Raw genomic sequence first — 56,874 nt, forward strand, 5'->3', positions numbered from 1 at the left:
GGCGGCGCGGCCACGCGGCCCTGCTTCACGACCCAGACGTTGGACGCCGATGCCTCGGTCAGCATGCCGTCGCGGAACTGGATCGCCTCGGTCACACCTGCCTCGGCGGCCACCTGGGCGGCCAGCACGTTGCCCAGCAGCGACGTGGACTTGATCTGGCAGTTGAGCCAGCGGCGGTCTTCCATCGTCACGCACGCCACGCCCTGCGCCACCGCTGCCGCCGGGGGCAGCGCCATCGGGTTGGTCATGATCAGCACGGTCGGGGTGACTTCCTTCGGGAAGGCATGCGCCCGCCGGGCCACGCCGCGCGTGACCTGCATGTAGATCATCTGGTCGGACATGCCATTGGCCTGCACCACGCGGTCGATCTGTGCCAGCCATTCCGATTCGGTATGGGGGTTCGGAATGCCGATCGCGGCCAGGCTGCGCGCCAGGCGCGCCAGGTGCTGCGCGCCCCGGAACGGCTTGCCGTTGTACATCGGAATCACTTCATAGATGCCATCGCCGAAGATGAAGCCACGGTCGAGTACGGGAATGCGGGCTTCGGACAGCTGGAGAAGATCCCCGTTGAGCAGGACGACGGCTTCGGACATGGTGGTTCTCTTGGCAGGAAAGGAGGATGAACGGCATTTTTCCACATGCCCGACGCTGCCTTTATGCAATTTCGGCATGCCGTACGGTCCAGCCTTCCCACGTCAGGCCCTTAAAAGTTTTTAGATGCGGTCAGCCGTATGAAGTGAATCTTTCTTAATTCACCTGCGGCTTCCCGCAAACGCTTGCTGCCCGCCGAAAGTGGCGTGCTATATTCGCCACGCAGTATTCCCAGAACGCAGTCATTGCTGCGCGACATTCATACAGGGCGCCCCGATATGACGGAAATCGTGTCTGGCCGGCTTCGTGGCTGCATGCGAAGGGCCGTGATGCCAATGGCCTTCCTGGCCGCCTTCCTTCCGGCCGTGCTTCCCCAGGAAGCTGCCGCCCAGGCCGCAGCATCGGCCGCTTCGGCTACCCCGGCACCGGTGGCTTCGGCGACGCCGGATGTGGCGGCGGCGCCTCCCGGAAAGGCCCAGACCCTGACCTTTGCCCAGATGGGCGCCAACTACACGATTCCGCTGCGCGGGGTTGATCCCGACCGCACCCTCAACGTCGGCGTCCGGCTCGACGAGGTGGTGACGGCGGCCAAACTGAAGCTGGTCTTCACGTATTCGCCGTCGCTGGTCTATCCGCTGTCGCACTTGAAGATCCGGCTCAATGACGAAGTGGTGGCCACGCTGCCGCTCGACCCGCAGCATGCAGGCCAGCAGATTTCGCGCGAAATCGATCTCGATCCGCGCTTTTTCACTGACTTCAACCGCATCAACGTGCAGATGATCGCGCACTACACGCTCGATCATTGCGAAGATCCGTACCACTCCAGCCTGTGGACCGACATCAGCCCCACCAGCACGCTGACGCTGACCAAGTCCACCGTCACGCTGCCCGACAACCTGGCGCTGCTGCCGGCGCCCTTCTTCGACCGCCGCGACAACCGTCGCGTCACCGTGCCGTTCGTGCTGCCGGCCAATGCCGATCCGGTGACGCTGCGCGCCGCGGGGGTGGTGGCATCGTGGCTCGGCGCGCTGGCGAGCTATCGCGAGTTGCGCTTCCCGGTGGCGCGCGCCGCCCCGGCCGATGCCCACGCCATCGCCCTGGTACTGCCCAACGCCCAGCCTGACGGCGTCCGTATCGACAAGATCGAAGGCCCCACCGTCAGCGTGCTGCCCAACCCCGCCAACCCGGCCCGCAAACTGCTGGTGCTGGCCGGCCGCACGCCGCAGGAACTGGAAGTGGCGGCCAATGCGGTGGTGCTGGGCAAGGCCGGCATGGCCGGCGCCAGTGCCCTGGTGAAGACCGTGGACCTGGGCAAGCCGCGCCGGCCCTATGACGCGCCGGCCTGGGCGCCCGTGGATCGTCCGGTCATGTTCAAGGAACTGGTGACCGACCCGCAGCAGCTGCAGGTGGCGGGCGCCAGCCCCGATGCGATCCGCGTGAACCTGAAGGTGCCCGCCGACCTGTTCGGCTGGAACGACCGGGCGGTGCCGATGAACATGAAGTACCGCTACACGGCGCCTTCCACCTACAACGACTCGGTGCTCAGCATCGACGTGAACGACCAGCTCGTGCGGTCGTACCGGCTCAAGCCGCTCACCGTGCAGACCGACGAGAACCTCGTCAGCGTGCCGCTGCTGTCGGGCGGCAGCGCCAGCGTCAGCAACGAGATCCTGATCCCCGCGTTCCGCGTGGGCAGCAACAACCAGATGCAGTTCCGCTTCCACATCGACTCCCAGAAGACCGGGCTGTGCTCGTCCAGCGCCGCCAACGTGGCGCGCGCCGCGGTGGACCCCGACTCGTCGATCGACTTCAGCGGATTCCTGCACTACGCCCAGCTGCCGAACCTGGCGTTCTTCGCCAACAGCGGCTACCCGTTCACGCGCATGGCCGACCTGGCCGATACCGCCGTGGTCATCCCCGACGCGCCGGGCGCCATCGACCAGGAGGCCCTGCTGACCGTGCTGGGCCACATGGGCAAGTGGACCGGCCTGCCGGCGCTGCGCGTGACCGTGACGCCGGCCAAGGCCATCGATTCGGTCAAGGATCGTGATCTGGTCATCATCGGCACCGGCAGCGCCGCGCAGGTGCTGCAGCAGTGGGGCAAGTCGCTGCCGCTGCTGATCGAGCGCGGCAAGACCGAGATTGCCTTGCGCGACCAGCGCGCGCACGCCTGGTCGAACTGGCTGAGCGGCGTGGACAACGAGAACATCTCGCCGGCCGGGCGCGCGATCCTGACCGCCGACGGGCCGCTGGCCGCGCTGATCGGCTTTGAGTCGCCCTATGCGGAACGCCGCAGCGTGGTGGCGCTGACCGCCTCCACCGACGACCGCGTGCGCGATGTGCTCGACGTGCTGGAAGACCCCGGCAAGGTGGCGCAGATCCGCGGCGACCTGACCGTGATCCGCCAGCGCGACCTGGAAGGCCTGCGCCTGGGCGATACCTACTACGTCGGCAACCTGCCCTGGTACGCGCGCCTGTGGATGCAGATGTCGGCGCACCCCGCCCTGCTGGCGATTGCCGGCATCCTGGCCGGGCTGCTGGTGGCGCTGACCCTGTTCTGGGCGCTGAGCCGGCTGGCGGCACGCCGCAACGGGGGCTGACATGCGGCGGGCACGGGCCTGGCTGCGGCGCGCCTCCCTACGCTGCGCCATCGCCTTGGCGATGGGCGGCGCGGCCCTGTCCGCCGTGGCGGCCCAGTGCCAGTGGACCGACTGGGACGCCTTTCGGCGCGACACCATCAGCCAGGATGGCCGCGTGATCGATGCCAGCACCAGCCAGCAGGCCACGGTGTCCGAAGGGCAATCCTACGGGCTGTTCTTCGCGCTGGTGGCCAACGACCGCGCCACCTTCGACAAGCTGCTGGCCTGGACCGAGAACAACCTCGCCCAGGGCGACCTGACGGCCCGCCTGCCAGCATGGATCTGGGGCAAGCGCACCCAGGGCGAACAGGCCGGCACATGGGGCGTGATCGACCCGAATCCCGCGTCGGATGCCGACCTGTGGATCGCCTACGCGCTACTGGAAGCCGGCCGGCTCTGGAACGAACGGCGCTATACGGCGCTGGGCACACTGGTAGCGCGGCGCGTGCTGCGCGAGGAAACGGCCGTCCTGCCGGGCCTGGGCCGCACGCTGCTGCCCGGCCCGACCGGCTTTCATCCCGCGCCCGATATCTGGCGACTGAATCCGAGCTATGTGCCGCTGCCCGTGATGCGCCGGCTGGCGGCCGTGCTGGGCGCCGAGGACGGCGCCTGGAAAACGATGGCCGACACCTCGGCGCGGCTGATCGTCGATACGGCGCCGAAGGGCTTCTCGCCGGACTGGGTTCTCTACCGCAAGGGCCATGGCTTCCAGCCCGATGCCGAGACCCGGGCAGACGGCTCGTACAACGCGATCCGCGTCTATCTGTGGGCCGGCATGACCGCTGCGCGCGATCCGTCGCGGACGTCGGTCCTGCACGCATTCCGCCCGATGGCCGACTACGTGGCGGCCCACGGCCATCCGCCCGAACACGTCGACACGCAGGCCGGCACCTTCGGCCCCAATGCCGGCAACGCGGGCTTCTCCGCCGCCGTGGCGCCGTACCTGGCCGCGCTGGGGATGGGCGATGCCGCCCGCGCCCAGGCCGCGCGCGCCCGCACGCTGGCCGCGCAGCCCTCGTTCGGCTACTACAGCCAGGTGCTGGCGCTGTTCGGCCTGGGCCATCTCGACGGACATTTCCGCTTCGAAGCGGACGGCACGCTGGTGCCGGCATGGAAAGCCACATGCCCCGCAACGCGCTAGCCTCCACGCTGGCGCTGTTGCTGGCCAGTTCCGCCATGCCTGCCCTTGCCGCAGACCCCGTCCCCGCCACGCGCGCCGCGCCTTCGCCCCAGATGGCGCAACTGCTGGCATCGGCGCGGATGTGGGAATCCAGGAACCGGGCCGACATGGCGCGCGGCATCCTGGACAAGGCCCTGCTGATCGACCCGAACCAGCCCGAGGCCTTGAAGCTGCTGGGCCTGATCGAGATCCGCTCGAACCGGCCGGCGGAGGCCGAGAAACTGCTCAGGAAGCTGCGCACCGTGGCGCCTGACAGCCCGCAGACGCAGGAGCTTGAAGACGCCTACCGCATTGCCACGCGCGACAAGCGCGAAATGGCCAATGTCCGGCTGCTGTCGCGCAGTGGCCAGGACGACGAGGCGGTGCAGCGGCTGCAGAAGCTGTTCCCGCGCGGCGCCCCGTCCGGCAGCCTGGCGCGCGACTACTATCGCATTCTGGCCGGCACGCCGGCCGGACGCACGCGGGCCATCGCCGAACTGCGCCAACGCTCGCGCGCCAACCCGAACGACATGCAGCTGAAGCTTGCGCTGGGCGACCTGCTGACCGATCGCGAGGCCACGCGCCAGGAAGGGATCGCGCTGCTGTACGAGGTGACGCAACGCCCCGAAGGCGACCGTGCCACGGCGCTCGATATCTGGCGGCGTACGCTGTACCGCGTCAACGAGGACCCTGCCTACTACGTCTGGTTCGAGCGATACCTGAAGGAGGCGCCCGACGACAAGGCCGCGCAGGACACGCTGGCCGCGCTGGGCAAGAAGGTGGCGGCGCAGAAGCAGCTCGAGGCCGACCCGGCCTACCGGGCCAGGCAGCGCGGGCTGGCGCAACTGGAGCGTGGCCAGCTCAAGGAGGCCGACATCGCGCTGCAGCAGGCCTACCAGAAGCGCCGCAACGATGCCGAAGTGGTGGGCGGCCTGGGACTGGTGCGCCTGCGCGAGGGCCGCCACGACGAGGCCCGCGAACTGTTCACGCGCGCCAACCAGATCGATCCCGCCAACAAATGGCGCAGCCTGATCGCCACGGCCACGTTCTGGGGCACGGTGGCCAAGGCGCGCGAGGCGAACCGGCAAGGCAAGCCCGCCGAGGCCGAGCAACTGGCCCGCCAGGCACTGGCCCAGCAGCCGGACAACGAGGACGCGCAGAACATCCTCGCCGAAGCCCTGGTCGCGCAGAGCAAGAACCGCGAGGCGGAAACGTTGCTGCGCCAGATGCTGGCGCGGCCCAAACCGGACGTCGGCGCGCTGCGCACGTTGGTGGGCATCCTGCAGAAGGAAGGCCGCGATGCCGAAGTGGCGCCGCTGATCGCCAGCCAGGCATCGCGCATGAAGGGCTCGGAAGCCGAACTGCGCGCCATGCGGGCAGACCTGCTGTCGGTGCGCGCGGATCAGGCGCTGGCCCGGCAGCAGCGCAGTCCCGCCATCCGCGACCTGGAGGCGGCCATCCGCCTGCGGCCCGACGACCCATGGATGCGCTTTACGCTGGCGCGCGTCTATCGCGACCTGGGCCTGCCCGCGCTGGGCCGCAGCGTCATGGACGACGGCATGCGCGCCGCCCCCGGCAACGAGATGCGCTATGCCAGCGCGCTCTATCTGAACAGTGTCGATGACATCGACGCGGCGGCCGCGACGCTGGCCGCCGTGCCCGAGGCCAGCCGCTCGGAAGGCATGCGCAACCTGGCCCACAACCTGGCCGCCCAGCAGATGCTGCGCGATGCGCGCCAGCGTGTGGCCGAGGGGCGCGACGACGAGGCGCGCCGGCTGCTCGACCAGGCGGCCGTGGAAGCCCGGGACGATCCGCATATGCTGGCTTCGATCGGCCGCGAATGGATTGCGCTGGGCGATGCCGACAAGGGCCTGCGCCTGGTCAGCGACTGGCTGGCTGCCCATCCGGATGCGCCCAATCTCGATATCCGCCTGCGCTATGGCGAACTGCTGGCGGCTGCCGACCGGGACGACGCCCTGCGCCAATGGATCGCCGAATCGACCGCCCTGCCCGGCATCACGGCCGAACAGCGCGCCGACTTTGCGGACCAGTCGTTGCGGCTGGCGCTGCGCGAGACCGATCGCCAGATCGAAGCCGGCGACCTGCGGCGCGCGCAGCAGGTGCTGTACGCGGTGCCGGCCGAACAGCAGGCCGACCGCCGCTGGCTGCTGGAACTGGCGGACCTGCGCCAGGCCGGTGGCGATTACAAGGGCGCGGCCGACGCCGCACGCCAGGTGCTGGCCACGCAGCCGCACGACGCCGGCGCCCAGCTTACGCTGGCCCGGCAGTACGAAGGCATGGGCCAGACGGCCCAGTCGCTCGACATCGTGCGTACGGTGCTGGCCGAAACCCCGGAAGACGACATCGACACGCGGCTGTCGATCGCGCGCCGCTTCACCGCGATGCGCCATGAGGACGAAGCCGCGCAGGTGGTGGACGATCTGGACGCACGCTACCCGGGCCGCGCGGACATCACCGTGCAGCGCGGCCGCATCGCTCAGTCGCGCGGCCACTTCGACGCGGCCGCTGGCATCTATCGCGCCGCGCTGCCGCTGGAGCAACGCGAAAGTGTGCTGCCCGGCCCCGAAGGCACGCCGGCCCAGCGCGCGCTGGCCGGGCTGGAGGCGCGTCGCCAGGGCGAAGTGGCGACGGCCGTCATGCAATCGAACAAATCGGGCGACGACGGCATCTCGCGGCTGCATGCCACCGAGATTCCGCTCTACGTGCGCGTTCCGCACGGGTACGCGGGCCACGCGTTCTTTCATGCGGACACCGTGCTGCTCGATGCCGGCACGCTGCGCGGCGGCGCGCCGGCCAGCAGCCTGGCGTTCGGCAAGATTCCCGCGCTCGGCAATGCCGGGCTGGGCAATATCGGACAGACCGACAAGGGCGTGGCGCTGGCGGCCGGCTACGAATACGACGGCGCCTACAACAGCTGGCGCGCCGATATCGGCACCACGCCGCTCGGCTTCCTCGAAAGCACGGTGGTCGGCGGCTTCCGGTACCGGGCCGACCTGGGCGTGCAGTCGGTGAGCGTCGATGTCTCGCGCCGCGCGCAGACCAGTTCGCTGATCTCGTACGCCGGCGCGCGCGATCCGGTCACCGGCGAGCATTGGGGCGGCATCGTGCGCAATGGCGTCCACCTGCGCTACGCGCGCGACGTGGGCCGCCTCGGGCTGTTTGCCGACGTCGGTGCCGGCCTCTACACTGGTGACAACGTCAAGACCAACCGTGAAGTGACGCTGCGGACAGGCTTCGATGTGCCCGTCTACGCGAAGCGGGACCAGCGCGTGACCAGCGGGCTGGTCTTCAACTGGTGGCACTACTCGGAGAACCAGCGGTTCTACACGTTTGGCCACGGTGGCTACTACAGCCCCCAGCGTTATGTGTCGGTCGGCGTGCCGCTGGACTGGACCGGCCGCTACGCCAGGTGGTCGTGGCGCCTGCTGGGGTCCGCCGGCTGGTCATGGACCTATGAGGATGCGGCCCCGTTCTTCCCGACGCGGCCCGACCTGCAGGCGCTGAGCGGCAATGCCACCTATGGCGGGGGATCGGGCGGCGGGTTCAGCTACACGCTGGGCGCGACGATCGAATACACGGTGGCGCCGCACTGGGTGGTGGGCGCCGGCTTCTCGATCGACCGCTCGCGCGACTATGCACCGAATCGCGCCATGGCCTGGCTGCGCTACCTGTTCGACAAGCGACAGCTGCCGGTACCATTCCCGCCAACGCCGGTGCGGCCATATTCGGCCTACTGAGCGGCACCATGAGCCAGGGACCCGCAATGAATGACGCCGTACGCACCTCCGCCCCACCGCGCACCGCGCCGCCGCGCACGCCGCTGACCGCGCGGCTGCACGCCCGGGCAACGCTGGCCATCGAAGGCCTGGCCCCTGCCCTGGCCACGCTGGCACCGGGCCGTGCGCACGTGGTCTACGCGCGGCCATCCCCGGCACGCGATGCGCTGTTCTGGCAGACCGCCGCCGCCGCGCTGCGCGGCCCCGCCTGCGTGCTGTCCACCCGCGACGCCGGCAACATCGCCGGTGCGCTGCGCGAGCATGGGCTGGATATCGAGGTGAACCGCGCGCTCCACGCGCGGGCCAACCTGTGCGCGCTGCGCCCGGCCGCCGGCCGTACCGGCATCGACGCGCTGATCGAAGCCCTGGACGCCCTCGTCGAGCAGTGCGGCGCGCGCGGCACGACCTTCCTGCTGGAAGGCGCGGAAGCGTTCTTCACCTGGCACGACGCCGCCGCACTGGCCCATGAAGGCGTGCGGCTTTGCGAATGGTGCGCCGACGAACGCTGCGCGCTGCTGCTGGTGATGGCGCCGCCGGCCGCGGCCGAGGGCCAGCCGGCGCCAGACCTGCACGGCTTTCATGGCCGCTTTGCCGGCGCGGTGCAGCTGTCTCAGCAGCAAGGCCAGTACACGTGGGAAGTGGCCTTCTGGCGCGACAACCAGGCGGTGGTGGCCGGCGAGGTGCTGCGCCTGCGCTTCGCGCCCAACGAGCATCGGCTGATGGTGGCATCGGACACCTACAGCGACACGATCGAGGAAGCCGGCATGCTGGCGCCCGACGAGCAACGGGTGATCGTCAGCCGCGAGGCGGTGCTGCGCGAGCGGTATATCCCCGAGGACTGGCGCGTGGTGGACAGCAACGAGGCCGCCGTGGCCACCGCCAGCAAATCGGTGGCGGCCACGGTGGTCCTGCACTACGCCGGCATGCGCGACCTGGAGAATCTGGCCGGCCAGGTGCACCGGCTGCGCCGCAGCGCCGGACGCGCTCTCAAGATCGTGATCCGCGAGGACCGCGAAGCCATGCGCCAGCACTATGAGCTGCTGATGCTGAACCTGGGCGCCAACGCCGTGGTGGCGCAACGCACGCCGTTCGCACGCATGCAGGCCATGATCGACGGGCTGCAAGGCCAGGTGTTCTCGCGGCCGATCCTGGCCGACTATCACAACGCCCTGTCCGCCGTGCTGACCACCACGGCCAGCGGCTACGTCACCGCGTCGACGTTTATCGCGCTGGTGCGCGACGCCGTCGAGCGCAGCCGCATGATCCGGCTGCCGCACGTGCTGCTGGAGTTGCCGCTGCTGCCCGAGGTGGCGCATATCGACGCACTGCGCGCCTGCCAGATGAGCCGGGCCGGCGACCTGTGCACGGCCGGCAGCGACAGCGTCTATGCCTTCTTCTTTGCCTGCCGCATGGACGATGTGGACGCGGTCTGCCAGCGCGTGTTCAAGCGCCCGATGGCCGATCTGTTCCAGGGCGACCTGCGCAGCGGCGACAACGAATCGATTGCCGCCGAGCTAGCCCGGTTCGAGGCCGAGATTGCGGCACTGCCTCCGCCCGACTACAGCACCTGGCTGCCGGCGCAACCGATGCCGCGAGGCCAGGCGGAAGACGCCTCGCCCGGCGCGTCGGGGCAGCCGGCACCGGCAGACCCTGCAGCGGCGGGCGCGACCGGCCTCTCCATCGCCCCTCCGACGGAAGCCGCACCGGTCACGCTGCCCTTGATGGCGCCGCGGCGTGCCGGCCCGGGCGCCGCCCCCCGTGCGCTGCCGGAACATTATCCGGTGCCCCTCAAACGTCAGGACTGACCATGGCTACCTTTCTCGGCTATTTCATCTGGGGACTGATCCTGGCCGCGCCGCTGGCCTGGCTGACCTGGCGTTTCGACCTGCTGCGCTGGCTGCCGCGCTGGAGCGCGCCACGTCCGCGCCGGGCCGTTCGGCTGCCGCCGCAACTCGATGCGCTGGTCATCCGCGGCAAGCGCCAGTCCGGCGGAGGACGCCGATGAGCACGCCAACCCGGACGGAAGCCGCCACCATCGCCATCGTCTCCACCACCGGCGGCGCGGGCCGCAGCACGCTGACCGCCGAACTGGCGTCGCTGCTGACCTGGCGCAAGCATCCGGTGCTGGCCGTGGAGTGCGATCCGCGCAACGTGCTGGGTTTCCACTTCGGCATGCGCGATATCCCGGCCGACGGCATCGGCGCGCACCTGCACGATGCCTCGCCCTCGGCCTGGGCAGCCAGCGGACAACGCAGCGACGACGGCGTACTGTTCGTGCCATGGGGCGACAGCGCGGAGCTGGGCGCAATCGAGCGATTGGCCGCCAACTGGCTGGCGCGCCGGATCGAACAGGTGGACTTGCCGCCCGGCAGCGCCATCTTGATCGACACCGCGCCGTGGCCGTCGGCGTATGCCAACCAGGCCATCGACGCCGCCGACCTGGTGCTGGTACTGGTGCCGGCCCAGCCGGAAACCTGCCTGACGCTGCGTCGCCTGACGGACAGCCTGGAGGCGCGCGGCAAGACCGCGCACTACGTGGCCACGCGGCTCCAGCCGGCGCGCCAGTTGCATGTCGATATCGTGGCCATGCTGCAGGCCACGCTGGGCCAGGCCATGCTGCCCTACCACGTGCATGAAGACAGCAGCGTGCCCGAAGCCCTGGCGCGCAGCGAGTGCTTCAGCCGCAGCACGCCCCATTCGCAGGCCGCGCACGACCTGAATGGGCTGGCATCGTGGCTGTCGGCGTGGATCGAATCGAACGCGCCGGCCGGGAGCCCCGCATGACCGCGCGCCTGCCACGGCTTCGACAGTGGATGGCGTCGGCCCGCCAGCGGCTGGCACGCGAACTCGGCGTGGGCACTGGTACCCATCCGTTGCCCCATGCCGGGGACTGGCTGCTGCGCCTGTTCTTCCGCCCGCCGCGTCCCGGCAAGCCCGACATTCCTGCGGAGTGGGCCACGCTGATCTACCGGCGTTCGGTGGCGCGGCTTGGCATCGGCAAACGCCCATCCGCCGGCACCTGGGTGTGGCGCCTGTTCGTGCGTCCCCCAAAGCCGCGCGTGCGCCTTGCCGCCGACCCGCGCAAGCAGCGCGCCCCCGTGGCGCCCGAACGCACCGGCTGGCTGCGCCGATGGATGGATCGCGTGCTGGAACCGCTGTGGCATGCCGCGTCGCGGCTGCGGCACAAGGTGCTGACGCACCTGCCGCGCCCCGACTGGAATCGCGTGGCCTATGTCACGGAGGCCGTGTCGGCGCGCGTGGGCCGCATTCCGTTCGTGCTGCCGGTGTCGCTCGTGCTGGCCGCCATCGCCGCGCTTGCCGTCAGCACCACGCCGCTTCGCCTGGAGGACCAGGTTCTGCTGTTCGCCGTGGTCTGGCTCGTGCTGAGCGTGGTGCGGCGCGTACCGGGGCATCTGGCCACCATCACGATGATCGCCATCTCCACGCTGATGGCGGGCCGCTACATCTGGTGGCGATCCACCCAGACGCTGCAGTTTGCCAGCGCCATCGAGGCCGCAGTCGGCTACGTGCTGTACGCAGCCGAAATCTATACGTGGATCGTGCTGGCGCTCGGCTATCTGCAGACGGCCTGGCCGCTGCACCGCAAGCCGAAGGCCCTGCCGGCCAACCCCGACCAGTGGCCGACCGTGGATGTCTTCATCCCGACCTACAACGAGTCACTGAGCGTGATCCAGCCGACCGTCTACGCCGCGCGCAGCATGGACTGGCCGGCGGACAAGCTGCGCGTCTTCATCCTCGACGATGGCCGCCGGCCGCAGATCCGCGCCTTTGCCGAGGCCGCCGGCGTGGGTTACCTGACGCGCACCGACAACCGCCACGCCAAGGCCGGCAACATCAACGCGGCGCTGCCGAAAACCGACGGCGACTACATCGCCATCTTCGACTGCGATCACATCCCCACGCGCTCGTTCCTGCAGATGACCATGGGCGAGTTCCTGTCCGATCCGAACTGCGCGCTGGTGCAGACGCCCCATCACTTCTTCTCGCCCGATCCGTTCGAGCGCAACTTCGACACGTTCCGCCGCGTGCCCAACGAAGGCAGCCTGTTCTATGGCCTGATCCAGGACGGCAACGATTTCTGGAACGCCACGTTCTTTTGCGGGTCGTGCGCGGTGATCAAGCGCGGCCCGCTGCTGGAGATCGGCGGCATTGCCGTGGAGACCGTGACCGAAGACGCGCACACGGCGCTGAAGCTGCACCGGCGCGGCTATAACAGCGCCTACCTGCGCACCGTGCAGGCGGCGGGGCTGGCCACCGAAAGCCTGTCGGGCCATATTGGCCAGCGCATCCGCTGGGCGCGCGGCATGGCGCAGATCTTCCGGCTGGACAACCCGATGCTGGGCCGTGGCCTGAAGTTCTTCCAGCGGCTGTGCTACAGCAACGCGATGCTGCATTTCTTCTACGGCATCCCCCGGCTGATCTTCCTGACCATGCCGATCGCCTACCTGTACTTCGGGCTGCATGTGATCAATACGTCGGCACTGCTGATCATGGCCTACGTGCTGCCGTACCTGCTGATCGCCAACATCACCAACTCCCGCCTGCAGGGACGCTTCCGGCATTCGTTCTGGGCCGAGGTCTACGAGTCGGTGCTGGCGTGGTACATCGTGCTGCCCACCACGGTGGCCTTCATCAACCCGCGCGCGGGCAAGTTCAACGTGACGGCCAAGGGCGGCCAGATTGCTGACGACTACCTGGACTGGACGATCTCCAAGCCGTATCTGTTCCTGCTGGCGCTGAACGTGATCGGCCTGGGCGCGGGCATTGCCCGGCTGCTGTTCTGGGGCACCGAGGAGCCCGCCACGGTGCTGATGAACATGGCGTGGGCCCTGTTCAACCTGATGATGCTGGGCGCGGCCATTGGCGTGGCGCGCGAGGCGCGCCAGGTGCGTGTGTCGCACCGCATACCGATGCGCGTGCCCGCCACGCTGCTGCTGCCCGATGGCCGCACGCTGGCCTGCAAGACCGAGAACTATTCGATTGGCGGGCTGGGCGTGGTGCTGCCCATCGACGTGCCGCTGCAGGAAGGTGCGCGGGTTGGCGTGTGCCTGTCGCGCGGCCCCCGCACCTATCATTTTCCGGCCGTGGTCACGCGCAACGTGAACCGGCATCTGGGCGTCCGGATGGAAGACCTGACGATGGCGCGCGAAACGCAGCTGATCCAGTGCACGTTCGGCCGCGCCGATGCGTGGGTCGACTGGCTGGACGACGAGCGCGTGGACGCGCCGCTGCGCAGCCTCAAGGAAGTCATGGAGATGGGCTACCAGGGCCTGCTGCGGCTCTACGACGCCCTGGTCGATGCCGTGGACCTGGTCATGGCGCGACGCCGTTCGCGCCAGCCCTGATCGAGACAACATGGGACTCTGGAACCTCTACTTCCTCGCCAAGCTCTACCTGTTCCACACCGGGCAGATGAAGCCGATATGGCTGCTGAACCTCCTGTTCGCATTGCTGCTGGTCATGCCGATGGAGTCGCGCCCGCTGCGGGTGATCCGGCAGGTGCTGGCCATCGCGGTGGGAGCGGCGCTGGCATGGCGCGAATCGACGCTGCCGCCGTTCGAGCGCGTGATCTCGCAGTTCGCGAACATCCGCGCCTTCACGCCCGCCTATCTGATGGAACTGCTGCAGCGGCTGGTGACGATCCAGATGGTGGTGGCCGTGCTGCTGGCCCTGGTGATCTTCCTGCTGCTCAACCGCTGGCTGCGCACCACCACGTTCGTGCTGATCGCCCTGTTCGCGATGCCGTTCTGGTATGGCCTGGGCGTGACGCTGCCGGGCCGGGGCGCAGCCGTGGCGCAGGCGGCCAACAGCCCGCGCGCGGACATCAACGCCACCAACAACTACGACGCCATCCTGACCGCATTCCGCGAGCAGGAGGCGCAGCGCACGGCTACGGTGTCGCCGCTGACCGCCAGCCCCGACGCGCAGTTCGACGTCATCGTGCTGCATATCTGTTCGCTGTCGTGGGACGACCTGGATGCGGCCAGGAGCCTGAACCACCCGCTGCTGTCGCGCTTCGACTACCTGTTCAAGAACTTCAGTTCGGCGGCCAGCTACAGCGGCCCGGCGGCCATCCGCGTGCTGCGCGGCGCGTGTGGCCAGGCGCCGCACAAGAACCTTTACGACCCCGCCCCGGCCGAGTGCCACATCTTTGCCGATCTGGCGCAGGCCGGCTTTACGCCCCACGTGCTGATGAACCACGACGGCCGCTTCGACAATTTCCGCGGCTTTGTCGACAAGGAGATCGGCATGCCGGGCGTGCAGCCGGAAGCGACCGACGGCGTGCCGGTGGCCATGCGCGCGTTCGACGATTCGCCGGTACTGGGTGACTTCGACACGTTCGACCACTGGTACAGGCAGCGCCTGACGCGGGACAAGACGCCGGTGGCGTTGTACTACAACACCGTGACGCTGCACGACGGCAACCGGCTGCCGGGCAAGCGGCTGACCAGCCTGGAGTCGTATCCGCTGCGGCTCAAGGCGCTGCTGGACGACGTGGACAGGATCATCGACACCATCGCCAAATCGGGCCGCAAGGCCGTGGTGGTGTTCGTACCCGAGCATGGCGCGGCGCTGCGCGGCGACAAGAACCAGATCTCGGGCCTGCGCGAGATTCCCACGCCGAACATCATCCATGTGCCGGTCGGCGTCAAGCTGGTGGGTCTGCCCGGCACCGAGACGCCCCAACCGGTGACCATCGACGCGCCGATGAGCTTTCTGGGGCTGTCGCAACTGGTGTTCAATCTCGTGGCGGACAGCCCGTTCCGGCAGGGCGCGCCGGCGCTGTCGCACTATTCCGACGACCTGCCGCAAACCCAGATGGTCGGCGAGAACGAAGGAACGATCACGATGAAGCGCACCGACGGCTACGTGGTGCATACGCCCGACGGCGTCTGGGTGGAGCAGAAATGAGCGCGCGTCCGATTACCAAATCCATCACCTCGCGCAAGGCGGCCATCGCCTACAACGACATCGACGCGCTGGCCCAGAAGGTGGACGGCTTTGACGGCCGCCACTACTTCGACCAGCAAGGCGAGGTGGAAACGGCCGAAGCCGCGCAACGCTGGCCGCTGCTGGCGCGGGTGTTGGGGCTGCCATCGCTGCCCCGGCGCGCCGCCGCGCCCTCGCTTTGCGCATCGCGAAACGACGGCACTTGATACTGCATTGCGCGCCATTTAAAACCGCTAATGCCGCCACCCCTCGCGAGTAGGGCCTTAAGCCTTGATTTGAAAGGCTTTTCGTCACGGATTCGACATAATGGCCGCCTAGACTCGGGGCCATTTTCCAATTCCCCGCTCGCTCCGTCATGTCCGGATTTCTGGTGGATTCTCCTGCTGCGCGACCGCGCTTCCGGCAGCCGTGCGCGGAGGATCTTGCCGTGTCCACGCCCTCGGTCACCACTGACCATACGAACCAGGACGTGCTGGAAGTCTTTGCGCTGCACCGGGAACTGGCCTGCCTGCCCGTCACCGAGCAAGGCCGGCCCATCGGCCTGATCAACCGGTCGATCTTCCTGTCGCAGATGAGCAAGCCGTACCACCGCGAGCTCTACAACCGCAAGAGCTGTATCGCGTTCATGGACAAGGAGCCGCTCGTCGTCGACGCCGAGATGAGCATCGACGCCCTGACGTTCCGCACAGTGGAATACGGCGAAAAGGCGCTGGCCGACGGCTTCATCGTGGCCCGCGCCGGCCAGTACCTGGGCCTGGGCCACGGCCTGCAGCTGATGCGCGTGGTGGCCGACATGCAGGCCGAGCGCAACCGCCAGATCATGCACAGCATCGACTACGCCAGCACCATCCAGCGGGCCATGCTGCGCACGTCGCGCGAGACCCTGGCCGCCACGCTGGCCGATGCCGCGCTGGTCTGGGAGCCGCGCGACGTGGTGGGCGGCGACTTCTACCACTTTGCCGCCTTCAAGGATGGCTGGTTTGCCGCGCTGGCCGACTGCACGGGCCATGGCGTGCCGGGCGCCTTCATGACGCTGATTGCGTCGTCGCTGCTGAGCCAGGCCCTGGAGCAACTGGGGCCGCGCGACCCCGGCGCGCTGCTGATGGCCGTGAACCGCGGCATCAAGCAGATGCTGGCCCAGACCGGTCGGGAACCACGGCAGACGCCGGACGCATCCGAATCGGACGATGGCCTGGACGCCGCATTCTTCTGGTTCGACAACGCCACGCGGCAACTGACATTTGCGGGCGCGAAGTCGGCGCTGTTCGTGCTGCAGCCCGGCGACACCGAGGGGGCCATGATCAACGGCGCCCGCATGGGCGTGGGTTACGTGGACACCGCCATGGACTACGTCTGGCACAACAGCGCCGTGCAGACGCAGACGGGCACGCTAGTCTTCGTGACCACCGACGGGCTGATCGACCAGATCGGCGGCCCCAGGGAAATTGCTTTCGGCAAGCGCCGCATGCGCGAGGCGATCTGCGCGCAGCGCGACGCATCGGCCACGCGGATCAGCGACGCCGTACTGGACGCGCATCGCACATGGCAAGGCGAACAACGCCGCCGCGACGACCTGACATTCTTCTGCTTCCGTGCGCAATGACATCCGACCTGCGCACCCTACCGCTTGCCCATGACCGCCGCACAATCGATTGACAAGGAATATGAGCCGTTCTTCCAGATGGCTCGGGAACGCAACGTGATTTTCTACTACGTCGGCTATTTTTCGCAGAACATCATCGCCGCCATGTCCGATGCGGTGCGACTGCAGCTTACCGTGAGCGGCGTGGACGGCACCACGCGGCGCAAGCTGTTCTCGTCGTTCGTGGAGATGGCGCAGAACATCGTCCACTATTCGTCCGACTCGCTGACGTCGCCGTCGCAGCCGGACGGGCAGCTGCGCCACGGCTCGGTCTGCATCAGCATGGTGGACGAGCACTACCGCCTGATGTGTTCGAATCCGGTATCGTCCGCCCGCGTCGAGCAACTGCGCGGCACGCTGGACAAGGTGCGGACCATGACCCTGGATGAAATCAAGCGCGCCTACAAGGAAACGCTGCGCGCCGATGCCCCCGAAGGCAGCAAGGGTGCCGGGCTTGGCATCCTGACGATGGCGCGCGACGCGAGCGCACCCCTGGAGTACAACTTTCAGCCGATCGACACGGACCCGGTCTCGACGATGTTCCAGCTCGTCGCCACCATCTGACCCCGACCGATCGCACCGAACCGCCATGGAAAACCTGTTCATCGCCGCCACGCCAAGCTCGCCCGAAGTGAGCTTCGACTTCGCGCGGCACACGCTCTCGCTCAAAGGCGAGTCCTACCCCGAGAATGCCGCCGTGTTCTACGGCGAGGCGATCAGCCGCCTGCGCAAGTACCTGGCCGACTGCGACGACACGGACGTGACCGTGAACGTGGCCCTGACGTACTTCAACAGCTCGAGCACCAAGATGCTGTTCAGCATGTTCGACGCCCTCAACGAGGCGGCCGAGCGCGGCAACCACGTGACGCTGCACTGGTTCCACGACGAAGACGACGACACCATCCTGGAGTTTGGCCAGGAACTGCACGACGACTTCCCCGCCATCGACTTCATCGACGAAGTGACCACCAGCAGTTGAACGCGCCGCGCGACATGCCCCCCGCCGCAGCCATGTCGGAACCCGACCTGTTCGAATCGGAGAACAGCGCCCTGGCCCATGCCAAGGCCGTGTTCTGCGACGTGGACGCCGGGGAGGAAGCCTATCGCCATACGCTGGGCCAGCTGATCAGCTATTACGAACGGCTGATGCGCGAGACGCGCCGCCTGATCCGCCGCAGCGATCGCGAGGAGCTGGAAATGAACCGGCTGAACCACCGGCTGCAGGAACTGGCCCAGGAACTGGAGTATCGCGCCACGCACGATACGCTGACCGGCGCCCTGAACCGCGGCGCCGTGATCGACCGCGCCACCGCGGCGCTGGCGCGCGGCAGCCTGGCGCTGATCGTGCTCGACATCGACCACTTCAAGCGGCTCAACGACGATTTCGGCCATCCGGCCGGCGACACGGTGATCTGCGGCGTCACGGCCTGCCTGAAGGACACGGTCCGTGCCGAAGGCGCGATCGGCCGCGTGGGCGGCGAGGAATTTGCCGCGCTGCTGCCCGATGTCTCGATGGACGATGCGCTGGAGCTGGCCGAGCGGATGCGCTGCGCCATCGCCGGCCACGGGTTTCCGTCACCCGTGAACCGCCAGGTGACGGCCAGCTTCGGCGTGAGCTGGTCAGCCCAGGGCCGCACATTCGAACACGCCTACGGCCGCGCCGACGAGGCCCTGTACGAAGCCAAACGCAGCGGGCGCAACCGCGTGGCCTGCGCCATCACGGCCTGAGCCGATCCACCGGCCCGGCGCCCGCCGCCGCCTGCCCGATTTCTATTGCCTGATCCGCTCCGGGTGCGTGGCGTAGTACGCCAGCACCAGCGATGCGGTGAACGCCATGCCTGCCACGGCAAAGGCAATCAACGTCGGCATGGCAAAACCCCGGCTTTCCTTCGACATGCGAACCTCCTTGAATGGACGTTCTTGCATGGTAGGCGTCCTCGCCCCACTTTGCGAACTGTCTTATAGCGATTACCCGCACGATGGCCGACAGTCGAGGTTGAACATTTTTCAACCGGAGGCCTCAGGCATGACGCCCAGACAGCAAAGACACCGCTCACGCTCCAAAAGACACCGCAACGTCCGCGACGGTGGGATCCTGCGCGGCGAATTTGATGCCAACGTTCGACGGCTCGACGAACGCATGAATCGCATGTTCGCCAAAAGCGACGAACGGTACAGAAAGGAGTGCGAAGCACGCGACGAGCGGCTCAGGAAGGAATGGCAAGAACGAGATGAGCAGCGCAGGAAGGAACGCCAAGAACAAGAGCAGCAGCGCAGGAAGGAGCGCGAAGCACAGGACGCGCAGCGCAGGAAGGAACGCGAAGAACAGGACGCGCAGCGCAGGAAGGAACGCGAGGAATATGACGAGCGGCTCAGAAAGGAACGCGAGGAACAAGACGAGCGGCTCAGCAAGGAACGCGAAAAGCGGAAACAAGAATATGAAAAGCAGTGCAAAGAACAAAGCGAACGGGACAGAAGGGAAGCCGAGAGGCGCATTGAAGAATCCAACCGGCGGACCGACGCGCTGTTGAAGGGCATGGATGAACGCTTCGCCGCGCAGTCCCGTAGCCTGGAGCAGCGGCTCGCCATCGAGCTGAATAACTTCCGCGAAATGATGGCCGTCAATTTGCGTAGCATGGACAAACGCATCGACGACATGAAGGAGCAATTCACGGCCCAGACGATGGCGATACGCGAGGACGTCGTGGAAATCCGCAGGGAATCGAAACTGCTGCGATGGAATATCTGGATCGCGGCCTGCACGACAGTCCTGGGCGTGGCGGGCGCGATGTCTGCGATGAACTCGGTCATCATCAGCGCATTCGAGTCGGGGCGCGGCGCGTCGGCGGCGGTTGCCCGGCGCGCGACGCCGCCTGCAGCGCCACCCGCAACGCCGCCCAGCCCCGCGAACATGACAAATCTGTCACCCGGTAACACCCAGAAGCCAGCCGCATCGTCGGACGTTAGCACTCACACGCCCCTCCACCGTAGGGAAGACGCCGGAGATACATTAAAAGACAATCGGTCTCAGTCATGATTGACCCCATGACATTTCACCCGGCCCGCTCGCCCCCGCGCAGCGGGCATTTTTTTGGGCGAATACTGCCGAGGACGTCCCGTCCGGATGTGGCACTCGGCGGCGGCGCAGGAGCGGAAACGACGATGCCCGCTGGCGCGGGCATCAGAATTCTGGCGGAGAGAGGGGGATTCGCCTACACACCGCAGGCCGCGGATTCGCTTGCAAGCGAATCCCTTCGACTCCCCCACGCAAGCCAAACTATTGGCTTGCTTCTCTCCGGAAACGACGATGCCCGCTGGCGCGGGCATCGAAATCATGGCGGAGAGAGGGGGATTCGAACCCCCGATAGGCTATTAACCTATACACGCTTTCCAGGCGTGCGACTTAAACCACTCATCCATCTCTCCGGGAAGTCCGCGATTATAGCAGAGCAGGCGCGGGTGTCCAGCAGCGATACGCCGGATGATGCCAAAACCCGCCGGACGCCTCCAGGCGTGACATGGCCCCTACCCCTTCCTCAAATAATTCACCAGCCGATCGATCACCGGCGCGTTCCTGGGTGTGATCAGGCTGACCAGTATGGCGGCCGCGAAGCCGGCCGGGACGCCGAATGCTCCGGACGCGATCGGGTCCACGCCGAACCATCGGTTGCCGAAAATGCCGGTCATGCGGGTGAAGAACGGGTAGTTCACGAAGATGTAGTAGACCGCCACGGCAAGGCCGGTCGCCATGCCGGCGACGGCACCGGCGGCTGTGGTACGGCGCCAGAAGATGGCCAGCACCAGCACCGGGAAGAAGCTCGATGCCGCGAGCGAGAAAGCCGCGCCGACCAGGAACAGGATATTGCCGGGCCGTAGCGATGTGACGTATGACGCGAACAGCGCCACGCCCAGCAGCACCACCTTGGCCGTGGTCACGCGGCGCTGATGGGTCGCCTGGCGGTCGATCATGTGGTAGTAGACATCGTGGGACAGCGCGTTGGCGATGGTCAGCAGCAGTCCATCCGCCGTCGACAGGGCCGCGGCCAGCGCGCCGGCGGCGACCAAACCGGAAATCACATAGGGCAGGCCGGCGATTTCCGGCGCGGCCAGCACGATCATGTCGGGCTGGATCAGTATCTCGGCCCATTGCACGATGCCGTCGCCATTCATGTCGCGGATGCCGAATACCGGCGGATCGACCTTGCGCCATTGCACCACCCACTGTGGCAGTTCCGCGTACGGCGTGCCCACCAGGTGCTGGAAAAACTCGACCTTGACCAGCGCCGCCAGCGTCGGCGCCGACACATAGAGCAGCGCGATACAGAACACGGCCCACGCCACGGAATTGCGGCTTTCCTTGACAGATGGCGTCGTGTAGAGCCGCGTCAGGATATGGGGCAGGCTGGCCGTGCCGACCATCAGGCAAAACACCAGCAGCACGAAATTGAGCCGGCGCGTCTTGCGTTCCTGCTCCGACGCCGCGGGATACGGCTCGGTCGATGGCGTGGAAGGCTGGCTGCGCGCCAGGGCTTCTTCCCGCTGCTGCGTCCACTGCTGCAGGGCCGCCGCGGCATCTTCGGGAAACGCCTGCCGTTCGCGCTCCACCGTCTTGATCTCGCGCAGCGGCGCATTGCGGGCGCGCAGCTCCAGCAGGCGCGCATCGAGCAGTTGCCGCTCCTCGTTGAATGACATCGGCAGCCGGGCAATGCGATCCTGCAGGTCGATGGCCTGCTGGCGGAAGATCTCGCGCACCTGCTGTTCCGCGGGATCGCGATCGAGCCGCTTCTCCGCAGCGTCGATCTGCTGGAGCAGGCCGCCATAGCTGACCTGCGGCAACACCTGGTGGTGGTGCTTCCAGGCAATCAGCGACACCGCCAGCAGGAACGCCACGATCAGCATGATGTACTGGGCCACCTGCGTCCACGTCACGGCGCGCATGCCGCCCAGAAACGAACATACCAGGATGCCGGCCAGGCCGAAGAACACGCCCACCGCGAATTCCACGCCGATAAAACGCGTGACGATCAGCCCCACGCCCTGGATCTGGGCCACCAGGTAGACGAACGAACATAGCGATGCCGCCAGTACGGCAATCGCCCGCACGGGGATATTGCCGCCCGGCTTGCCATTGCCATAGCGCGCCGCCAGAAAATCGGGAATCGTATATCCGCCATATTTGCGGAGATACGGCGCCAGCAGGAATGCCACCAGGCAGTAGCCGCCGGTCCAGCCCATCACATAGGCCAGCCCCTCGTAGCCTGACGCGAAAATGATGCCGGCCAGGCCGATGAACGAGGCGGCGCTCATCCAGTCCGCCGCGATGGCCATGCCGTTGAACATGGCCGGCACGCGCCGGCCCGCCACATAGTATTCGTTGAGATCCGAGGTGCGGCAGATCAGGCCGATGCACGCATAGATCGCGATCGTGACGAACAGGAACACGTAGCCCAGCCAGAGCGCATCGGCGTTCGAATGCTCGAGGAGGCCCATCATGCCGACGAAGCCGAACAGGCCGAGCGTGAACAGGCCGTAGTACAGCATCAGCCGGCGGCGAAAGCGCGACTGGGTGTCTGGCATCAGCGCAACGATAAGTGGGAATCAGTGTGGGAAAAAAGCATTGTGCCCGCCCCGGGCGTCGCCGGGGCGGGCACAACGTGGGTCACGCAGCCGGATAGCGTGCATGAACCCGTGGCGTTACTGCGCCTGCTTCAGTTGATCCAGGATGGCCGGGTTTTCCAGCGTCGAGGTGTCCTGCGTGATTTCCTCGCCCTTGGCCAGCGACCGCAGCAGGCGTCGCATGATCTTGCCGGAGCGCGTCTTGGGCAGGTTGTCGCCAAAGCGGATGTCCTTGGGCTTGGCGATCGGGCCGATTTCCTTGCCGACCCAGTTGCGCAGTTCGGCGGCGATCTTCGTGGCTTCGTCGCCGGTCGGACGCGACCGCTTGAGCACCACGAACGCGCAGATGGCCTCGCCCGTGGTGTCGTCGGGGCGGCCCACCACGGCGGCCTCGGCCACGATCGGGTTCGACACCAGCGCCGATTCGATCTCCATCGTGCCCATGCGGTGCCCCGACACGTTCAGCACGTCGTCGATGCGGCCCATGATCGTGAAATAGCCGGTGTCCTTGTCGCGGATCGAGCCGTCGCCGGCCAGGTACAGCGTGCCGCCCAGTTCCTCGGGGAAGTAGCTCTTCTTGAAGCGTTCCGGATCGCCCCAGATCGTGCGGATCATCGACGGCCACGGACGCTTGATCACCAGGATGCCACCGCTGCCGTTCGGCACGTCCTGGCCCGTTTCATCGACGATGGCCGCCATGATGCCCGGCAGCGGCAGCGTGCACGAACCCGGCACCAGCGGCGTGGCCCCCGGCAGCGGCGTGATCACGTGGCCGCCGGTTTCGGTCTGCCAGAACGTGTCGACGATCGGGCAGCGTTCCTGGCCGATATTCTTGTAGTACCACATCCACGCCTCGGGATTGATCGGCTCGCCAACGGTGCCGAGCAGGCGCAGGCTCGACAGGTCGTACTGCTTCGGGTGGATCTTCTCGTCGGCCTCGGCCGCCTTGATCAGTGAACGGATCGCGGTGGGCGCCGTGTAGAAGATGCTGACCTTGTGGCGCTGGATCATCTCCCAGAAACGCCCGGCGTTGGGGAAGGTCGGCACGCCTTCGAACACCACCTGCGTGGCGCCCGCGGCCAGCGGGCCGTAGGCAATATAGGTATGGCCGGTGACCCAGCCGATATCGGCGGTACACCAGAACATGTCTTCGGGCTTGACGTCGAAGGTCCAGCGCATCGTCATCAGCGCCCACAGCAGGTAGCCGCCGGTGCTGTGCTGCACGCCCTTGGGCTTGCCGGTGGAGCCCGACGTATAGAGCACGAACAGCGGATGCTCGGCGCTGACCGGCTCGGCTTCGCAGTGATCGGGCTGGCCGGCCGACACGTCTTCCATATAGCGGTCGCGGCCTTCGGTCCAGGCCACCTTGCCGCCGGTGCGGCGATAGACCACCACGTGCTTGACCGCTTCGCAGCCGCCCAGCGCCAGCGCCTCGTCGGCAATCGCCTTGAGCGGCAGCGCCTTGCCGCCGCGCATCTGTTCGTCGGCGGTGATCAGCGCGACGGCGCCCACGTCCACCAGGCGTTCCTGCAGCGACTTGGCCGAGAAACCGCCGAACACCACCGAATGCGTCGCGCCGATGCGCGCGCAGGCCTGCATGGCCACCACGCCTTCCACCGACATGGGCATGTAGATGACCACGCGGTCACCCTTCTTGATGCCCAGCGCCTTCAGGCCGTTCGCGAAGCGGCTGACCTTCGCCAGCAGTTCCTTGTAGCTGACGCGCGCGACGGCGCCGTCGTCCGCTTCGAAGACGATGGCGGTCTTGTCGCCATTGCCCTTCTCGATATTGCGCTCGAGGCAGTTGTACGATGCATTGAGCTGGCCGTCCTCGAACCACTTGTAGAACGGCGCATGGCTTTCGTCCAGCACCTTGGTGAACGGCTTGTGCCAGTGCAGCAGTTCGCGGGCGTGGCGCGCCCAGAAGCCTTCGTAGTCGCGCTCCGCCTCGGCGCACAGGGCGTTGTACGCCTCCATGCTCGGAATCGCGGCGTTCTTCGCGAACGACTCCGGGGGATTGAAAACGCGATGCTCCTGCATTACCGACTCGATGGCGGACATGGGTTGTCTCCTGGTTTGGCTTTGACTGCTTTGGGTGCAAGGTACGCCCGGCGCCTTACTTAAACCTGACTTTCCGCTGTGGGCGATGCTGCGATGCAGCAGCTCTGGCAAGGCACGGCACGGGAGACTTGGGGGCACAAGTGCAGTCGGCTCTACTAAGTTAGCACAGCTATATGGCGCCGGACCCAAATACCTGAACGCCGCGCCTACCCTTTCGATCGGCTTGCAGGTCTTGCCGTCGCGCCTGGGGCCGTGGCCAGCCCCGAGGCACTAACGAATCGTTACCCGGCCGCGCTGTCAGGCGTCATGGGCTGCACGGTACAATCGACCCCCGTTTCGATTGTCTGCTGACATTGACATCTTCTTCCGGCATCGCCATGGCTCAAGACACCCCGCTACACCCCGCTCCGCTTCGTCCGCTTCGTCCGATTCCCCGCATCATCTTTGCCTCGCGCTGGCTGCAGCTGCCGCTGTACCTCGGCCTGATCGTCGCGCAGGGGGTCTACGTCTACCACTTCCTGGCCGAGGTCTGGCACCTGCTGGCACACGTCACCACCTATGACGAAACCAAGATCATGCTGGTGGTGCTGGGCCTGATCGACGTGGTGATGATCTCGAACCTGCTGATCATGGTGATCGTGGGCGGCTACGAGACCTTCGTGTCGCGCCTGGGCATCGACAATCATCCGGACGAGCCCGAATGGCTGGACCACGTCAACGCCGGCGTATTGAAGGTCAAGCTGTCCATGGCGCTGATCGGCATCTCGTCGATCCACCTGCTGAAGACCTTTATCGACGCCGAGCAGCGCAGCACACACACGATCATGTGGCAGGTCATCATCCACGTGGCGTTCCTGGCATCCGCGCTCGCGATGGCCTGGGTGGACCGCATGGTGTCGCATCCGCATCCGGCCGCCGGCCATGGCGCCGCCGGCACGGATGGTGCGCCGCAACAGCCACACTAGACGCCGCTCCCCGCCGAGGTGATTCATTCGCCTCGCAGCAATACCCGACCAAAGGTGTCGACGGCTGTATGCAACCCGGACAGCCGTCGCCGCCACGGTGTATCATCCCGGGCTGTGTTTCACCGCTGCCCTCCCCCCACAAAATGACAGTCATCAAGCAAGAAGACCTCATCCAGAGCGTCGCCGACTCGCTGCAGTACATCAGCTACTACCACCCGATGGACTACATCACCAGCCTGGGCCGCGCCTATGAGCTGGAACAGAGTCCGGCCGCCAAGGACGCGATTGCCCAGATCCTGACCAACAGCCGCATGTGCGCCGAAGGCAAGCGCCCGCTGTGCCAGGACACCGGCATCGTGACGATCTTCGTCAAAGTGGGGATGGACGTGCGCTGGGATGGCGCCACCATGGGCCTGACCGAGATGATCAACGAAGGCGTGCGCCGCGGTTACACGCACCCGGACAACGTGCTGCGTGCGTCGATCGTCAGCCCGCCCGAAGGCGCCCGCAAGAACACCAAGGACAACACCCCGGCCGTGATCCACTATGAAGTGGTGCCGGGCAATACCGTCGATATCCAGGTCGCCGCCAAGGGCGGTGGCTCGGAAAACAAGTCGAAGTTCGTCATGCTGAACCCGTCCGACTCGATCGTGGACTGGGTGCTGAAGACCGTGCCGACGATGGGCGCCGGCTGGTGCCCGCCGGGCATGCTCGGCATCGGCATCGGCGGCACTGCCGAGAAGGCGATGGTGATGGCCAAGGAATCGCTGATGGAATCCATCGACATCCAGGACATCATCGCCCGCGGTCCGAAGGACTGGATCGAGGAAATGCGCGTCGAGCTGTACGAGAAGGTCAACGCGCTGGGCATCGGCGCACAGGGTCTCGGTGGCCTGGCCACTGTGCTGGACGTCAAGATCATGGCATCGCCGACGCACGCGGCATCGAAGCCGGTGGCCATGATCCCGAACTGCGCGGCCACCCGCCACGTGCACTTCACGCTGGACGGCAGCGGCCCGGCCAGGCTGGAAGCCCCCGACCTGTCGGCCTGGCCGCAGGTGGAGTGGGCACCGAATACCGAAACGTCGAAGCGCGTCGACCTGAACACGCTGACGCCGGAAGAAGTGGCTTCGTGGAAGCCGGGTCAGACGCTGCTGCTGAACGGCAAGATGCTGACCGGCCGCGACGCCGCGCACAAGCGCATCGCCGACATGCTGGCCAAGGGCGAGAAGCTGCCGCTGGACTTCACGAACCGCGTGATCTACTACGTGGGCCCCGTGGACCCGGTGCGTGACGAAGTGGTTGGCCCGGCCGGCCCGACGACGGCCACCCGCATGGACAAGTTCACCGAGACCATGCTGTCGCAGACCGGCCTGATCGCCATGATCGGCAAGGCCGAGCGCGGCCCGGTGGCGATCGAATCGATCCAGAAGCACAAGTCGGCCTACCTGATGGCCGTGGGCGGTGCCGCCTACCTGGTATCGAAGGCGATCCGCGGCGCGAAGGTGCTGGCCTTCGAAGACCTGGGCATGGAAGCGATCTACGAGTTCGACGTCAAGGACATGCCGGTGACGGTGGCCGTGGACAGCTCGGGCACGTCGGTCCACAAGACCGGCCCCGCCGAATGGCAGGCCAAGATCGGCAAGATTCCGGTCGCAGCGGCCTGATTTCCAGACTGGTCAATTGCAGTGCAAAGCCGGACAATTGCTGTCCGGCTTTTTTCATTCCCGAGTCAAAGGCGTGAACCCCTCCCCCATCGGCATCTTCGATTCCGGCCTTGGCGGCTTGTCCGTCCTGCGCGAAGTGCGCGCCATGCTGCCGCACGAGTCGCTGATCTACTTCGCCGATTCGCGCTACGCGCCGTACGGCGACAAGCCCGAACGATTTGTCGAAGCCCGCACGCTGCAGGTCTGTCAGTGGCTGGTGGCACAGGGCTGCAAGGCGCTGGTGATCGCCTGCAACACGGCGACCATGCATGCCGTGCAGACGCTGCGCGAGCGCCTGGACGTGCCCATCATCGGCGTGGAACCGGGGCTCAAACCCGCGGCGTCGCTGAGCCAAAGCAAGGTGGTGGGCGTACTGGCCACCGCCAATACGCTCAAGAGCGCCAAGTTCAACCGCCTGCTGACGTCGCTGGCGCACGACAGCCAGTACCTGTGCGCGGCCGGCCATGGGCTGGTCTCGCTGATCGAACAGGGCGACGTATCGGGCCCGGCGATTCGCGAGAAGCTCGACACGTACCTGCGGCCCATGCTGGACGCCGGCGCCGACACCCTGGTACTGGGCTGCACGCACTACCCTTTCCTGTCGGAAACGATTCGCGAGATGGTGGGCAATCGCCTGGCGCTGATCGATACCGGCACGGCCATCGCGCGCCAGCTGGCCCGCAAGCTGGCCGAGTTCGGCCTGGCGGCCTGCCCCGACGCGACGCCGGCCATACGCTACCTGTCGACCAAGGACGCCGCGCACTTGCGCGAAATGGCGTGGGCGCTGCTCAACGTGGAAGCCAGCGCCGAGACCGTGGCCATCGAACCGGCGCCCGCCATCGACCCCTCGGGCTACTGAATGAAGCCTACCGGCTTGTGATGCCGCACCTCGGGCTTCACGGAGTGCTCCTGGCGCAGCTGGGCCAGGAATTCGTCGGCCGTCAGCGCCTCGCCCAGCACCACTGACTGGCGCTTCACCGTCGCAAAATCGCCAGGCGTCAGGCAATCCATGCTGTCGAGATCGCGGCGGATGGCGTCGGTCATGCGCGCGGCATCGCCATCGAGAGCCTCGTCGACAAACATCGCCTCGCGCTGCGCGGGCTTGAGCGGCAGAAAGCGGATCTTGAACGAGAAGCGCCGCAGCGCGGCCTCGTCGATACGGTCGAACAGGTTCGTGGTGCAGACGAAGATACCGTTGAAGCGCTCCATGCCCTGCAACATCTCGTTGACCTCGGACACCTCGTAGTTGCGCACCGCCTGCTGGCGGCTCTGCATGAAGCTGTCGGCCTCGTCGAGCAGCAACACCGCGCCGTCTTCCTCGGCGCGCGCAAACATGGCGGCGATCTGCTGCTCGGTCTCGCCCACATACTTGCTCATCAGGTCCGAGGCACGCCGGATCATCAGCGGCAGGTCCAGCGCCGCCGCGATGTGTTCGGCCAGCGCCGTCTTGCCGGTACCGGGCGGCCCGTAGAAGCACAGCGTGCCGCGCCGGCGCGCCCCCAGCGCCTGCACGATCTTCTCCACGGCGTAGCGCGTTTCCAGGTTCAGGTTGTCCAGCCGGTAGTGGGTCACTACCGGGCGCGCCTCGGCCTCGGGGCGCAGGCCCATCGCGCGGTCGGCATGCTCGAGCTGGCGCAGGATCAGCGCCTCGACGGGTTCATCGACATCGGGCCGCGCCAGTTCGACGAACCGTGCGGCGGACTGCACCTGCGCCGGCGTCAGCGTCTTGCGCGCCGCCAGGGTCGCCACGAAGGCATCGCTGACCGCCAGGTTGCCAAGGTGCTTGCGAATAATGTTCTCGCGTACCTGGGGTGGCGGAATCTTTAATTCGAGATGGAACTGGAAGCGCCGCAGATAGGCCGGGTCGATCTGCCGGATCGAATTGGAAATCCAGATCACCGGCACCGGGTTCTGCTCCAGCGTCTGGTTGACCCACGCCTTGCCGTTGACGGACGCGCGCGTGTCCTCCTGGCCGAACAGGCTCATCAGTTCGCGCGCACTGCCCGGGAACACATCCTCGACCTCGTCGAACAGCAGTGCCGTGCGCGGACGCCCCCTCAGAAAGGCCTGCGACACCTGCAACGACCGGTATCGATCCTTGCCCGACAGGCTGTTGCCATCGCGGTCGAAGCAGTCCACCTCGTAGAGTTCGCAACCGGCCTCGCGCGCCACCAGCCGTGCGAATTCGGTCTTGCCCGTGCCAGGCGGGCCATAGATCAGCACGTTGACGCCGCTGGCATTCTGGCGCGTGGCATTGCCGAGCAAGGCGGTCAGATACCGGGCATCGGTCTCGACGTGCGGATAGTCGGTGGTGCCCAGCGTGGGCGGCGCCGCGGGCCGCGTGAAGACCGCCATCATCTCGGCTTCGCTCGCGTAGTTGCCCAGCAGCACGTGCAGCAGGCGGTCGGACAGGCGCATCAGATCGCCAAGATCGGTCACGCTGTTTTCCGGCAGCGGCTGTTCGATCAGGTTCAGCGTCTCCAGCCGTGACCCCGGCCGCAGCGACGACGCGATATCGGCCGGGCTGGCCGCGGTCAGGCCACCAAGGATCTGGAACGCTTCCTGGCTGTGGGCCACCTTGCAGTCGACCATCACCGCGCGCAGGTCGCGCTTGTACTTGGCCAGCGCCGCGTAGAGCAGCAGCTTGCGCTCGTGGTCGGGCAGGTTCAGCACGTGGCTGAGCATGTCGATATTGCGCACCAGCAGCACGCGCTCGCCATCGAGCCGCGACGCAATCGCGGCCGACGACGCGGCGAAGACCGCGAACATGTCCTTGGCGTGGTGCTTGACGTATTCGTCCAGATAGTAAAACAGCGCGCTTTCGTCGAAAGCACTGTTCCACTGGCCGTGGCGTTCCAGGAATTCCTCGGGCGACAGGCGCGAGGCGCCTTTCCACGCAGGCATGTCGGCGCAACGCGCGGACAGGAAGCGTTGCACGCGCAGCACCACGCCGTACGGCCACACCATTTCCTGCGCGCTGACGGTCAGCACGTCATTGATATTGCTGCGCAGATTGAAACGCGGCCCAAGCGCGCAGACCACGCGCAGCGCAAACTGGGCGCACATCCAGTCGAGCGCCGAAGTGCCCACCGTGCCGGACGACGCGCGCAACAACGTGCTGCGGTCGTCCATCGTGCGGTCGTCTTCAGCAAAACGGGTGAAATCCATGGCTGGTTCCCTTCGCACGGGGCGCGGGGCGTCCGGACCGCGGGGAACGCCTGGCCTGTGCCGTGTCTGCCGCTAACTGGGGATTTCTAATAATCGTAGCGCGGATTTCCGCGGGTGGGGCATCGGCGGCATGCCGGGCGCGCGACCTGCCCCACGTAACGCCAGATCGACATGCCGCCCGGCATTGCTGCGGCGTCCGCCATGAAGCGGCCGCAGAATTACGTCACGCATTGCACAATGCGCAACAAATAAGAATCATTATCGTTTATACTATCTCGCTGATACGCTACCCAAGAGTGGCGCTCCCCCTGTAACCGGTTACTAGACAGCTGTGTTTCTCTGGAGCGTTATCATCATGGAATTGCTATTGAGCCTGCTGGTCGGATGTGGAATCTCGCTGATCCTGTTCTACCGCAAGTGATTGTGCCGCCAGGCGGACACCTGTCGTTCCTCTCATGTTCGATCAACGATTTTTAAAGATCACCGTTGCGGTCCTGCTGTTCCATGTGGGGCTGCTGTATTTGATCCAGAGCGGGCTGGCCCGCAAGATGACGGAGGCCGTCATCGCCCCGGAGATCATCGCCCGCATCATCCCGATGGAGCAGCCGAAGCCCGAGCCGCCCGCTCCCGAACCTCCCAAGGCACAACCTACGCCGCCAAAACAGGTCAAAGTGGTAACACCGCGTCCGACGCCGCCCAAGCCGCAGCCGACGCCGACCCCGGTCGCCAATCTGCCGCCGACGCCGAACGCCATCGAGGCGCCGCCCGCGCCGCCTGCTCCGCCGGCACCTGAGCCGCCCGCGCCGCCGCCGGCTGCCACCAATGCCGCACCGCGTGCGGTCGGCATCGGCGAAATGGCGTGCTCGCAACCCGCGCCGGTGTATCCGCGCCAGTCGCAGCGCATGGGCGAGACCGGCGAGGCCGTGATCCGGTTGAATTTCGACGAGACCGGCAAGGTCGTGAAGGCCGTGGTGTCGAAGACCAGCGGGTCCGACCGCCTGGACGAAGCCGCGCTGACCGCCGCCAAGGCGATCCGCTGCAAGCCGTACATGGAGAACGGGCGCGCCATGGCCGCCACCGCGCAGCAACCGATCAAATTCGAACTGAACTGATTTCCCGGAATTTTCCGATACCCTAAACACTGACACTTTCAGGAACCACCATGCAGGACCTCGGACTCTCCCACCTCTGGTCGCAAGGCGATTTCGTCATGCGCGCGACCGCCATCATTCTGCTGATCATGTCGCTGCTGTCGTGGATCGTGATTCTCACCAAGGCGTGGGATCTGGTTCGCCTCAAGAAGATGGCGCAGGGCGCGGAAAAGCGCTTCTGGCACTCGGACGACTTCGACCACGCGCTCGACACCCTGGGTGCCAGCGACGCCAACCCGTTCCGCACGCTGGCCGTTACCGGGAAGGAAGCCGCCCAGCACCATCGCGCGAGCCAGCCGCAGCTGCATGACGCGCTGGACATCTCCGACTGGCTGACCCGCTCGCTCAAGAGCTCGATCGACGAAGCGGTTGCCCGCATGCAGTCGGGCCTGGCCGTGCTGGCCTCGGTGGGCTCCACGGCACCGTTCGTGGGACTGTTCGGCACCGTGTGGGGCATTTATCACGCGCTGATCGGCATCGGCGCCTCGGGCGTGCCGACCATCGACAAGGTCGCCGGCCCCGTGGGCGAGGCCCTGATCATGACGGCCTTCGGCCTGGCCGTGGCCATCCCCGCCGTGCTGGGCTACAACGCCCTGAGCCGTGGCAACAAGGGCGTGATCAGCAAGCTGAACCGTTTTGCGCACGACCTGCACGCCTACTTCGTGACCGGCGCCCGTGTGCGTCCGACCTCCGCCAACCGCGCTACCGACGATGCGTCGATGCGCCTGGCCGTCAAGAACTGAGCGCGATTTCTAGCGCCTGAAGGAAAGCATCATGGCATTCGGCACCCTCGACGGCGACGATGACGAGGTGATGAGCGAGATCAACATGACCCCGCTGGTGGACGTCATGCTGGTGCTCCTGATCATCTTCATCATCACGATTCCCGTCATCAACCATGCGGTCAAGATCGACTTGCCGCGTGCGACCAACCAGCCCAACGACGCCAAGCCGCAAAGCATCAACGTGTCCGTCGATGCCCAAGGCAAGGTGTTCTGGAACCAGGAAGAAGTCGATCAGGCGCAGTTGGAACAGCGCATTGCGAGCGCCGCGCAACTGCAGCCGCAGCCTGAGCTGCACCTGCGCGCCGACCGCGACGTGCGCTACGAGCGCGTGGCCGAAGTCATGGCCGCCGCGCAGCACGGCGGGCTGGGCAAGATCGGCTTTATCACCGAACCGAAGCACTGACCCGCCTTTGCGGGCGCTCTGGAGCCGCTTCGTTTTCGCCGCAAGGGCACCTTCGGGTGCCCTTTTGCATGGGGCGCCAAGCCCGCAACGCCCGCCTTGACGGTCCCGCCACCATCCCTCACAGCAACGATTGCGTCACAGATGTAACTTCATGCGAAGACGCTTGTAATGATAACGGTTCTCATTTAAGCTCTGTTCATCGTGATTCGCAGCGTGCGGATCGAGCTGACAACCACCGTCCGTCTTGCAGACGGAACACCGGAACTTCGAACGGAGAAGACCATGAGCACCCTGAGCCTGCCGCTGTCGCAACCGCGTGAAGTCACGCGCCGCCGCCTCTCCCTGCGCCGCGTGGAGGTCGCCCAGCAGTCGCGCCGCGACACGGCCGCTGCGCCGTCAGGCACCTCGTCGACAGCCTCGTCGGCGCTGGAGTCGGTCAAGTCGGCCGTCGCCGCCCTGCCCGCCCGCCTGGAAGCACTGATGCGCCAGACGCCTGCCAGCAATACCGACACCCCTGCCGTGCCGCTCGAGGCGATCATGCAAGGCGCCACGACGCTGCCGATCCTGCATAACGGCGACGTTTATACGCTGCGCGTCACCCGCTACGGCAAGCTGATCCTGACCAAATAACGGGCAGACAGCAGCAGCACGGCAGCCGGATTTCTCTGTAACGACTTTTGTGGGGACCACCCGTCCAACGGGTGTTGGGCAGTAGCCAGACGATCGGACTTCCCTGCCAGGCAAACAATCCAGACCCTTTGCCTGAACGGCCGATGCCAGCCATGCCATCTTTTTATACCGCCCCGCAGGCATTGCGCCTGCGGGGCTTTTTGCTTCCGGTCAGCGCAGCGCCGCCGGGGAGCTACCAGGCATCAGATGCCCAGGGCGGCGATGCCGGCGCGCGCAATCTGCGCGTCTTCGGTCGACTTCACACCGGACACGCCGACGGCACCCACCACCTGGTTGTTCACGACGATGGGCACGCCGCCTTCCAGCATGCCTTGCAGCACGGGGGCCGTCATGAACGAGTAGCGGCCGTTGTTGATCATGTCTTCGTAGATCTTCGATTCGCGACGGCCCAGCGACGCCGTACGCGCCTTTTCCGTGGCGATGTAGGCCGAGATCGGCGCCACGCCGTCCAGGCGAATCGAGCCGAGCGGATGACCGCCGTCGTCGACGACCACAATCGTGACAGCCCAGTTGTTTGCCGTGGCTTCGGCCTCGGCGGCGACCAGCACCTTCTTCACGTCGTCAGCCGTCAGTACGGTCTTTTGCTGCATACCTCTCTCCATCGTTCAGGGTTGAGGCTGCAGTATATCGCGCCCCTCCCACGCGACATGACGTCATCCGCGCCGTCTCGAAGGCAAAACTGCTTCACCTTCGCAAGGCTTGACGGTCAGGTTGCCGCCGCTCCCACCCGGCGCGGAAAACGAAAAGGCCCGCGATATCTTCCCGATATCGCGGGCCCTGCTTGTCCGGGCGTCTGCCCCGCGGTCAGGCGCCGTCGCTGAACGCGTCGCGGCGGTCGGTTACCCGCGCGCCGTCCGAATACACATCGCGCGATCCGGTCACGCGCGCACCGTCCGTGTACACGTCGCGATTGCTGATGCGCGCGCCATCGGTATAGACGTCACGCGTATCCACCGCCCGTTGGCCGCCGCTGTAGATGTCGTATTTGACCGGTGCGGCGAAAACCGATGTCGAGAGCGCGACCAGCGCGCCAATCGCGGCAGCTGCCGCCAGACGTTTCCTGAGTGCCATGTGAATCCCCTTGTTCTGTTTGACGACGGGCGCCGCGCCATCAGCAGGTGGTCCCTGGGAGCGTTGCTGTGGAAGCGGCGTCACGTGAGCCAGTTTAGGTGGAAACCCCTAGCCGAATATCCAGATGGCTTGACCGTACGCATCAAAAACTTTGAGCGACGAAAATCGTCGGGAACCGACACGCGCAATCTTCCACCAAAGCGTTCCGGAAAAATCTGCCGCGATGATCGCCATCGATCGCCTCGGCAAAAGAAAAAGCCCCGAATCGGGGCTTTTCCTGACAAACAGCTTTCAATAGCTTCGGCAAGGCACACGGGTCAGTGGTGATGTCCGTGGCCATGACCGCCACCGTAGTAGCCGCGGCCGTGCCAGCCGGGGCCATAGTAATAACGCGGGCCACCATAGCCGTAATAGCGTGGCGCGCCATAGTAGACCGGGGCCGGACGCACCACGACAGGCGGCGGGCCGTAATAGACAGGCGCCGGCGCCACAACCACCGGCGGAGGCGGCGCGTAGTAGGCCGGGGCCGGCGCATAGTAGGCGGGACCACCCACAACAACGCCCGGAACACCGATCGCCACGTCGACGTTCACACGCGCCATTGCAGCGCCCGACGCCAGTGCGGCGGCCACACCGAATGCTGCGAACAACCAACGTTTCATGATCGTGCTCTCTGTGAGTTGGGACGAATCCCGATACTCGCTATTGTACGAGGTCACGAACTTGCAGGTGAAACGGCGGTAGCGACATTGTTACCGCCGGTAACAGCGGGATCACATCTCGGGGGTGACGTGTCCAGCTTGCTTCCTGTGGACTAAGCCACGACAATACCGGGCTTGCCGTGCGGCCGTGGAGAAATTGGTAGACTCAGCAGACTTAAAATCTGCCGCCTTTCCGGGCTTACGGGTTCGAGTCCCGTCGGCCGCACCAGCCTCTCCAGCTTTCCTCCAGGTGCTCGGCGCCCCTTGCCGTTCACACCAGCACCGCGCAAAGACCGGCGCCCACCACCATCAGGAAGATAAACAGCAGGCCAGCCAGTGCCAGCGGCTTGCGGCCAGCGCGCAGCAGGTCGCCAATCCGCGTATGCAGGCCGATGGCGAGCATCGCGCAGGCCAGCAGCCAGTTGTCCAGGGCCGTCAGCGCAGGCTTCCATTCGCCGGGCACGAGTGCCGCCGAGTTCAGCGCCATCACCGCGACAAAGCCGACCGCAAACCAGGGCACCGAGCGCAGCAGGCCTTTCAGGTTGCGCGCAGCACCCGATTCCTGCGACCAGCTCGTGCGCGGCCACAGGGCCATGACCAGCAGCAGCGGCCCCAGCGCCAGCACGCGGACCATCTTTGCCACCACGGCCGCGTCGGCCGTGGCATCGCTGACCATCTTGCCCGACGCGATCACCTGCGCCACTTCATGCAGCGTGGCACCAGTGAAGATACCGAAGGCGCGCTCGCTCACCGCCACGTTCCAGTGTTGCGTGGCCAGTTCGTACATCCACGGGTACAGCAGCATGCCGGCCGTACCGAACAGCACCACGGTCGCCACGGCGACAGCCGTCTGGCGATCGTCAGTGCGCACCACCGAAGACACCGCGATGGCGGCTGCGGCACCACAGACCGCACTGCCCGCGCTCACCAGGATGGCTTCGCGCCGGCTCAGGCCGAAGAACGACGAGCCCACCCACGTACCGAACAGCAGCGTGGCCACCAGCATCAGCAACGGCACCACGATGCCACCGACGCCCAGCGCCGCGATGGCACCAAACGTCAGGCGCAGGCCATACAGCGCCACCCCCAGACGAAGCATGTGATGACGCGCGAACTGCATGCCCGGGGCCAGCGGCGTCAGCCAGTGCCTGGGCATGGTGTTGGCCGCGATCATGCCGGCGAACATCGCCAGCGTCAGGGCCGACAAGCCATATTGCGAGATGGCCGGATGATCGGCCAGCACCTGGGCAAGCCAGGCAATCGCGCCCAGGGGCAGCAGCGTCAGGATGCGCTTGCGCCACAGCGTCAGCGTGGACGGGGCGATGGCAACAGAAATCGAATGGGGGGCAGGAGCCGTAGACATGGCAGCAAACAAGGGTCTTGTGCAATGCCTTGCAGCGTACGCATCGGTTGCTAACCAGTAAAACGGGTAATATCGTTATGCGTAACCGGATATATCGATAGAACATGGAACAGCGCCCGCTCCGCCTCACCCTGCGCCAGTTGCAGGTGTTTGTTGCCGTCGCCCAGCACGGCAGCACGATTGCGGCTTCGGATTCGCTGGCGATGTCGCAGTCCGCCGTCAGCGCGTCGCTGGCCGAACTCGAACGTGCGCTCAACGGTGCACTTTTCGACCGCGTGGCACGCCGGCTGGCCATCAACGAAGCCGGACGCCAGTTCTTTCCGCGCGCGCTGTCGCTGCTGGATCAGGCCCATGAACTGGAGCGATTTGCGTCCGAAGGGGGCGTGCAACTGCGCATCGCGGCCAGCAACACTATCGGCAGCTATATCCTGCCGGCGCTGCTGGCGGGCTTTCGCAACGCCCAGACCGGCCCTTGCGCCCTTGACCTGCGCATCGGCAACACCCATGACGTGCTGCAGGCGCTGGTGAAGTTCGAAGTCGATATCGGGCTGATCGAAGGCACCAGCCACGAGCGCGACCTGCGCAGCATGCACTGGTGCGACGATGAGATGGTGGTGGTAGCCGGTCCGTCGCATCCCCTGGCGACGGCCGCCGACCGCCCGGACACCCTGCACGACATGCTGCGCGAAGCCGACTGGATCGTACGCGAGCCCGGCTCGGGCACCCGCGAAATCATCGAAGCCCGTCTGGTGCCGGAACTCGGCGCGCTACGTTTCGCGCTGGAGCTTGGCAACGCGGAAGCCATCAAGCGCGCCGTCATGAGCGGCTTCGGCGTCAGCTGCCTGTCCCTTCACGTCGTTCGCGACGAAATCGAGCGTGGTCTGCTGGTGGCGCTGCGCAGCGGCCTGCCGCGTGTGATCCGGCCGCTTCAACTGGTCGTCCATCAGGACAAGTTTCCGACGCAGGGCCTGCTGGCCTTCACCGAATACCTGCGTGGGGCCGCGCCCGTGCTCCCATCCCCTCAGGCTGGCTGAGGATCGCGCTGCCTGTCGCCGTCCGCGCGCGCCATGTAGCGGTCAAGCAGATGGAACATGACGGGATTGAGCAGGATCGACAGCAGCGCGCCCGCAAGGATCAGCGCCTGGCCACGCTCGGGCAGGATATTGAGATAGACACCCAGGCTGGCCAGAATGAACGAGAACTCTCCGATCTGCGCCAGGCTTACGGCAATCGTCAGGCCGACGCGCGTATCGTGGCCGAACGCACGCACGATGCCTAGCGCGGCCAGTGACTTGCCCACCAGGATGATCAGCAGCGTCGCCAGCACGCCCCAGGGATCGTTCACCAGTACCATCGGATCGAACAGCATGCCCACCGAGACAAAGAACAGCACAGCAAAGGCGTCGCGCAGCGGCAGCGATTCTTCTGCCGCCCGATGGCTGAATTCCGATTCGGCCATCACCATGCCGGCAAAGAAGGCGCCGAGCGCAAACGAGACACCGAACAGCGAATAGGCGCCAAACGCCACGCCGAGCGCCACGGCCAGCACGCCCAGGCGGAACAGCTCCCGGCTGCCCGTCCACACGATGCGTTCGAGCATCCACGGGATAAAGCGCCGGCCGATGACCATCATCACGGCCACGAACGCCGCCACCTTGCCCAGGGTCGAGAAAATTTCGACCAGTACATCCATCGTGGTTGGCGCCGATGCTCCGGCGGCCTCGCCTTCCGCGCCACCACCGAGCAGTCCGGCCATGGCCGGCAGCAACACCAGCGTCAGCACCATTGCCAGGTCTTCCACGATCAGCCAGCCCACCGCGATGCGCCCCTGCTGCGATTCGATCAGATCACGCTCCTGCAGCGCGCGCAGCAGCACCACGGTACTGGCCACCGACAGGGCCAGCCCATAGACAAGGCCCTGGCCCCAGTGCCAGTCGAACCCCCAGGCGACCAGCATGCCCAGCGCCGTCGCAATGCCGATCTGGACGATCGCGCCAGGAATGGCGATCTTCTTCACGGCCAACAGGTCCTTGACCGAGAAATGCAGGCCCACGCCGAACATCAGCAGGATCACGCCCAGTTCCGCCAGTTCGGGCGCCAGCGCCTGGTCGGCCGTGTAGCCCGGCGTGTGCGGCCCCACCACGATGCCCGCGCACAGGTAGCCGATCAGCGGCGGCAGCCGGAACCTGTTGGCGATGGCGCCCAGAACGAACGCCAGCACGATACCGCCGACGATGGTGCTGATAAGCGGGGTGGCGTGATGCATGCGTCTGGGGTTCCTTTTCTGGTTGTCTCGATCATCGGGATGCACCACCGTCGCGCCAACGCGCCATCCCGCCGGCGCAGCATGCGCAGCGGCATGTCGCGGACAGGGGAGAACCTGGATCGTTGCTGGTGGTACGGGAAGAGCGGCCGCAGACCGCGGGTGCATCGCAATTTCGCCATGCGCCGCGGCGGGAGGGAGTGCATCGGAATACGACTACGCGAGGTGGCTTGCCACGCCAGGCGCCGTCCCGGATGCGTACGGCATGACGTAATGTAACACGCGAGCCACCCCGCTCAAGATGAGAGGAATCGCAAAAAACTGGGGAAGTTCGGCGAATGCCGGCGCTGAAAAACACAACGGCGCCACATGGGCGCCGTCGGCTTGCAACTGGAGGCGGAGGTCGGAATCGAACCGGCGTACACGGCTTTGCAGGCCGCTGCATAACCACTCTGCCACCCCGCCAGGTGACGATGCTGGATTGTATCCGGATTCGCCGCGAGCGTCGTGACTGCCGACACCGCGACGGGGATGCAACCCCGCTAAAGAAAAAGGGAAGCGTTGCTTCCCTTTGGGATTGGAGCGGGAGACGAGTCTCGAACTCGCGACCTCAACCTTGGCAAGGTTGCGCTCTACCAACTGAGCTACTCCCGCGTACAACCGTACAACTTTTACTGCCGTGGCAGCTTGCGCTGCCGTTCCGCCGACCTGACCAACATCGCCATGTCACCGGATGCCATTAACCTGGAGCGGGAGACGAGTCTCGAACTCGCGACCTCAACCTTGGCAAGGTTGCGCTCTACCAACTGAGCTACTCCCGCAGGGCCCTGCATCATACCGAAAAGCAGACTATCGCGCAACTTCTTTTAACTACGCAGCTTTATGCCGGCAATTCGCGCTAAGTACCGCTTATCTTGCTGCTTTCGTTTGCGTCGTCAGCAGCGAGAACGAGATTATTGCAAAGAGAGAACCGGCTCGTCAACAACTTTTTGCAGGGAATTTCATTTTTGTGTCCGCGCCCCGCTCAACGCATCGCTGCGCTCGCGGATCTGGGGCCACGCGAGCTTCATGTAGTAGATCATCGACCACAGCGTGAGCACAGCCGCCACGTAGATCATCAGCGTACCCAGCAGCGACGCATCCAGGCCGAACAGCGTGTCGTTGAACAGCAGCAGCGGGATGGCGATCATCTGCACGGTGGTCTTCAGCTTGCCCAGGAAGTTCACGGCCACGCTCTTCGACGCCCCGATCTGCGCCATCCATTCACGCAGGGCCGAAATCGTGATCTCGCGGCCGATGATGACCAGTGCGATCAGGTCGGCCACGCGGCCCAGGGCCAGCAGCGACAGCAGCGCCGCCGTGACCATCAGCTTGTCGGCCACCGGGTCCAGGAAGGCGCCGAAGGCCGAGGTCTGGTTCCAGCGCCGCGCCAGAAAGCCGTCCAGCCAGTCCGTGACCGCCGCGATGATGAAGAACGACGCCGCCGTCACGTTCTTGGTATGCATCGGCAGCCAGGCCTCGGGCAGGTAATAGACCCCGACGACAAGCGGGATCATGGCCACGCGAAGCCAGGTCAGCAGGATGGGAATATTCAGTGGCATGGACGGTGCGTTCGTGCGCCAGAATCTGGCTGGTCTGCGATGTGGTCGCCAAGGCGGATTGCGCGATTGTCGCCGATTTCGACCCCAACCCGCTAATTTCGGGCCGAAAGCCGCCCAATACCTGCCAGGGACGGGTCTCAGTGCAGTTGCCGGTAGATTTCCTCGGCCAGCGTGCGAGAAATGCCTTCCACGCTGGCAAGTTCGTCGATGCTGGCCGCCATTACGCCGCGCAGGCCGCCAAATCGCGTCAGCAGCTTCTGGCGGCGGCGTGCGCCCACGCCTTCGATCTCCTCGAGCCGCGACGTGGTGCGCGCCTTGGCCCGCTTGGCGCGCATGCCGGTGATTGCAAAGCGGTGCGCCTCGTCGCGGATCTGCGCCACCAGCATCAGGGCAGCGCTACCCTGCCCCAGTTCCAGCGACGGACGCCCGTCGGCAAATACCAGCGTCTCCAGCCCCACCTTGCGCCCTTCGCCCTTGGCCACCCCGACCAGCAGGCCAATATCGAGCCCCAGTTCCTCGAACACCTGCCGCGCCACCTCGACCTGGCCCTTGCCGCCATCAATCAGCACCACGCGCGGCATGCGGGGCACGCCCTTGGCGCCGGCGGCGTTCGGATCGCCGCCATCCTCCTGAATCTGCTCGACCAGCTTCTGGTAGCGGCGCGTCAGCACCTGACGCATGGCGGCGTAGTCGTCGCCGGGCGTGATATCGGTGATATTGAAGCGCCGGTACTCGCTGTTCTGCATCTCATGGTGATGAAACACCACGCACGACGCCTGTGTGGCCTCGCCTGCCGTGTGGCTGATATCGAAGCACTCGATACGCAGCATGGCCAGGTCCTCCATGTCCAGGCCGATGGTCTCGGCCAGCGCGCGCGTGCGGGCCTCCTGGCTGCCCTGCTCGGCCAGGCGCCTGGCCAGCGCCAGGCCCGCGCCCTGCGCAGCCATCTCCAGCCACACCTTGCGCTGCCCCTGGGGCTGCCGCACCAGCGCCACCTTGCGGCCGGCCTGCATCGACAGCGCCTCGACCACCGCGCCGTCGGCCGGCAGATGGCTGACCACGATGATCGGCGGGGGCGCCTGATCGAGATAGTGCTGGATCATGAAGGCGGACAGCACGCGCGCGGCAATGCGATCGACCGACAACGGGCCCGCGTCGGCCGCAGGCGCGGCTCCGGCTGCAGCCTCACCGGGGGGCGCCTCGGATGTTTCCGATGCCTCGCTGGTGTCGTCGCTCTCTTCGACGATCATTGCCGCTTCATCGGCATGGGCAGGGAAGTAGGCCTTGTCGCCCAGATGCCGTCCGCCGCGCACCATGGCCAGGTTCACGCACGCGCGGCCGCCCTGCACGGCCACGGCCAGCACGTCGATATCGCGCGCCTGGCCGACTTCTTCCACGGCTTGCCGCTTCAGTACCGTCGACAACGCGCCAATCTGGTCACGCACGGCGGCGGCCTGCTCGAACTGCAACTGCATCGCATGCGACTCCATCTTCTGCTGCAGACCCGCGAGCACCTCGGTCTCGCGGCCCTGCAGGAAGCTCGCGGCGTTGCCCACGTCCCGGGCATAGTCTTCCTGCGAAATCGCGTTCACACAGGGCGCGGTGCAACGATGGATCTGATGCAGCAGGCACGGCCGCGTGCGATTGTTGAACACCGTGTCCTCGCAGGTGCGCAACTGGAACACCTTCTGCAGGATCTGCATGCTCTCGCGCACGGCATGCGCACTCGGGAACGGACCGAAGTACTGGTGCTTGCGGTCGGTCGCGCCCCGGTAATACGCCATGCGCGGAAACTTGTGGCCGGTCAGCTTCAGGAACGGATACGACTTGTCGTCGCGAAACAGGATGTTGTAGCGCGGCGCCAGCGCCTTGATGAGATTGTTCTCAAGCAGCAGCGCCTCGGCTTCGGTCCGCACGACAGTCGTTTCGATTCGCGCGATCTTGCCCACCATCATGGCAATACGCGGCGACAACAGCGTCTTGTTGAAATAGCTCGATACGCGCTTCTTCAGGTCGCGCGCCTTGCCCACATAGAGCACATTGCCATCGGCATCGAAATATCGATAGACGCCGGGCAGCCCGGGCATCCGCGCCAGGATCGGACGCGGATCGAAGTCCGGCACATCGGGGGGCTCCGGAGCCTGCACCTCGGTCGGGGCGGCTTCGGATTCGGATATCACGGGGTCGGTCTGGGGGACGGGTTCCTGCTCGGGCATCGCGGGCGGATTGAACGAATAAGGGGCGCCATCGGTGCGCCATCCATGCGCCCACACGGGGCGCTGGCCTAGAATCGCAAGTTTAGAGCAATTCGTCCGGAAGACTTCGTGGCCGCCGGCCGCCCTCGCCGCGTCCTTCGTTGCGTCCTCGTCGTATCTTCGCCAAACCCTCCGCGTCATGCCTATCCGTTCCTGGGACATTTTCTGCACGATCATCGACAACTTCGGCGACATCGGCGTTTGCTGGCGGCTGGCGCGCCAGCTGGCACAGGAGCACGGCCATGCGGTCCGGCTCTGGGTGGATGACCTGGCCAGCTTTGCCCGGCTGGCACCGGAAATCGACCCGGCCGCCACGCATCAGCGCCTGGCCGGTGTGGAAGTGCGGCGCTGGGCGCCGCAGCCGGACGCCCCGTTCGATGCCCCCGCGCCGCACGACGTGGTGATCGAGGCGTTCGCCTGCCATCTGCCCGAGTCGTTCCTGGCCGCCATGGCCGCCGCGCCGCGCAAGCCGGTCTGGATCAATCTGGAATACCTGAGCGCCGAGGACTGGGTCAGCGAGCACCACGCGATGGCGTCGCCCCATCCGCGCCTGCCGCTGACCAAATATTTCTTCTTTCCGGGCTTTGCGCGGGGTACGGGCGGCCTGTTGCGCGAATCGATGATCGGTGCTTCACGCGATGCCTTCCGCACCAGCCCGGCCGCGCAGGCCACGCTGTGGCACCGGCTCGGCGTGCAGCCCACGCCGGGGGCGCTGCGGGCCAGCCTGTTCGCCTATGAGAATCCGGCCATGCCCGCCCTGCTCGACCAATGGCGCGACGGTGCCACGCCGATCGAATGCTTCGTGCCCCAGGGGCTGGCCGCCACACAGATCGGCCAATGGCTGGGCGCGGCGGCGCCGCCGGGTACCACGCACCATCGCGGCAATCTTGTCGTCCATGGCATCCCGTTCGTGCGTCAGGAGCACTATGACGAACTGCTCTGGGCTTGCGACGTCAACTTCGTGCGCGGCGAGGATTCCTGCGTGCGCGCCCACTGGGCCGCCCGCCCGATGATCTGGCATATCTACCCGCAGGACGACCAAGCGCACCACATCAAGCTCGATGCCTGGCTGACCCGTTTTGCGCGGGCTGGGGTGGCGCCCGAGGCATCCGTCGCGCTGATCGCCTTCTCCCATGCGTGGAACGGCTACGGCACGGCGCCGGACTGGGCGGCGCTGCAGGCACATCTGCCCGCCCTGACCGCCGGCATGGACCGCTGGCAGCGGCAGTTGCAGCACTTGGGCGACCTCGCAGCGAATCTCGTGGCCTTTAGCGAAAATCAGGTAAAATAGCCGGTTGATTTTGATGGCGAGCCAAGTTTCAAGGCCCAAGAACAAACTGCCGGCTGCGCGCCTTCGCCATACCGAATTCCGGGTGCTCCCCCTACCTTGCGCCCGGACCATTTTTTTCAGGAAGACAGTTCAGATGAAAATCGCACAGGAACTCCGCGTCGGCAACGTGTTCATGATCGGTTCCGACCCGATGGTGGTTCAGAAGGCCGAGTACAACAAGTCGGGCCGTAACGCCGCTGTTGTCAAGATGAAGTACAAGAACCTGCTGACGGACGCCCCGGGCGAGTCGGTGTTCAAGGCCGACGACAAGTTCGAAGTGGTGGTGCTGGAGCGCCGCGAATGCACGTTCTCGTACTTCGCCGACCCGATGTACGTGTTCATGGATGGCGACTTCAACCAGTACGAAGTCGAGAAGGACAGCATGGGCGACGCGCTGAACTACCTCGAAGACGGCATGGCCGTTGAAGTGGTGTTCTACAACGACAAGGCAATCTCGGTGGAAATGCCGACGACGCTGGTCCGCGAGATCATCTACACGGAACCGGCCGTCAAGGGCGACACCTCGTCGGGCAAGGTGCTCAAGGGTGCCAAGATCAACACCGGCTTCGAACTGCAAGTGCCGCTGTTCTGCAACATCGGCGACAAGATCGAAATCGACACGCGTACCGGCGAATACCGCAGCCGCGCCAACTAAGCTTCACGGCGCCACGCGATAGAGAAAGGGCAGCTTCGGCTGCCCTTTTTGTCGTCCGCCGCGGCCGGCGGCCGGCCCAATCCTTACTTGACCAGATCCAGGTCCTTCAGCAGACGCAGCGCGGCTCGGTACTCGCCTTCCTGCTGGAGCTTGTTCCAGTCCAGCGGCTTGCGGCGGCCAAACAGCTTGCGAATACGCCGCTGCGACGTCTTCGACATCGACGTGTCGAGTTCCGACAATAGCTGATCGGCCATTTCCGGGTTGTTGCAGATCAAGACCATGTCACAACCGGCATCGAGCGCAGCCCTGGCGCCCTGCGTGACGGTACCGGCAACGCTGGCGCCCTCCATGCTGAGGTCGTCGCTGAAAATCACGCCTTCGAAACCCAGCTGCGTGCGCAGCACGTCCTGGAGCCAGAAGCGCGAAAATCCTGCCGGCGCCGGGTCCACCTTGAGATAGATCACGTGTGCCGGCATCACCGAGGCCAGCGCCGGCCCCATCCAGTCATACGGGCGCGCATCGTGCGCCAGGATCTCGTCGAGCGGGCGCTCGTCGACGGGCACCGCCACATGGGAATCGGCCTCCACGTAGCCATGACCCGGAAAATGCTTGCCGCAGTTGGCCATGCCGGCCAGCAGCAGGCCGTGCGTCAGGTGGTTGGCCAGCATCGTGACCACGCGCGGATCGGCATGGAAGGCGCGGTCGCCGATCACGCCGCTGCGGCCGAAGTCCAGGTCCAGCACCGGCGTGAAGCTCAGGTCGATATCGCAGGCGCGCAGCTCGGCCGCCAGCACATAGCCGGAGGCGATGGCCGCCTTGGTGGCCATCAGCACATCGCGGTCCCACAGCTGGCCCAGTCTGGCCATGGCCGGCAGGTGCGTGAAGCCGTCGGTCTTCGCGCGCTGCACGCGGCCGCCTTCATGGTCGATGCAGATCAGCACATCGTCGCGCACATTGCGGATCGCACGCGTCAACGACACCAGCTGCGCGCGCGACTCGAAATTGCGCGCGAACAGGATCACGCCACCGGTCAGGGGATGCGCGATGCGGCGCTCGTCTTCGGCATTGAGCTGCTTGCCCACCACGTCGAGCACCACGGGACCCGGACGCTTGCCGGACACTTTATTGTTCATATCGGTTCAGTTCGAGGCTGGTTCAGGCAGCGGACCGGGCTGCCCCGTCCGCTCCGCGATCGCGAAGGCGACCGCATACTCATGTTCATCGCTGACACTGACCCGAATGGTCAGGCCGCGTTCCCGAACCCACTCGGCCAGCTCGCCCGTGCATTGCGGGGTGGGCTCGCCAGACGGCAGGTTCAGCAATTCCATCGCGCGCCAGGTCATCGGCCAGCGCATGCCGAGCCCGATGGCCTTCGAAAAGGCTTCCTTGGCGGCAAAGCGCGTGGCAAGGAACGCCAGACCACGCTTTTCGGAGCGCACCTTGCGCGCGTGATAGATCTTCAATTCACGCGGCCCCAGTACCTTTTCGGCAAACCGGCCGCGCGTGCGATCCATCACGCCTTGCACGCGATCAATCTGGATGATGTCGGTGCCGACGCCGTAGATCACGCCGGCTGCCCCGGCACGGGATAACGGGTACCCAGCCGCGCCGCCACCATGATGGCCTTCATCTCGCGCACGGCATTTTGCCAGCCGACGAACACCGCGTGCGCCACGATGGCGTGGCCGATGTTCAGCTCCTTGATGCCCGGCAGTGCCGCGATGCGTTGCACGTTCGTGTAATGCAGGCCGTGGCCAGCGTTGACGATCAGGCCGTGCTTCTGGCCAGCCGTCACGCCCTGCGCCACGCGCTGGAACTCCGCTTCCTGCGCCTCGGCCGTGTGGGCATCGGCATAGGCGCCGGTATGGATTTCAATCACCGGCGCCTTGCACGCGGCGGCGGCGGCAATCTGGTCGGGGTCCGCGTCGATGAACAGCGACACGCGGATGCCGGCATCGGCCAGCTGGCGGCACGCCGCGCTGACCTGCTCGAAATGGCCGGCCACGTCGAGGCCGCCTTCGGTGGTCACTTCCTCGCGCTTCTCCGGCACCAGGCACACGTCCTGCGGCTGAATCTCGCACGCGATGTCGAGCATTTCGGCAGTAATGGCGCACTCGAGGTTCATGCGCGTGGCCAGCTTCGGACGCAGCGCACGCACGTCGGCATCGCGGATATGGCGGCGGTCTTCGCGCAGGTGCAGCGTAATCAGGTCGGCGCCGGCTTCTTCGGCCTGCAGCGCGGCCTGGATCGGGTCCGGATAGACGGTGCCGCGCGCATTGCGCAGCGTGGCAACGTGATCGATGTTGACGCCGAGGTCGATGACCCCGGGATTCGCGTGGAAGATCATGCCGGCTTGCTCAGAGGGAATGGGGAATCAAAGGTACTGCAGATCGATCAGGATCTGGCGCGTTTTCAGCGGCTCGCCCTGTAGATAATAATGCAGCAGGAACCGCATCAGCGCGCGGCTTTGCGTAACGGTTTGTGCGCGCGCGTAGTCGTCCTGCGCCATGTCCAGCAGCGTCTGCCCCGACACCACGGGCCAGGTCGACGGATCGCTGGCATGCGCGCGCCGTACGCCACGCTCCGGCTGGTAGACATAATCAAGGCCCGGCTGCACGCGCTCGCCCGTCTTGATGCATTGATCGAACGCCACCGCGAAGCCGGTCTCCTGCAGCAGCACGCGCTCGAAGCCGCGCAGCACCAGGCTGGCCGGCTCGCCATGCGCCAGCCGCGTCAGCGTGATCATGTAGTGCTTGAACAGCGCAGGATGCGCATCCTCGCGCGGGCAGAATCGCAACAGCAATTCATTCAAATAGAAGCCCGACAGCAGCCCATCGCCGGCCAGCGGCAGCATGCCGCCCATGTACTCGGCCTTGGTCAGCGTCTTGACCTCGCCGCGCCCCGTCCACGACAACGAAATGGGATGGAAATGCTGCAGCACGGCGCGCAACGCCGAATGCGGGCGCTTGGCGCCCTTGGCGACCATCGCCATGCGCCCGTGATCGCGCGTGAAGACGTCGAGGATCAGGCTGGTTTCGCGATAGGGATAGGCATGCAGCACGAACCCCGCCTCGTTGGTGACGCGCAACTCCGAGCGCGCCGGCACGATGCGCATCGCGCGGTCCATCATTTCGCGCCCGGCGGCCACCGCCGGGCTCAGCGCGGGAATGGCGCCCGACTCCAGCACCTCGGCGGCCTCCTCGGCAATCGGATCGGCACTGCGCGCACGCGGCGCGCCGCGGCGCACGTCAGGCATCTTGCTCACTCGTAGCCGTAGGCGCGCAATCCGGCTTCGTTGTCGGCCCAGCCGCTCTTGACCTTAATCCACATTTCCAGGTAGACCTTGCCGTCGAACAGCTTCTCCATGTCGAGGCGCGCCTCGGTGGAGATCTGCTTGAGCTTGCTGCCCTTGTTGCCAATGATCATGGCCTTGTGCGCGTCGCGCTCAACCAGAATCGTGGCGAAAATGCGACGCAGCCGCCCTTCCGTCTCGAACTTGTCGATGACGACGGTGCTGGTGTACGGCAGCTCGTCGCCGGTCCAGCGGAACACCTTCTCGCGGATGATTTCCGATGCCAGGAACCGCTCGCTGCGGTCGGTCATCGCATCCACGTCGTACATCGGCTCGCCTTCCGGCAGGTAGGGCCGGATGATGGCCAGCAGGCGGTCGATGTGGTCGCGCGTCTTGGCGGACATCGGCACCACTTCCGTGAACGGAAAACGCTGCCCCATCTGTTCCAGGAACGGCATCATCACTTCCGACCGGCCTTCGCCGATGCGGTCGAGCTTGTTGCACACCAGCAGCACCGGCACGTTCTTCGGCAGCAGCGCCAGCACCTTTTCGTCATCGGGGCCGAAATAGCCGGCTTCTACGACGAACAGCACCACATCCACCGACGACAACGTCGAAGTCACCGCGCGGTTCAGCGAACGGTTCAAGGCGCTGGCATGGCGCGTCTGGAAACCCGGGGTATCGGCGAACACGTACTGCGTATCATCGGTGGTCTGAATACCGACGATCCGATGCCGCGTGGTCTGCGCCTTGCGGGACGTGATGCTGATCTTCTGGCCGACCAGCGCGTTCATCAGCGTGGACTTGCCCACGTTCGGGCGGCCAACGATGGCCACGGTGCCGCAGCGAAATGCCGTGGCACCAGAGGGTTCCGCCGCAGCCTGCTGCGGAGGGAGAGAATCGGTCATTCCTTCAACCTGAGAGACAACTGGGGATCCGGTGGCACCGGCTGCTTGCGTGTCTTGCCTGTTCGCTCGGCACGGCTGCGCTTGAGCAACTGGGGCACGAGCTTCTGGACTTCGTCCAGCGCGAGCTTGGCCGCCGCCTGTTCTGCCGCACGGCGCGACGCGCCGGTGCCGAACACGCGCACCTCCAGTTTAGGCACGATGCATTCGACTTCAAATTGCTGGCTGTGCGCCGCACCGTGCGTGGCAATGACGTTGTACTGCGGCAGGGCAATCTTGTGACCCTGCAGGTACTCCTGGAGCAGCGTCTTGGCATCCTTGCCCAGCGTGCGCGGGTCCACCTGCTCCAGAATCGGGATATACAGCTTGCGGATCAACGCCCGGGCGGCGTCGAACCCGCTATCGAGGAATACGGCACCGACGATGGCCTCGAGCGCGTCCGCCAGAATCGACGGGCGGCGGAATCCGCCGCTCTTGAGTTCGCCTTCGCCCAGGCGCAACGCGTCCGACAACTGCAGCATCTGGGCGATCTCGTACAGCGCCTGCTGCTTGACCAGATTGGCGCGTACCCGCGACAGATCGCCTTCGTCCAGCTTGCCGAACATGCCATACAGCATGTCCGCCACCGCACAGTTCAGCACCGAATCGCCAAGAAATTCCAGGCGTTCGTTGTGCTGTGCGCTATGACTGCGATGCGTGAGCGCCTGCTGCAGCAATTCGGGCTTGCTGAATCGGTAGCCGAGACGTTGCTGCAAGGCGTCGAGGGTCATGTCTTTACTGCGTTCCCGAATAGGTAATCAAAAAACTCAACGGACCATAGATCTTCACTTCGGTCCGGTATTCGAAGCCGATCGAGCGAATACGCCCGGATTCGTCCTCGTTCACGTCCAGATCGTCGCCGCGGATCGAACTGATATTGTCGATCTGGGCCTGCTTGTCGAAGTTGGCCGCTACGTCCTTGCGGTTGCTCGACCGGTCCTTGGCGTAGCTGGTCGCCCGCTTGACCGAGAAATATTCCAGCATGCTGGGAATCGACTTCAATGCCGGCAACGCTATCGCCAACACCAGCGCCACCACCACAAGCATCGATCCCAACGAAAATCCGCGTGATTTATGAATCACAAATACGCGGACTTTCCCCCTTTTACCCAAAACCATCTGACCCATCGCGCTGTCCTCTATATTGAGTGTTTTGCGCTGCGTAGTGCCGTGAACGGCTTATTTGAACGACCCTACGCGCCCGAAATTGCCCAGATTCATCCAGATCATGAAGGCCTTGCCGACGATATTCTTGTCGGGTACGAAGCCCCAGTATCGGGAATCCAGGCTGTTGTCACGGTTATCCCCCATGACGAAATAGTGACCGTCCGGCACTTTACATGTCAGTCCCTGCTGATTGTAAGTGCAGTTCTCGCGGAACGGAAAATCCGGATCGGCGCCGGCCACAAAGGCAGGCCGGTCCGTGTCGTTCAGAATGCCATGTTCGGGGCCGCCCGGCAGCTTTTCGGTGAAATGCTTCGAATATGCCAGACGCTCCTCGTCGAGATAGTCGGGCAGTGCGCTGTATTCGGCCGGCTTGCCATTGATGGTCAGTTTCTTGTTTTCGTAACGCACCACGTCGCCCGGCACGCCGATCACGCGCTTGATGTAGTCAAGCGACTCGTCCTTCGGATAGCGGAACACCATGACATCGCCGCGTTGCGGCTCGCCCACGTCGACGATTTTCTTGTTCACCACCGGCAGCCGAATACCGTAGTCGTACTTGTTCACCAGGATGAAGTCGCCGATCAGCAGCGTGGGAATCATCGACCCGGACGGGATCTTGAACGGCTCCACGACAAACGACCGCAGTACGAATACCGCCAGGATCACCGGGAAGAAACTCGCCGAATATTCGAGCCACCACGGCTGGCGCATTTTCTCTTCGGCCAGCTTCGCGCGCGAGCGGTCAAGCTCCGTGCCGGCCGGCACGGCCTGCATGTGCTGGCGCTGGGCGTCGAATTCGGCCAGCGCCAGTTGCGTGACGCTGCGGCGTTGACGCTCGAATACGAGCTTGTCCGCGACCCAGGCAATGCCCGTAATGACCACCAGCACAAAAAGGATCAGTGCGAAATTCATGACGGCTTGGAGTGATGTCGATTTTGTTGGTATCGCCGGCTTGCTATCGCCAGGGCGCAGGGACTTACTTTTCGTCCACCTGCAGAATCGCCAGGAATGCCTCCTGGGGGATTTCCACGGTGCCCACCTGCTTCATGCGCTTCTTGCCCGCCTTCTGCTTTTCGAGCAGCTTCTTCTTCCGCGAAATATCGCCGCCGTAGCACTTGGCCAGCACGTTCTTGCGCAGCGCCTTGACGTTTTCGCGCGCGATGATATTCGCGCCAATCGCGGCCTGGATGGCCACGTCGTACATCTGGCGCGGAATGATTTCGCGCATCTTGGCAGCCACCTCGCGCCCGCGATATTGCGAATTCGAGCGGTGAACGATCACCGACAGCGCGTCCACCTTGTCGCCGTTGATCAGGATATCCACCTTGACCACGTCCGACGGACGATATTCCTTGAATTCGTAATCCATCGACGCGTAACCGCGCGACACCGACTTCAGGCGGTCGAAGAAATCCATGACGATTTCCGCCATCGGAATTTCATACGTGAGCTGCACCTGCTTGCCGTGATAGCTCATGTTGATCTGCGAGCCGCGCTTCTGCGTGCACAGCGTGATCACCGAGCCCACATAATCCTGGGGCATATACAGGTTCACCGTGACAATCGGCTCCAGGATTGCCTCGATCTTGCTCGGATCGGGCATCTTGGCCGGATTCTCGACGGTGACCATCGTGCCGTCGCGCTGCTGCACCTGGTAGACCACGGTCGGCGCGGTCGTGATCAGGTCCATGTCGAATTCGCGTTCCAGGCGCTCCTGCACGATTTCCATGTGCAGCAGGCCCAGGAAGCCGCAGCGGAAGCCGAAGCCCAGCGCCTGCGACACTTCCGGCTCGAATTGCAGCGACGCGTCGTTCAGGCGCAGCTTTTCCAGCGATTCGCGCAGCGCCTCGTACTGGTTGGCTTCCACCGGATACAGGCCGGCGAACACCTGCGGCTTGACTTCCTTGAAGCCGGGCAGCGGCTCGGGGGCACGCTTGGCCAGGGTGGTAATCGTATCGCCCACCTTGGCGGCCTTCAGTTCCTTGATACCGGCGATCACAAAGCCCACCTCGCCGGCAGTCAGCGCATCGCGCTGGACCGACTTCGGCGAAAACACGCCCACCTGTTCCACCAGATGCTGCGAGCCCGTGGCCATCAACAGCACCTTGTCCTTGGGACGCAGCGTGCCGTTGACCACGCGCACCAGCATCACGACGCCGACATAGTTATCGAACCACGAATCGATGATCAGGGCCTGCAGCGGCGCGTCGGCATCACCCTTGGGCGGCGGCACCTTGGCGATCAGCGCCTCGATCACGTCTTCCACGCCCTGCCCGGTCTTGGCCGAGCACGGCGTGGCGTCGCTGGCGTCGATGCCGATGACTTCCTCGATTTCCTGCTTGGCGTTGTCCGGATCGGCCTGCGGCAGGTCGATCTTGTTGAGCACCGGCACCACTTCCACACCGAGTTCGATGGCGGTGTAGCAGTTGGCCACGGTCTGGGCTTCCACGCCCTGCGACGCATCCACGACCAGCAGCGCGCCTTCGCAGGCCGACAGCGACCGGCTGACTTCGTAGCTGAAGTCCACGTGTCCCGGGGTGTCGATCAGGTTCAGGTTGTAGACCTTGCCGTCGCGCGCCTTGTAGCTGAGCGCCGCAGTCTGGGCCTTGATGGTGATGCCGCGCTCTTTCTCAATGTCCATCGAATCGAGCACCTGCGCTTCCATTTCCCGATCCGACAGCCCGCCGCAGCGCTGAATGATCCGGTCGGCCAGGGTGGATTTGCCGTGGTCGATGTGGGCAATGATCGAGAAATTACGAATATGGTCCATCTAGTGATCTGGAAAACGCCAGCGCGGCCCGGCATACCAGGACGGTGCGGGCGCGGCAAAAAGTGGGGCGCACGGTTTTGCGCCAATCCGCGATTTTACCGGATTTTCAAGGACTTCCGTCGCGCGAAATGGCTTTGCGCGCCGGGAATCCGGGCAGTTCGGCATGCCGGATCCTGCACCTTGGCAAAAAAACGATCGCGCCGGAGGGCATCCGGCGCGATCAGTCGAGCTTCGGTTGACCTTCTCGCGGCCCTGATGGCCACGCAATGGCTTAGCGGCTCTGGCTCGGACGCAGGGTCAGCACCTGGGTGGCATCGCCGCGCCGCACGAACACCGCGGCCATCCGGTTCTTGTCCAGCGACTTGACCAGATCGTTGAACTGACGCGCCCCTGTCACATCCGTGTCGCCCAGCCGCAGAATGATGTCGCCGGGACGGATGCCGGCACGCGCCGCCGGACCGTCCGCCGTATCCACTTCCACGCCGGACTTGACCTTGAGCTCGCGCAGGCGCGCTTCGGGGATGTCGTTGACGACCAGCCCCAGCGCATTGGGCTTGGCTGCCGGCTGGTCTTCACCGCCGCTATTGCCCTTCCGGTCGCCCTTGCGTGCCGCAACCTTGGCATTGTCGGGTTCCAGCTCCGCAACCATGATCTGCACCTCGCGGGTCTGGCCCTTGCGCCATACCTGCAACGGCACCCGCGTGCCCGGCTTGGTATCGCCAACCATGCGCGGCAGATCCGACGCCTTCTCGATATCGCGACCGTTGAACTTCAGGATGATGTCGCCGGCCTCGATGCCCGCCTTTTCGGCCGGACCGCCCGGCTCGACGCTGCCCACCAGCGCGCCCCGCGCCCGACCCAGGCCCAGCGAATCGGCCGCTTCCTTCGAAACGTCGCTGATCGCCACGGCAATACGGCCACGCGTGACCTTGCCGTTCGCCTTGAGTTGATCCGTCACGCGCATCGCCTCGTCGATCGGAATCGCGAACGAAATGCCCATGTAGCCACCGCTGCGGCTGTAGATCTGCGAGTTGATGCCGATGACCTCGCCGCGCAGGTTGATCAGCGGGCCGCCCGAATTGCCGGGGTTCACCGCCACATCGGTCTGGATGAACGGCAGATAGTCGCCCGTATCACGGCCCTTGGCCGATACGATGCCGGCGGTCACGCTGTTGTCCAGGCCGAACGGCGAGCCGATGGCCAGCACCCATTCGCCGGGGCGGATCTTGTCGGAATCGCCCAGTGCCAGACGCGGCAGGCCCGTAGCTTCGATCTTGAGCAGCGCCACGTCGGTGCGCTTGTCGGACCCGATCAGCTTGGCCTTGAATTCGCGCTTGTCGGGCAGCGTGACATAGATCGTCTCGGCGTCAGCCACCACGTGGGCGTTGGTCATCACGTAGCCGTCCTGGCTGATGATGAACCCCGACCCTACGCCGCGGCTCTGCTCCTCGCCCTGGGGCGGCGTCTGCGGCTGGCCACGGCGCGGCGGCGTCGGCTGGCCGGGCATCGGCACGCCGAAGAACCGACGGAAAAACTCCGCCATCTCGTCGTCTTCGGGGGAATTGCCGCCCCGCGACCGGACCCGCTCGGTGGTGCGGATGTTGACCACGGCCGGACTGGCCTTTTCGACGAGGTCAGTAAAGTCGGGCAGGTTGTAATTCGAGGCCGCCGCCTGGGCGTGGCCCACTTCGGAAACGGCCGGACCAAGCACGAGCATGGCCACGAGGACCATGGCCCGCGCCAGGGCGGGGGATCTGGAAATCATCGACGAACTCCCGGGAGAATCTGCGAGAAAACGGATGCTTCGCGGCAAGGCCAAGGCCGGGGCGCCTGCGAAGCGCACTGCCTGGTGGTCCGGCGCGGGATCCGCTGCCCCGTCGCCGCCACGCCAAGATTCGCTCAGTGTACCGCCTTGGGCGGGCGGTACTCCACGCCGGCCGCGAACTGCTTCACGGTTGCGGCGGGCACCTCACCGACCACCGTGATCCAGTAGTCGGACACCCGTCGCACCACCACCTGGGTGGCGCCCAGTGAAGCCACGCCTTCGCGGCGGGCGCGTTGTTCGGACACCGGCTCGATAAACACCGACAGTCCGGTCAGGCCGTCGCTGTACACGACCTGCAGCACTTCGAAGACGCCGGCGGGCTTGGCACCCTGGGTCGGCGCACGCAGCTCGCCGAGCGGGCGGCGCACCTCGCGGATCTTCTGGAAGCCCTTGATCGGGGCGTTGATCGTCCACCCTTCGTCGGCGATATTGGCCGGCTGATAGCTAACTTCGTAGTGATTCCACGAATTCGCGCCCTTGATCGCGTTCAGGATGCGCTGCTTGTCGGACGGCACGCCAATGTCGACCTGCGAGAACGCCACCTGTTCGAGCACCTTGCCGCCCTCGCCGATCGTCTGCGCACGCATCAGCAGCCCGGAATTCTTGTCCGCCCACAGACGCACCGCATAGCGCGCCGCATCGTGCGGCTCCAGCGCGAAGACTTCGCACTCGACGCCCGCGACACGTTCGGCGGGCAGCTTGCGCATGTCGTAGAGATCCAGCACGTCACTCTTGTTCGTGGCGAGCAGCGCAGGGAAGCGGTCCTTCGCTTCCTGCTTCTCGATCACGACGAGCTTCGCTTCCGGGATCAGGCTGTGGACCACGTCGTTCTGGCGCAGTACCTCGCGCGGCTTGCCGTCGAGCGTTTCCAGCCGTTCGTACTCGTTGTTGGCGAGGTCGCTGTAGTGCTGGATACGCGAGGCATGCATGACGCTGCCGCGCTGATAGATCAGCGTGCCGACGTAGTTTTCGCGCTGCGCGGCGCGATGGATCTTGTTGAGCCACGCGGTGGCATCGCGTCGACTCAGCGCGCTGTCAGACGGCTGCGCGGTGGCTGCGGCAGCGGTCAGACACAAGGCCAGAAAAAAGGACCTGCGCAGGCCCTTCTTTCCGTGTACGCCCGCGATATCGGCGAGCGACCGTCCTCTATGCATGTCCGGCATTATTCCTGCGAATTATCCTGGGAGAAGTTGGCACCATTGGCCACTGTACGCATGGTCGGCACAAAGGCGTCCGTTGCTACAGACGTGCGGTGCGCACGCAGGTACTCGTCGAGACGCGGATCGCGGATCATCTGCGCGTTGTCGGCAGACACGGTCACGATGCCCCCCGCTGCGGGCGCGATCGAGGCAGCCGCCTTCATCGCGCTACCCGGCTGCTGTTCCACGCGCGCCACGATGGCATCCGGCGCGCCGGTATCGCCCGGCCCGCGCATCTGCGGCACGACCACCCAGCTGACAGCCGCGACTGCGGCGGCAATTGCGGTGCCGGGCATGACGCGGCGCACCCACGACGGACGCACCAGCAGGCGCTGCCGGCCCGCGGCGGCCACGGCCGGCACGAGCACGTGCGGCTCGGATTCGAGTTGCGCGGAGAAGCGGGAAAGAAAATCGGAGGTCGACCCCGCGTGCGTCAGTTCTTCCGAACGCAGCGTGTCGCCGATCAGTTGATACATCGACCATTCGGCCATCCCGGTCTCGCCCTTGGCGATATCCAGTGCCGCGTCGATTTCGTGCGCCTGCAGCTCGCCATCCATCAGGATCGAGATCTGCTCCGCTGCTTCCATTACATGAACCGACTGCTTATGAGCCTGACCCATTTCCAACCCCAAGAAATTCCATTGAACACCGATAAATCCCGTCACTACCGCTTGTCGTTTATCGATGCAGGAATAGGCTGCAACGCTGGCTGCACGACATTCTCACTTACCATCGCTTGCCCTCTGCCGTTCCCAGCAGGGGCCGCAATTTTTCTGCGATCGCTTCGCGCGCCCGGAAAATCCGCGAGCGCACCGTACCGATCGGACACCCCATTGCCTCCGCGATCTCCTCATAACTGAGGCCTTCGATCTCGCGCAGCGTGATGGCGGTGCGTAATTCTTCCGGCAATGCTTCCATGGCGCGGTTCACCGTATCGGCAACCTGGCGCGTGTGAAGCATGGACTCCGGCGTATTGATATCCCTTAGTTGCTCACCATCCGCAAAAGTTTCAGCCTCTTCGGCATCGATATCGCTGGACGCTTCCGGACGGCGCCCCTGGGTTGCCAGGTAGTTCTTGGCGGTGTTCACCGCG

The 56,874-nt window shown here is 65.5% G+C and carries 50 protein-coding genes and 5 tRNA genes (2 of these 55 running past the window's edge); 25 read left to right on the forward strand and 30 right to left on the reverse strand.

Annotated features, from left to right (window positions below; translation table 11 throughout):
• Positions 1–593 carry the 5' portion of a D-amino acid aminotransferase gene (locus tag AC3FJ6_RS01525; RefSeq protein ID WP_488770436.1) on the reverse strand. The gene continues 256 nt to the left of window position 1, outside the view, so only the first 593 of its 849 coding nucleotides appear in the window; the start codon lies at positions 591–593; its stop codon lies off the left edge, out of view.
• Positions 594–920: 327 nt separating this feature from the next.
• Here AC3FJ6_RS01525 and bcsB point away from each other — a divergent pair, with 327 nt between their 5' ends.
• The 13 genes from bcsB to AC3FJ6_RS01590 all read left to right on the forward strand — a co-directional run bounded on the left by bcsB (position 921) and on the right by AC3FJ6_RS01590 (position 18,528).
• The gene (gene bcsB, locus AC3FJ6_RS01530) at positions 921–3,191 is read left to right on the forward strand and encodes a cellulose biosynthesis cyclic di-GMP-binding regulatory protein BcsB (RefSeq protein WP_488770437.1); all 2,271 of its coding nucleotides are present in this window, start codon (positions 921–923) and stop codon (positions 3,189–3,191) included.
• 1 nt (position 3,192) lies between these two features.
• Positions 3,193–4,371 carry a cellulose synthase complex periplasmic endoglucanase BcsZ gene (bcsZ, locus tag AC3FJ6_RS01535; protein WP_488770438.1) on the forward strand — a complete coding sequence of 393 codons (1,179 nt, stop codon included), beginning with the start codon at positions 3,193–3,195 and terminating at the stop codon, positions 4,369–4,371.
• A complete protein-coding gene (locus tag AC3FJ6_RS01540; RefSeq protein WP_488770439.1) occupies positions 4,353–8,147 on the forward strand; it encodes a cellulose synthase subunit BcsC-related outer membrane protein in 3,795 nt (1,264 codons plus the stop codon). Before bcsZ ends, AC3FJ6_RS01540 begins: the two co-directional genes overlap by 19 nt.
• Positions 8,148–8,173: 26 nt before the next feature.
• A complete protein-coding gene (gene bcsE, locus AC3FJ6_RS01545; RefSeq protein WP_488770440.1) occupies positions 8,174–9,991 on the forward strand; it encodes a cellulose biosynthesis protein BcsE in 1,818 nt (605 codons plus the stop codon).
• 2 nt (positions 9,992–9,993) lie between these two features.
• Entirely contained in the window at positions 9,994–10,191 is a 198-nt protein-coding gene (locus AC3FJ6_RS01550; protein WP_400392254.1) for a hypothetical protein, read from the forward strand.
• Complete coding sequence (bcsQ, locus tag AC3FJ6_RS01555; protein WP_488770441.1) at positions 10,188–10,970, forward strand: cellulose biosynthesis protein BcsQ; 783 nt, start codon at positions 10,188–10,190, stop codon at positions 10,968–10,970. Before AC3FJ6_RS01550 ends, bcsQ begins: the two co-directional genes overlap by 4 nt.
• A complete protein-coding gene (gene bcsA, locus AC3FJ6_RS01560; protein ID WP_488770442.1) occupies positions 10,967–13,552 on the forward strand; it encodes a UDP-forming cellulose synthase catalytic subunit in 2,586 nt (861 codons plus the stop codon). The genes bcsQ and bcsA overlap by 4 nt, the downstream gene beginning before the upstream one ends.
• 10 nt (positions 13,553–13,562) lie before the next feature.
• Positions 13,563–15,119, forward strand: coding sequence for a cellulose biosynthesis protein BcsG (bcsG, locus tag AC3FJ6_RS01565; protein WP_488770443.1), 1,557 nt, complete (start codon positions 13,563–13,565; stop codon positions 15,117–15,119).
• On the forward strand, positions 15,116–15,364 hold the full coding sequence (gene bcsR / locus AC3FJ6_RS01570; RefSeq protein ID WP_488770444.1) for a BcsR/BcsP family cellulose biosynthesis protein: 249 nt from the start codon (positions 15,116–15,118) through the stop codon (positions 15,362–15,364). Before bcsG ends, bcsR begins: the two co-directional genes overlap by 4 nt.
• Before the next feature lie 149 nt (positions 15,365–15,513).
• On the forward strand, positions 15,514–16,761 hold the full coding sequence (locus AC3FJ6_RS01575) for a SpoIIE family protein phosphatase (protein ID WP_488770445.1): 1,248 nt from the start codon (positions 15,514–15,516) through the stop codon (positions 16,759–16,761).
• Positions 16,762–16,791: 30 nt separating this feature from the next.
• Complete coding sequence (locus AC3FJ6_RS01580; RefSeq protein WP_488770446.1) at positions 16,792–17,364, forward strand: SiaB family protein kinase; 573 nt, start codon at positions 16,792–16,794, stop codon at positions 17,362–17,364.
• A 25-nt stretch (positions 17,365–17,389) separates the two neighbouring features.
• Entirely contained in the window at positions 17,390–17,779 is a 390-nt protein-coding gene (locus tag AC3FJ6_RS01585; protein WP_066735760.1) for a DUF1987 domain-containing protein, read from the forward strand.
• Between the two features lie 32 nt (positions 17,780–17,811).
• Positions 17,812–18,528: a GGDEF domain-containing protein gene (locus AC3FJ6_RS01590; RefSeq protein ID WP_400392267.1), complete on the forward strand. Its 717-nt coding sequence runs from the start codon at positions 17,812–17,814 to the stop codon at positions 18,526–18,528.
• Positions 18,529–18,570: 42 nt separating this feature from the next.
• On the opposite strand, the gene AC3FJ6_RS01595 is transcribed toward AC3FJ6_RS01590, so the two are convergent.
• A complete protein-coding gene (locus AC3FJ6_RS01595) occupies positions 18,571–18,726 on the reverse strand; it encodes a hypothetical protein (protein WP_153945394.1) in 156 nt (51 codons plus the stop codon).
• 100 nt (positions 18,727–18,826) lie between these two features.
• Between AC3FJ6_RS01595 and AC3FJ6_RS01600 the strand changes: the two genes are divergently transcribed.
• Positions 18,827–19,837, forward strand: coding sequence for a hypothetical protein (locus AC3FJ6_RS01600; protein ID WP_488770447.1), 1,011 nt, complete (start codon positions 18,827–18,829; stop codon positions 19,835–19,837).
• 298 nt (positions 19,838–20,135) lie between these two features.
• Here the strand turns inward: AC3FJ6_RS01600 and AC3FJ6_RS01605 are convergent.
• The 3 genes from AC3FJ6_RS01605 to acs form a co-directional block, all read right to left on the reverse strand.
• Positions 20,136–20,226: transfer RNA gene (locus AC3FJ6_RS01605), tRNA-Ser, on the reverse strand.
• 99 nt (positions 20,227–20,325) lie between these two features.
• Positions 20,326–22,377 carry a VC_2705 family sodium/solute symporter gene (locus AC3FJ6_RS01610; RefSeq protein WP_488770448.1) on the reverse strand — a complete coding sequence of 684 codons (2,052 nt, stop codon included), beginning with the start codon at positions 22,375–22,377 and terminating at the stop codon, positions 20,326–20,328.
• A gap of 117 nt (positions 22,378–22,494) precedes the next feature.
• Positions 22,495–24,477 carry an acetate--CoA ligase gene (gene acs / locus AC3FJ6_RS01615; RefSeq protein ID WP_488770449.1) on the reverse strand — a complete coding sequence of 661 codons (1,983 nt, stop codon included), beginning with the start codon at positions 24,475–24,477 and terminating at the stop codon, positions 22,495–22,497.
• A 377-nt stretch (positions 24,478–24,854) separates the two neighbouring features.
• Between acs and AC3FJ6_RS01620 the strand changes: the two genes are divergently transcribed.
• The 3 genes from AC3FJ6_RS01620 to murI all read left to right on the forward strand — a co-directional run bounded on the left by AC3FJ6_RS01620 (position 24,855) and on the right by murI (position 28,007).
• Positions 24,855–25,442, forward strand: a complete 588-nt coding sequence (locus AC3FJ6_RS01620; RefSeq protein WP_488770450.1) for a TIGR00645 family protein — start codon at positions 24,855–24,857, stop codon at positions 25,440–25,442.
• 143 nt (positions 25,443–25,585) lie between these two features.
• A complete protein-coding gene (locus AC3FJ6_RS01625) occupies positions 25,586–27,109 on the forward strand; it encodes a fumarate hydratase (RefSeq protein WP_153945398.1) in 1,524 nt (507 codons plus the stop codon).
• Positions 27,110–27,182: 73 nt separating this feature from the next.
• On the forward strand, positions 27,183–28,007 hold the full coding sequence (gene murI, locus AC3FJ6_RS01630) for a glutamate racemase (RefSeq protein WP_488770451.1): 825 nt from the start codon (positions 27,183–27,185) through the stop codon (positions 28,005–28,007).
• On the opposite strand, the gene AC3FJ6_RS01635 is transcribed toward murI, so the two are convergent.
• Positions 28,001–30,316 (reverse strand): AAA family ATPase, encoded by a 2,316-nt coding sequence (locus AC3FJ6_RS01635; RefSeq protein ID WP_488770452.1) that lies wholly within the window; start codon positions 30,314–30,316, stop codon positions 28,001–28,003. The genes murI and AC3FJ6_RS01635 overlap by 7 nt on opposite strands.
• Before the next feature lie 455 nt (positions 30,317–30,771).
• Here AC3FJ6_RS01635 and AC3FJ6_RS01640 point away from each other — a divergent pair, with 455 nt between their 5' ends.
• The 4 genes from AC3FJ6_RS01640 to AC3FJ6_RS01655 all read left to right on the forward strand — a co-directional run bounded on the left by AC3FJ6_RS01640 (position 30,772) and on the right by AC3FJ6_RS01655 (position 33,285).
• Positions 30,772–31,428, forward strand: a complete 657-nt coding sequence (locus tag AC3FJ6_RS01640) for an energy transducer TonB (protein ID WP_488770453.1) — start codon at positions 30,772–30,774, stop codon at positions 31,426–31,428.
• A gap of 50 nt (positions 31,429–31,478) precedes the next feature.
• Entirely contained in the window at positions 31,479–32,210 is a 732-nt protein-coding gene (locus AC3FJ6_RS01645; protein WP_400396775.1) for a MotA/TolQ/ExbB proton channel family protein, read from the forward strand.
• Between the two features lie 31 nt (positions 32,211–32,241).
• Entirely contained in the window at positions 32,242–32,655 is a 414-nt protein-coding gene (locus tag AC3FJ6_RS01650) for an ExbD/TolR family protein (RefSeq protein ID WP_153945402.1), read from the forward strand.
• Positions 32,656–32,937: 282 nt separating this feature from the next.
• Complete coding sequence (locus AC3FJ6_RS01655) at positions 32,938–33,285, forward strand: hemin uptake protein HemP (protein ID WP_488770454.1); 348 nt, start codon at positions 32,938–32,940, stop codon at positions 33,283–33,285.
• A 242-nt stretch (positions 33,286–33,527) separates the two neighbouring features.
• Here AC3FJ6_RS01655 and AC3FJ6_RS01660 read toward each other — a convergent pair whose 3' ends face one another.
• The 4 genes from AC3FJ6_RS01660 to AC3FJ6_RS01675 form a co-directional block, all read right to left on the reverse strand.
• Positions 33,528–33,935: a heme-binding protein gene (locus tag AC3FJ6_RS01660; RefSeq protein WP_066730950.1), complete on the reverse strand. Its 408-nt coding sequence runs from the start codon at positions 33,933–33,935 to the stop codon at positions 33,528–33,530.
• A gap of 214 nt (positions 33,936–34,149) precedes the next feature.
• The gene (locus tag AC3FJ6_RS01665; protein WP_488770455.1) at positions 34,150–34,416 is read right to left on the reverse strand and encodes a hypothetical protein; all 267 of its coding nucleotides are present in this window, start codon (positions 34,414–34,416) and stop codon (positions 34,150–34,152) included.
• A 142-nt stretch (positions 34,417–34,558) separates the two neighbouring features.
• Positions 34,559–34,756 carry a hypothetical protein gene (locus AC3FJ6_RS01670; RefSeq protein ID WP_488770456.1) on the reverse strand — a complete coding sequence of 66 codons (198 nt, stop codon included), beginning with the start codon at positions 34,754–34,756 and terminating at the stop codon, positions 34,559–34,561.
• Positions 34,734–35,078: a hypothetical protein gene (locus AC3FJ6_RS01675; protein WP_400397241.1), complete on the reverse strand. Its 345-nt coding sequence runs from the start codon at positions 35,076–35,078 to the stop codon at positions 34,734–34,736. Before AC3FJ6_RS01675 ends, AC3FJ6_RS01670 begins: the two co-directional genes overlap by 23 nt.
• Positions 35,079–35,259: 181 nt before the next feature.
• Here AC3FJ6_RS01675 and AC3FJ6_RS01680 point away from each other — a divergent pair.
• Positions 35,260–35,346 (forward strand) — tRNA-Leu (locus AC3FJ6_RS01680).
• A gap of 42 nt (positions 35,347–35,388) precedes the next feature.
• On the opposite strand, the gene AC3FJ6_RS01685 is transcribed toward AC3FJ6_RS01680, so the two are convergent.
• On the reverse strand, positions 35,389–36,480 hold the full coding sequence (locus tag AC3FJ6_RS01685) for a YeiH family protein (protein ID WP_488770457.1): 1,092 nt from the start codon (positions 36,478–36,480) through the stop codon (positions 35,389–35,391).
• A gap of 104 nt (positions 36,481–36,584) precedes the next feature.
• Between AC3FJ6_RS01685 and AC3FJ6_RS01690 the strand changes: the two genes are divergently transcribed.
• The gene (locus AC3FJ6_RS01690; protein WP_400396290.1) at positions 36,585–37,514 is read left to right on the forward strand and encodes a LysR family transcriptional regulator; all 930 of its coding nucleotides are present in this window, start codon (positions 36,585–36,587) and stop codon (positions 37,512–37,514) included.
• Here the strand turns inward: AC3FJ6_RS01690 and AC3FJ6_RS01695 are convergent.
• The 6 genes from AC3FJ6_RS01695 to uvrC all read right to left on the reverse strand — a co-directional run bounded on the left by AC3FJ6_RS01695 (position 37,502) and on the right by uvrC (position 42,560).
• Positions 37,502–38,746, reverse strand: coding sequence for a cation:proton antiporter domain-containing protein (locus tag AC3FJ6_RS01695; protein ID WP_488770458.1), 1,245 nt, complete (start codon positions 38,744–38,746; stop codon positions 37,502–37,504). The two genes, AC3FJ6_RS01690 and AC3FJ6_RS01695, sit on opposite strands and share 13 nt — an antisense overlap.
• Positions 38,747–39,134: 388 nt before the next feature.
• Positions 39,135–39,208, reverse strand: a tRNA-Cys gene (locus AC3FJ6_RS01700).
• 113 nt (positions 39,209–39,321) lie between these two features.
• Positions 39,322–39,397 (reverse strand) — tRNA-Gly (locus AC3FJ6_RS01705).
• Positions 39,398–39,488: 91 nt separating this feature from the next.
• A tRNA-Gly gene (locus tag AC3FJ6_RS01710) sits at positions 39,489–39,564 on the reverse strand.
• 180 nt (positions 39,565–39,744) lie between these two features.
• Complete coding sequence (pgsA, locus tag AC3FJ6_RS01715; RefSeq protein ID WP_066730959.1) at positions 39,745–40,344, reverse strand: CDP-diacylglycerol--glycerol-3-phosphate 3-phosphatidyltransferase; 600 nt, start codon at positions 40,342–40,344, stop codon at positions 39,745–39,747.
• Positions 40,345–40,481: 137 nt separating this feature from the next.
• Positions 40,482–42,560: an excinuclease ABC subunit UvrC gene (gene uvrC / locus AC3FJ6_RS01720; RefSeq protein WP_488770774.1), complete on the reverse strand. Its 2,079-nt coding sequence runs from the start codon at positions 42,558–42,560 to the stop codon at positions 40,482–40,484.
• 178 nt (positions 42,561–42,738) lie between these two features.
• Between uvrC and earP the strand changes: the two genes are divergently transcribed.
• Together earP and efp are read left to right on the forward strand one after the other, a co-directional pair.
• Entirely contained in the window at positions 42,739–43,890 is a 1,152-nt protein-coding gene (earP, locus tag AC3FJ6_RS01725) for an elongation factor P maturation arginine rhamnosyltransferase EarP (RefSeq protein ID WP_488770459.1), read from the forward strand.
• 133 nt (positions 43,891–44,023) lie between these two features.
• Positions 44,024–44,584: an elongation factor P gene (gene efp / locus AC3FJ6_RS01730; RefSeq protein WP_400393655.1), complete on the forward strand. Its 561-nt coding sequence runs from the start codon at positions 44,024–44,026 to the stop codon at positions 44,582–44,584.
• Between the two features lie 83 nt (positions 44,585–44,667).
• Here efp and nagZ read toward each other — a convergent pair whose 3' ends face one another.
• The 13 genes from nagZ to rpoE form a co-directional block, all read right to left on the reverse strand.
• Positions 44,668–45,717: a beta-N-acetylhexosaminidase gene (gene nagZ / locus AC3FJ6_RS01735; RefSeq protein WP_488770460.1), complete on the reverse strand. Its 1,050-nt coding sequence runs from the start codon at positions 45,715–45,717 to the stop codon at positions 44,668–44,670.
• A gap of 6 nt (positions 45,718–45,723) precedes the next feature.
• Positions 45,724–46,152 carry a holo-ACP synthase gene (acpS, locus tag AC3FJ6_RS01740; protein ID WP_400393651.1) on the reverse strand — a complete coding sequence of 143 codons (429 nt, stop codon included), beginning with the start codon at positions 46,150–46,152 and terminating at the stop codon, positions 45,724–45,726.
• The gene (gene pdxJ / locus AC3FJ6_RS01745; RefSeq protein ID WP_488770461.1) at positions 46,149–46,931 is read right to left on the reverse strand and encodes a pyridoxine 5'-phosphate synthase; all 783 of its coding nucleotides are present in this window, start codon (positions 46,929–46,931) and stop codon (positions 46,149–46,151) included. Before pdxJ ends, acpS begins: the two co-directional genes overlap by 4 nt.
• Before the next feature lie 27 nt (positions 46,932–46,958).
• Positions 46,959–47,840 carry a DNA repair protein RecO gene (gene recO, locus AC3FJ6_RS01750; RefSeq protein WP_488770462.1) on the reverse strand — a complete coding sequence of 294 codons (882 nt, stop codon included), beginning with the start codon at positions 47,838–47,840 and terminating at the stop codon, positions 46,959–46,961.
• A 5-nt stretch (positions 47,841–47,845) separates the two neighbouring features.
• Positions 47,846–48,784 (reverse strand): GTPase Era, encoded by a 939-nt coding sequence (gene era / locus AC3FJ6_RS01755; protein WP_488770463.1) that lies wholly within the window; start codon positions 48,782–48,784, stop codon positions 47,846–47,848.
• Entirely contained in the window at positions 48,781–49,551 is a 771-nt protein-coding gene (gene rnc, locus AC3FJ6_RS01760; protein ID WP_092594258.1) for a ribonuclease III, read from the reverse strand. The genes era and rnc overlap by 4 nt, the downstream gene beginning before the upstream one ends.
• Positions 49,552–49,555: 4 nt before the next feature.
• A complete protein-coding gene (locus AC3FJ6_RS01765) occupies positions 49,556–49,867 on the reverse strand; it encodes a DUF4845 domain-containing protein (protein WP_488770775.1) in 312 nt (103 codons plus the stop codon).
• A gap of 132 nt (positions 49,868–49,999) precedes the next feature.
• Positions 50,000–50,899: a signal peptidase I gene (gene lepB / locus AC3FJ6_RS01770; RefSeq protein ID WP_400393646.1), complete on the reverse strand. Its 900-nt coding sequence runs from the start codon at positions 50,897–50,899 to the stop codon at positions 50,000–50,002.
• Between the two features lie 64 nt (positions 50,900–50,963).
• Positions 50,964–52,757, reverse strand: a complete 1,794-nt coding sequence (gene lepA, locus AC3FJ6_RS01775) for a translation elongation factor 4 (RefSeq protein WP_092594261.1) — start codon at positions 52,755–52,757, stop codon at positions 50,964–50,966.
• 271 nt (positions 52,758–53,028) lie between these two features.
• Positions 53,029–54,522, reverse strand: a complete 1,494-nt coding sequence (locus AC3FJ6_RS01780; protein WP_153945417.1) for a DegQ family serine endoprotease — start codon at positions 54,520–54,522, stop codon at positions 53,029–53,031.
• A 134-nt stretch (positions 54,523–54,656) separates the two neighbouring features.
• Positions 54,657–55,736 carry a MucB/RseB C-terminal domain-containing protein gene (locus AC3FJ6_RS01785; RefSeq protein WP_487523623.1) on the reverse strand — a complete coding sequence of 360 codons (1,080 nt, stop codon included), beginning with the start codon at positions 55,734–55,736 and terminating at the stop codon, positions 54,657–54,659.
• An 8-nt stretch (positions 55,737–55,744) separates the two neighbouring features.
• Entirely contained in the window at positions 55,745–56,401 is a 657-nt protein-coding gene (locus AC3FJ6_RS01790; protein WP_488770776.1) for a sigma-E factor negative regulatory protein, read from the reverse strand.
• A 106-nt stretch (positions 56,402–56,507) separates the two neighbouring features.
• Positions 56,508–56,874, reverse strand: the 3' portion of a protein-coding gene (gene rpoE, locus AC3FJ6_RS01795; protein ID WP_092594264.1) for an RNA polymerase sigma factor RpoE. 233 nt of this gene lie beyond the right edge of the window; only the last 367 of its 600 coding nucleotides appear in the window; its start codon lies beyond the right edge, outside the window; the stop codon is at positions 56,508–56,510.

The organism is Cupriavidus sp. 94F1, from assembly GCF_057798875.1.

What these genes read in the sequence shown, in the direction of transcription:
- bcsB (WP_488770437.1), top strand. Translation starts at nt 921, where the DNA reads ATGCCAATGGCCTTCCTGGCCGCCTTCCTTCCGGCCGTGCTTCCCCAG.
- bcsZ (WP_488770438.1), top strand. Translation starts at nt 3,193, where the DNA reads ATGCGGCGGGCACGGGCCTGGCTGCGGCGCGCCTCCCTACGCTGCGCC.
- AC3FJ6_RS01540 (WP_488770439.1), top strand. Translation starts at nt 4,353, where the DNA reads ATGCCCCGCAACGCGCTAGCCTCCACGCTGGCGCTGTTGCTGGCCAGT.
- bcsE (WP_488770440.1), top strand. Translation starts at nt 8,174, where the DNA reads ATGAATGACGCCGTACGCACCTCCGCCCCACCGCGCACCGCGCCGCCG.
- AC3FJ6_RS01550 (WP_400392254.1), top strand. Translation starts at nt 9,994, where the DNA reads ATGGCTACCTTTCTCGGCTATTTCATCTGGGGACTGATCCTGGCCGCG.
- bcsQ (WP_488770441.1), top strand. Translation starts at nt 10,188, where the DNA reads ATGAGCACGCCAACCCGGACGGAAGCCGCCACCATCGCCATCGTCTCC.
- bcsA (WP_488770442.1), top strand. Translation starts at nt 10,967, where the DNA reads ATGACCGCGCGCCTGCCACGGCTTCGACAGTGGATGGCGTCGGCCCGC.
- bcsG (WP_488770443.1), top strand. Translation starts at nt 13,563, where the DNA reads ATGGGACTCTGGAACCTCTACTTCCTCGCCAAGCTCTACCTGTTCCAC.
- bcsR (WP_488770444.1), top strand. Translation starts at nt 15,116, where the DNA reads ATGAGCGCGCGTCCGATTACCAAATCCATCACCTCGCGCAAGGCGGCC.
- AC3FJ6_RS01575 (WP_488770445.1), top strand. Translation starts at nt 15,514, where the DNA reads ATGTCCGGATTTCTGGTGGATTCTCCTGCTGCGCGACCGCGCTTCCGG.
- AC3FJ6_RS01580 (WP_488770446.1), top strand. Translation starts at nt 16,792, where the DNA reads ATGACCGCCGCACAATCGATTGACAAGGAATATGAGCCGTTCTTCCAG.
- AC3FJ6_RS01585 (WP_066735760.1), top strand. Translation starts at nt 17,390, where the DNA reads ATGGAAAACCTGTTCATCGCCGCCACGCCAAGCTCGCCCGAAGTGAGC.
- AC3FJ6_RS01590 (WP_400392267.1), top strand. Translation starts at nt 17,812, where the DNA reads ATGTCGGAACCCGACCTGTTCGAATCGGAGAACAGCGCCCTGGCCCAT.
- AC3FJ6_RS01595 (WP_153945394.1), bottom strand. Translation starts at nt 18,726, where the DNA reads ATGCAAGAACGTCCATTCAAGGAGGTTCGCATGTCGAAGGAAAGCCGG.
- AC3FJ6_RS01600 (WP_488770447.1), top strand. Translation starts at nt 18,827, where the DNA reads ATGACGCCCAGACAGCAAAGACACCGCTCACGCTCCAAAAGACACCGC.
- AC3FJ6_RS01610 (WP_488770448.1), bottom strand. Translation starts at nt 22,377, where the DNA reads ATGCCAGACACCCAGTCGCGCTTTCGCCGCCGGCTGATGCTGTACTAC.
- acs (WP_488770449.1), bottom strand. Translation starts at nt 24,477, where the DNA reads ATGTCCGCCATCGAGTCGGTAATGCAGGAGCATCGCGTTTTCAATCCC.
- AC3FJ6_RS01620 (WP_488770450.1), top strand. Translation starts at nt 24,855, where the DNA reads ATGGCTCAAGACACCCCGCTACACCCCGCTCCGCTTCGTCCGCTTCGT.
- AC3FJ6_RS01625 (WP_153945398.1), top strand. Translation starts at nt 25,586, where the DNA reads ATGACAGTCATCAAGCAAGAAGACCTCATCCAGAGCGTCGCCGACTCG.
- AC3FJ6_RS01635 (WP_488770452.1), bottom strand. Translation starts at nt 30,316, where the DNA reads ATGGATTTCACCCGTTTTGCTGAAGACGACCGCACGATGGACGACCGC.
- AC3FJ6_RS01640 (WP_488770453.1), top strand. Translation starts at nt 30,772, where the DNA reads ATGTTCGATCAACGATTTTTAAAGATCACCGTTGCGGTCCTGCTGTTC.
- AC3FJ6_RS01645 (WP_400396775.1), top strand. Translation starts at nt 31,479, where the DNA reads ATGCAGGACCTCGGACTCTCCCACCTCTGGTCGCAAGGCGATTTCGTC.
- AC3FJ6_RS01650 (WP_153945402.1), top strand. Translation starts at nt 32,242, where the DNA reads ATGGCATTCGGCACCCTCGACGGCGACGATGACGAGGTGATGAGCGAG.
- AC3FJ6_RS01655 (WP_488770454.1), top strand. Translation starts at nt 32,938, where the DNA reads ATGAGCACCCTGAGCCTGCCGCTGTCGCAACCGCGTGAAGTCACGCGC.
- AC3FJ6_RS01660 (WP_066730950.1), bottom strand. Translation starts at nt 33,935, where the DNA reads ATGCAGCAAAAGACCGTACTGACGGCTGACGACGTGAAGAAGGTGCTG.
- AC3FJ6_RS01665 (WP_488770455.1), bottom strand. Translation starts at nt 34,416, where the DNA reads ATGGCACTCAGGAAACGTCTGGCGGCAGCTGCCGCGATTGGCGCGCTG.
- AC3FJ6_RS01670 (WP_488770456.1), bottom strand. Translation starts at nt 34,756, where the DNA reads ATGGCCACGGACATCACCACTGACCCGTGTGCCTTGCCGAAGCTATTG.
- AC3FJ6_RS01675 (WP_400397241.1), bottom strand. Translation starts at nt 35,078, where the DNA reads ATGAAACGTTGGTTGTTCGCAGCATTCGGTGTGGCCGCCGCACTGGCG.
- AC3FJ6_RS01685 (WP_488770457.1), bottom strand. Translation starts at nt 36,480, where the DNA reads ATGTCTACGGCTCCTGCCCCCCATTCGATTTCTGTTGCCATCGCCCCG.
- AC3FJ6_RS01690 (WP_400396290.1), top strand. Translation starts at nt 36,585, where the DNA reads ATGGAACAGCGCCCGCTCCGCCTCACCCTGCGCCAGTTGCAGGTGTTT.
- AC3FJ6_RS01695 (WP_488770458.1), bottom strand. Translation starts at nt 38,746, where the DNA reads ATGCATCACGCCACCCCGCTTATCAGCACCATCGTCGGCGGTATCGTG.
- pgsA (WP_066730959.1), bottom strand. Translation starts at nt 40,344, where the DNA reads ATGCCACTGAATATTCCCATCCTGCTGACCTGGCTTCGCGTGGCCATG.
- uvrC (WP_488770774.1), bottom strand. Translation starts at nt 42,560, where the DNA reads ATGCCCGAGCAGGAACCCGTCCCCCAGACCGACCCCGTGATATCCGAA.
- earP (WP_488770459.1), top strand. Translation starts at nt 42,739, where the DNA reads ATGCCTATCCGTTCCTGGGACATTTTCTGCACGATCATCGACAACTTC.
- efp (WP_400393655.1), top strand. Translation starts at nt 44,024, where the DNA reads ATGAAAATCGCACAGGAACTCCGCGTCGGCAACGTGTTCATGATCGGT.
- nagZ (WP_488770460.1), bottom strand. Translation starts at nt 45,717, where the DNA reads ATGAACAATAAAGTGTCCGGCAAGCGTCCGGGTCCCGTGGTGCTCGAC.
- pdxJ (WP_488770461.1), bottom strand. Translation starts at nt 46,931, where the DNA reads ATGATCTTCCACGCGAATCCCGGGGTCATCGACCTCGGCGTCAACATC.
- recO (WP_488770462.1), bottom strand. Translation starts at nt 47,840, where the DNA reads ATGCCTGACGTGCGCCGCGGCGCGCCGCGTGCGCGCAGTGCCGATCCG.
- era (WP_488770463.1), bottom strand. Translation starts at nt 48,784, where the DNA reads ATGACCGATTCTCTCCCTCCGCAGCAGGCTGCGGCGGAACCCTCTGGT.
- rnc (WP_092594258.1), bottom strand. Translation starts at nt 49,551, where the DNA reads ATGACCCTCGACGCCTTGCAGCAACGTCTCGGCTACCGATTCAGCAAG.
- AC3FJ6_RS01765 (WP_488770775.1), bottom strand. Translation starts at nt 49,867, where the DNA reads ATGCTTGTGGTGGTGGCGCTGGTGTTGGCGATAGCGTTGCCGGCATTG.
- lepB (WP_400393646.1), bottom strand. Translation starts at nt 50,899, where the DNA reads ATGAATTTCGCACTGATCCTTTTTGTGCTGGTGGTCATTACGGGCATT.
- lepA (WP_092594261.1), bottom strand. Translation starts at nt 52,757, where the DNA reads ATGGACCATATTCGTAATTTCTCGATCATTGCCCACATCGACCACGGC.
- AC3FJ6_RS01780 (WP_153945417.1), bottom strand. Translation starts at nt 54,522, where the DNA reads ATGATTTCCAGATCCCCCGCCCTGGCGCGGGCCATGGTCCTCGTGGCC.
- AC3FJ6_RS01785 (WP_487523623.1), bottom strand. Translation starts at nt 55,736, where the DNA reads ATGCATAGAGGACGGTCGCTCGCCGATATCGCGGGCGTACACGGAAAG.
- AC3FJ6_RS01790 (WP_488770776.1), bottom strand. Translation starts at nt 56,401, where the DNA reads ATGGGTCAGGCTCATAAGCAGTCGGTTCATGTAATGGAAGCAGCGGAG.